This window comes from Croceibacterium ferulae (genome assembly GCF_003660445.1).
Lineage (GTDB): Bacteria > Pseudomonadota > Alphaproteobacteria > Sphingomonadales > Sphingomonadaceae > Croceibacterium > Croceibacterium ferulae.
The window spans coordinates 114,728-172,398 of sequence record NZ_QZVQ01000009.1; the positions used below are offsets into that span (position 1 = coordinate 114,728).

Here is a 57,671-nt window from a genome sequence, read left to right on the forward strand (position 1 = left end):
GAACAGATAGACGAGGTCGAGGTCGCTGGCATGGGTCAGCGCCCCGCCGCCCAGCCGACCCAGGCCCAGCACCAGCAGGCGCCCGCCGGGCACGCGGCCATGCGCCACCTCGAACTCGGCAGTGGCGGCCTCTGCCGCGCAGCCCAATGCCGCCTCCGCTACCCGGCCCAGGCCATCGGCCACATCCAGCGCATCGTGCCGCGCCATCACCAGCTGCGTACCCAGCGCGAAGCGTTCCTCCCCCACCACCTGTCGAATCCGGTCGAGCCGCGCCTCCAGGTCGCCGGCCTGGCGGTCAACCGGCTGCATGGCCTGCTGCAACGCCGGCACGGATGGCGGCAGGTCCAGCGCGGACCGGTCGATCAGCCGGTCCAGCAGCGCCGGACGATGCGCCAGCGCGTCTCCGAGCGGGCGCGACAGGGTCAGCAGGCGCAGCACCTCTTCCAGCAGACCGGGGCGCTGTTCGAACAGGCGGAACAGGTTCACGGCGGAGGGCAGGCGTGCCAGCAGCCGTTCCCACCGGGCCATCGCCTGCGGAGGATCGGGCGCCTTGTCGAATGCGTCCAGCAGCCAGGGCAGCACCGCATCGAAGGCCACCCGCGCCTCCGGCCCGCGCAGGGCGCGCAAGGTCGCGCGCCAGCCGGCCACCCGCTCTGCATGATGGTGCGCCAGGGCGGGCATCTGGGGCGTGGAGCGGTCTTCCCCCAGCAAGGTGTCGTAATGCCCGGCGACGGTCCGGGTCAGCGCGTCGAGTTCCGATACCAGCGCCGCGCCATCCGGCAGGCCGTCCAGCCGGGCGACATTGTCCAGGGCGGCGGCGCTGTCCGGCAGGCTGTGCGTCTGCCGGTCATCCACCATCTGCAGCCGGTGCTCGATCGTGCGCAGCCGGTCGTAGGCGGTGCCCAGCGCCAGCGCGGTCTCCCCGGCGATCAGCCCTTCGGCCGCCAGCGCGTCCAGCGCGGCGCGGGTGCCGCGCAGGCGCAAGGCGGGCCGCCGGCCGCCATGGACCAGCTGGTGCGTCTGGGCGAAGAACTCGATTTCCCGGATCCCGCCGCGCCCGCGCTTCAGGTCGTATCCGGGGCCGGGCGCCTGCGGTCCGTCATACGCCTCCCGGATGCGGCGGGTCAGCCGGCGGATATCCTCGATCGCGGTAAAATCCAGGCTACGGCGCCACACGAAGGGGGTGATCGCCTGCAGGAACCGTTCGCCTGCCGCGATGTCGCCGCCGGCGGCGCGGGCGCGGATGAAGGCGGCGCGTTCCCATGCCACCGCGCTGCTCTCGTAATGACTCAGCGCCGCGTCGAAGGAGATGGCTGGCGGGCTGACCTCGCTGGCGGGCCGCAGCCGCAGGTCGACGCGGAAGACGTAGCCTTCCGCCGTCTGCCGGCTGAGCAGTTCGGTGATTGCGCGGGCATAACGCTGCGCGGTTTCCGCCGGTTCGTCGCGCGGGCGACGGGGCAGAGTGACGGGGTCGTAGAGCAGGATGGGGTCGATGTCGGAGGAATAGTTCAGCTCGCCGGCACCCTGCTTGCCCAGGGCCAGCGCGACGAAGCCCGCCGGCGCGGCATCGGGCACGCGGGCGGTGATGGCGTGCGTGATGGCCCGGTCCAGCGCATGATCGGCAAAGGCGCTGAGTTCCGCCATGACCCGCGCCGGCGGGAAGGCCTCCGCCAGATCGCCCACCGCCAGCACGGCGGCCAGAGCGAGCCGCTGCTGCCGCAGTTCGGAGGCCGTGTCGGCGGCGGTGATGGCGCGGGCGCGCTGCAGCGCCTCCTCCGCCCGCCCGTCCGCCAGCAGGGCGACGAGCTCCGGCTGCCGGTCCAGTGCGCGCGCCAGAAATGGGGAATGGCGCCGGGCGCGGTCGATCGCATCGGTCATGGCTTCGATCGGGGCATGGTCCATCGCCCTTGCGTATGGACGGCTTTGCCCCCGGTTCAAAGCCTTGCCCTGTCGTGGCCGGGGTGCCAGTTGTGGCGACAGATACGGGTCAGGAGGTTTCTTGCATGCTGCGAATGGGTCTGGTCGCCGCGACGGCGATGCTGCTGGCCGGCTGCGCGACGGCGAATGGCGGCTGTGCGGCACGCACCGACGCGGCCGCACCCGCGATCAGCGCCACCACCCTGCAGGAGGTGGTCCGCACGCTGGCGTCCGACGAGTTCGAGGGCCGCGAACCCGGTACGCCGGGCGAGGAAAAGAGCGTCCGCTACATCGCCCAGCGCTTCGAGGCCGCCGGCCTGCAGCCGGGCAACAATGGCAGCTGGTACCAGGAGGTGCCGCTGGCGGAGATAACCGCCGGCAATCACGCACCGCTCGCGATCGGGGACATGCTCTTCACCCATGCGACCGACTGGGTGGGCGTCACCTATCGCGAGCAGGAGCGGGTGGACCTGACCGACAGCGAGCTGGTCTTCGTCGGCTACGGCATCAACGCGCCGGAGCGGAACTGGAACGATTATGCCGGGATCGACATGCGCGGCAAGACCGCGGTGATCCTGGTCAACGACCCCGATTACCAGAATGACGGGCTGGACGGGCCGTTCGGCGGGCGGGCCATGACTTTTTACGGCCGCTGGACCTACAAGTTCGAGGAAGCCGCCCGGCAGGGCGCGGCGGGCGCGCTGATCGTGCACGACGCCTTCCCTGCGGCCTATGGCTGGAACGTGGTGGAAAGCAGCTGGACCGGCCCGCAGGCGCATGCCGCCCGGGCCGATCGCGGCGCCAGCCAGACGCTGATGAATGGCTGGGTGCAGAAGAACGTGGCGGAACGGATCATCGCGGCCGCCGGCCGCGACCTCGCCACGCTGACCGCCGCGGCGCAGCGCCCCGGTTTCAAGCCGGTGCCGCTGGGCCTGACGGTGAGCACGGGATTCGACAACACCATCCGCCGCTTCGCATCGAAGAACGTCGTCGGCCTGCTGCCGGGGGCGGAGCGGCCGGAGGAATATGTGCTGTATTCCGGGCACTGGGACCATCTGGGCCGCTGCACGCCGGCACCGGACGGCGACGACATCTGCAACGGCGCAATCGACAACGCCACCGGCATTGCCGCGCTGGTCGCGCTGGCGGAGGCGAACCGGGCGGCCGGGCCGGCGGCGCGCAGCCAGGTGTTCCTGGCGGTGACGGCGGAGGAATCGGGTCTGCTGGGCTCCGAATATTACGGTGCCAATCCGGTGTTCCCGCTGGCGCAGACGGTCGGCGGCGTGAACATGGATGCGATCGCGATGGCCGGTCCGGCGCGCGACGTGACGGTGATCGGCGGCGGCAAGAGCGAGCTGGACGCGGTGCTGGAACAGGCGCTGGCCGCCAGCGGGCGCACCATCACCCCCGATCCGTCGCCCCAGGCGGGCTATTACTACCGGTCGGATCATTTCAGCCTGGCGAAGCGCGGCGTGCCGATGTTCTACATTGATAGCGGGCAGGACCTGGTCGAAGGGGGCACCGCGGCCGGTGCTGCCTATGACGCGGCCTATCGCGACAATGCCTATCACGGGCCGAAGGACGAGTACGATCCGGACTGGAACTGGGACGGCATCGTCAGTGATGTTGGCCTGTTCTATCGTCTGGGCCGGATGCTGGCGGATGGAGACAGCTGGCCCAACTGGTACCCGGATGACGAATTCCGCCGCATCCGCGATGAAAGCTGCGCCGCCAGCGCGAAGGGATGTTGATCGTATCATGAGTGAATGGCGCATGCCGCCCGAATGGGCGCCGCAGGATTGGCTGTGGATTGGCTTCCCGCATGATCCGGCCGAATGGCCCGACCTTGCCGCCGCGCAGGTGCAGATCGCCGCTTTCGCCAGCGCAGTGGCGGAAAGCGGGCAGGAGGTGCGCCTGCTGGTGCGCGACGCCGCCAACGAGATGCGCGCCCGGGCGCTGACCCATGGCGCAGTGCAGCTGGAGCGGCGCGGATTCGGCGATGTCTGGTTGCGCGACACCGGCCCGCTGGTGCTGACCGATGGTGCGGGCAACCGGCTGGGGCAGCGGTTCGGCTTCAATGGCTGGGGCGGCAAGTTCCTGATGGAAGGTGACCAGACGATCGGTGCCGAGCTGGCGAAGGATGCTGGGCTGACCGTGCGGACGGGCGACTGGGTGCTGGAAGGCGGCGCGATCGATGGCGACGGCACCGGCCTGGTCGTCACCACCGAGCAATGCCTACTGAACCCCAACCGTAACCCGCACCTGTCGCGGGATCAGATCGAGGCGCAGCTGAAGGCCGATCTGGGCTTCGCGCGCGTGCTGTGGCTGGGCGAGGGTCTGCTGGGCGACCACACCGATGGCCATGTCGACAATCTGGCCCGCTTCGTGGGGCCGGGGCGGATCGCCATCCCGCAGGCCAGCGCAGCCGATGATCCCAATCGCGCGATCTTCACGGATGCGAAAAGCCGGGCGGAGGCGGCGGGGCTGGAGGTGCTGGCAGTGCCGTCCCCCGGCTGGATGGGCGAAGGCGACCAGGCGGAGCCCGCCAGCTACATGAACTTCGCCATCTGCAACACGGTGGTGGTGGTGCCGGTCTATGGCTCCCCGCTGGATGCGGAAGCGGTGGCCACGATCGGCGCGATGTTCCCGGATCGGGCCGCCGTGGGCGTGCCGGCCGATGCGGTGCTGGGCGGCGGCGGCAGTTTCCATTGCGCCAGCCAGCAGATGCCTGCCGCGGGCTGGGCGGCGGCCCGCCGCACCTGATGCACGATTTGTGCGGTGCAGCAAAGATTTGATACCTTCGGCTGCGGAAACTGTAAGCCGTCAGGCGCATATGGTGGTCTGGGTCGCACTCAAATCGAAGGACTTCCATTGTGGCAAGACACAGCGCCGATCGTGCGCAACGGCGCGAGGCATGGCTCGGCAGCCTGCTGCTGTTCGGATTCGGCTGCAGCGTGCTGGGGTTCATGGCGGCAAAAGACCGGCTTCCCTGGCTGACGGCCGATAATGCCCGCGTCACGCTGACCAAGGCTGCCGCCAAGTTGAACCCCGAACTGGGCGAGACGGTCGGGAATGCAGTTACCCGGTGATTGTCACCTCATCCCCACGGCTCGGCCACATCATCGCCAGCGTCTGGAAGCCACTGGCGCTGCTGTTCATCTGGGACGTGATCGTCACGATCACCTATTACCTGCTGCCCTTCACCGCACCGGGCCTGCCGGTGACGCTGTTCGGCACCGCCCTGGCGCTGTTCCTGGGGTTCCGCAGCAACTCCGCCTATGCCCGCTGGTGGGAAGGGCGGCAGCTGTGGGGGCTGATGATCAATGCCAGCCGCAACATCGCCCGCGCGGCGGTCAACTTCCTGCCCGACCCGCAGGCGGCCGGGCTGAAGCAGCGGCTGGTGCGCCGGCAGATCGCCTATGTGAACGCGCTGCGCTGCCAGCTGAGGCGGCAGCCCCCGGCGGGAGTGGTGCACCACTATCTGCGGCAGGGCGAAGCTGACGAGGCGCTGCGCCGGGTGAACATCGCCAACGGCATCCTGGACGGCAATGGCCGGCTGATTGCCGAGGCACGCGACAAGGGTTGGCTCGACACGATCCAGCAGGCGCAGATGGAGGCGGTGCTGGTCGACATCGCCAATGCGCAGGGCGGGATGGAGCGGCTGAAGAACACGCCGCTGCCGCATCAATATCGCTGGCTGCCGGTCGTGTTCACGCATCTGTTCTGCGTGCTGCTGCCGATCGGTCTGGTGGAGACCCTGGGCTATGCGACGCCGCTGGGCTCCACCATCGCCGGCCTCATGTTCCTGGCGGTGCTCACCATCGGTGACGAACTGGTCGACCCCTTTGCGGACAGGATCCACGACCTGCCGCTGACACAGATGTGCCGCACGATCGAGATCGATCTGCTGCAAGCCATCGGCGAGGACGCGCCGCCACCCATGCAGGCGGATGCGAGCGGGGTGTTGTGGTGACGGGAACCCCGGCCTGAACGCGCCATTCCCGTGAGAAGGGAGAGGCGCAATGCAGCGAGGGACAAGGTCCGCACTGATTCTCGGCTTTGCGCTGGGCGGCTTCTTTGACGGCATCCTGCTGCACCAGATCTTGCAATGGCATCACCTGCTCAGCTTGGTCCCCGGCGTGGACACCCTGCGCGCGCAGGTGCTGTGGGACGGGTACTTCCATGGGTTGATGTATGTGATCGCTGCCATCGGCCTGTGGGGTTTGTGGCGCGCGCGCAACCATGGCCGGATGGTGTCGGGGCGGGTGATATTGGGTGCCCTGCTGGCGGGTTTCGGCCTGTGGCACTCGGTGGATGCGGTGCTGTCGCACTGGGTTTTGGGCATTCACCGGATCAGGATCGACAGTCCCGATCCGCTGCTGTGGGACCTGCTCTGGCTGTTCGGCTTCGGTCTGGTGCCGCTGGCATTCGGCTGGTTGCTGCTGCGGGGCGGGGGCACGAGGGGCGGTCGCCGGGGCGCCACCATTGCTGTCGCGGTGGCAAGCCTGGTGACGGCGGGGCTGGCCGCATGGTCGCTGCGGCCGCCGATCGACCAGCGGTTCACCACGGTGGTGTTCGCGCCGGGCGTCGACGCGGGGCTGGCGATGGCGGCGGTCCGGTCGGCCGATGCGCGGATCGTCTGGTCCGATCCGCGCATGGCCGTGCTGGTGCTGGACGTCCGGCCGGCGGAGCGGCTGGGCTTCTACCGCAACGGCGCCCTGCTGGTCAGCGGATCAGGCGTGCCGAGCGGCTGCTTCGGCTGGAGCAAGGGTGTGGCCTGAGGCCGTTTCCGCCCGTCAGTGATGGCCCGCATGGGCGGCCGGCACCGCTGTCGCAGCCGGCCGCGCCGCGAGCCACGCCTCCATCTGCGCGATTTCCGCCTGCTGCGCGGCGATGACTGATTCGGCCAGAGCGCGCGCCTCCGGGTCCTTGCCGTGCTCCAGCTCTATCTCGGCCATCTCCACCGCGCCGCGATGATGGGCCAGCATGCCGCGCATGAAGGCCTCGTCCGGATCGGCCGGGATGGACGCCATGCCTTCATGCATGCGGGCATTGGCGTCCGTGTAGGCCTGTTGCGCGGCATTCAGCGGCGCTGCGGCCTCGGTAGCAGGTGCGGCGGGTGCCTCGGCCTCCTGGCACGCGGCCAGCAGGGCGAGCGGGGTAAGCATGGCAAGGCGCATCAGTTCTGCTCCTGCAGGTCGGGTGCCAGCGCGGCCTTGCGCAGCATGGCGATGGCATCGTCCAGCGGCATGAACTGCTGCTGCTGCTCGCCCAGCGTGCGGATGGCGACGGTCCGCTCCTCCGCCTCGCGCTTGCCGACCACCAGCATGTGCGGGACCTTCTTTACGGAGTGTTCGCGCACCTTGTAGTTGATCTTCTCGTTGCGCAGGTCGCTTTCCACCCGGATCCCGGCCGCGCGCAGGGCTGCCGTCACCTCGGCGGCATAGCCGTCCGCGTCCGACACGATGGTCGCCACCACCGCCTGCACCGGCGCCAGCCACAGCGGCAGGCGACCGGCGTAATGCTCGATCAGGATGCCGATGAACCGCTCATAGGATCCGAAGATCGCCCGGTGCAGCATCACCGGCCGATGCCGTTCGCCATCCTCGCCGATATAGCTGGCGTCCAGCCGTTCGGGCAGCACGCGGTCGGACTGGATCGTGCCGACCTGCCAGGTACGGCCGATCGCATCGGTCAGGTGCCATTCCAGCTTGGGGGCATAGAATGCGCCTTCGCCGGGCAGTTCTTCCCAGCCCTTGGCAGGATCGGCCAGGCCGGCCTCGACCACCGCCTGGCGCAGCTCGTCCTCCGCCTTGTCCCAGTCGGCTTCGGACCCGAAGCGCTGGTCGGGCCGCAGGGCCAGCTTGATGGCGTAGGAGAAGCCGAAGTCGCGATAGATCGAATCGGCCAGTTCGCAGAAGGCCCGTACCTCATCCACGATCTGCGGTTCGGTGCAGAAGATATGCGCATCGTCCTGCGTGAACTGGCGCACGCGCATCAGGCCGTGCAGCGCGCCATGCGGTTCGTTGCGGTGGCAGCAGCCATTCTCGTACAGGCGGATCGGCAGCTCGCGATAGCTGGTAATGCCCTGCTTGAAGACCAGCACATGCGCCGGGCAGTTCATCGGCTTCAGCGCCATCCACTGCGCATCGCCGCTGACCACCGGGCCTTCATCGGCGATGTTCGGCACTTCGTCGGGCACGACGAACATGTTCTCGCGATATTTGCCCCAATGGCCGGACTTCTCCCATTGCCGGGCGTCCATCACCTGCGGGGTCTTGATCTCCTGGTATCCGGACGCGTCGATCTTGCGGCGCATATAGGCTTCCAGCGCGCGCCAGATGACGAAACCGTGCGGGTGCCAGAAGACGGAGCCGTGCGCTTCCTCCTGCAGGTGGAACAGGTCCATCTCGCGCCCCAGCTTGCGGTGGTCGCGCTTGGCGGCCTCCTCCAGCCGGGTCAGGTGTTCGGCCAGCTGCTTCTTGTTCAGCCAGCCGGTGCCGTAGATGCGGCTGAGCATCGCGTTGTTCTGGTCGCCGCGCCAATAGGCGCCGGACACGCGCGTCAGCTTGAAGGCGGCCGGGTCGAGTCGCCCGGTGGAGGGCAGATGCGGGCCACGGCACAGGTCCAGCCAGCCATCCGGCGCATCCACCGGCCCGCTGCGATAGATGGTCAGCGCCTCGCCGTCGGGCAATTCGGCGGCCCATTCGGCCTTGAAGGTCTCGCCATGCTCCCGGAACCAGGCGACCAGCGCCCCGCGCTCCCACTCCTCGCGGATCAGCGGTTTGTCCGCCCGAATGATCTCGCGCATCTTCTCCTCGATCACAGGCAGATCGTCATCGGTGAACGGGCCGCGCGCGCCGGGGGCGAAGTCGTAATAGAAGCCGTCATCCGTCGCCGGGCCGAAGGTGATCTGCGTATCGGGCCACAAGGCCTGTACCGCTTCCGCCAGCACATGGGCGTAATCATGGCGCGTCACCTCCAGCGCGGCCGATTCGTCGCGTGCGGTGATCAGGGCGAGGTGCGAATCACCTTCTATCGGCCGGGACAGGTCGCGCAGCTCGCCATCGACGCTGGCCAGCATGGCGGCCTTGGCCAGGCCCGGCCCGATCGCCGCGGCAACCTCCAGGGCGGTGGTGCCACGCGGCATCTCGCGAATCGAACCGTCGGGAAGGCTGATCTTGACCATTTCGCTCATCGCGGGTGCTTTTCTTCGCTGAAACAATGGGACTTTGCAGATGCCGGGGCGCCATGGCACAGGGCCGCCGCAGGGGAAACCCCGCGGCAGACACCTTCCACTTCATACCATGTTTGGTAAAGGAGCCGGGAACGGTGCCGTATTGCGACAGTATTGTCGTGTATCGCACCGGCAATGCTGCATTGCGAGATGTGACTTGCCTTAACCGATCGTTAGCTTTAGATGTTTGGTAATCGGCGGGTCAGGAATGGCCCTTAGATGGAGAATGGACATGAAGACATTGAAGACTATCGTGGCCTCGCTGTCGCTGGCCACCCTCCTCGTGGGCCACACCGCAGTCGCCGCAACGCGTTCTGTTTCTTCGCTGCCTTCCAGCGGCGTGTCGGCTCCGGCCTCGGTTGACCGCGTTGGTGGTTCGCTGGGCGAGGCTGAAGGCCTGGGTGAGACTGCTGGCGGCGCTGGCCTGATCATCGCGATCTTCGGTTCGATCGCTGCTTTCCTGGTGTTCCTGGAAGCAGTTGGCGCAATCGACATCATCGGCGGTGACGACGATGATGACAGCCCGGGCTGAACCTGAACAAGGTTTGATCCGAGAGATTTGAGAAGGCCCGCAGCCATCTGCGGGCCTTTTCTTTTGTCCGCAGGATACGTGGGCAGCAGCTTTGTTGCCCCGGCACGGCGATGTGCTATCCGGTTGGGGCAAGGCTCGGGCCAGGCACAAGGGGGGCGAATGCGACTGGACGGAATTCCGCGCCATGATTGGCTGGCCATGGTGTTCGTGGCCGCGGCCTTGCTCCTGGGCGGGGGTGGTTCGCCCGCGCCACACACCGAATTGCTCCTGCAGGTGCTGACCTGCTTCGTCCTGCTGTTGTGGTTGTGGCTGCCAGCCGCCGGGGGGCGGGTGCCGGTGCCGCGCGATCGCCTGGTGTGGGCGATCGGCATTCTTGCGCTGGCTTTGCCTGCCCTGCAATTGCTGCCCCTGCCACCTGCCTGGTGGCAGGCCCTGCCGGGGCAGGAGGGCAGAGCTGCCGCGCTGGCGCTGGTCGGCGCGGCGGATGAGTGGCAGCCGCTCAGCCAGTCGCCCGCGCGCACGCTGGCGGCCTTGCTTTCGCTGGTGCCGCCGCTCTTTGCCGGCTTCGCGGTCGCGGCGCTCCCGGTGACGGGGCGGCGGCGCGTGTTGGCGGCAGTGGCGGCGACCATCCTGTGCTCGGCCGTGCTCGGCGCGGCGCAGGTCAGCCTGGGAGGCGATTCGCTGCGGTTCTATGCCGAGAGCCACAGCCGATACCTGGTCGGGTTTCAGGCCAACCGGAATGCCCAGGCCGACATCCTGCTGATCGGGGCGCTGGCCGCAGCCGCGCTGTTCGTGTCGGTGATCGCCGCGGGCGGTTTGCGGCGCCGGCGCGAACGCACGGCGGGGCGAGTTGGCACGCAGGCCTGGTGGCTGGTGCTGGGCGGGGTGCTGGCGCTGCTGCTGCTGGCAGTGGTGCTGACCGGATCGCGCATGGGTATCGGACTGATCGCGGTCACCCTGCCCGCATTGTGGCTGATCCTGCGCCCGGTCTCAGGACGGCTGAACCGCCGAATGGCGGCCGTGCTGGCCGGCGGTGCGGCATTGCTGCTGATTGTCGGGTATGTGTTGTTGCAGGGCAACACGATGGTGCAGCGCAGCGCGGAACGCTTCGACGCGCGCAGTGATCCGCGTGGCGAATTGTGGGAGGATACGCTGTTCGCGATCGACGCCGCGTGGCCTGCAGGCGTGGGGCTTGGCGGGTTCCAGCCGGCGATGCTGGCCGCGGAAAGGCTGGAGGTTCTGGACGGCACGCGGCCTAACCGCGCGCACAATGATTACCTAGAACTGGCGCTGGAGGGTGGCCTTCCGGCAGTGGTAATCGGGGTCGCCGCAATCGCATTGCTGATGGCACTGGCGATCCGCGCGTGGCGCCGCCGGCCGGAGGACCGGGCGCAGATCCTGTGCGGTTGCGGCGTGCTGCTGGTCATCGCCCTGCATTCGTTCGTTGATTATCCGCTACGATCCATGGCATTGGCATGCATGTTCGGGGTGGGAACGGGATTGCTGGCGGCTCCGCCGCGATCCGGTGCTGCTCCCCTTCCGGGCAGGACCGTCATGTCCAACGCGGGGGTTGAACTTGCTGCATAAGGTTTCGAGTGTCCTGACCGGGGTGGGCTGCGTTGCGGCACTGTCAGCATGTCAGCCCCAGCTCAAGAGTGATCTGCCCCTGGGCGCGCCGGCCTACGCAACGCTGGGCGGGGCAGTGCTGCCCCCCACGACCGCGTATCAGATCCGCCCGGGTGACCGGATCTCCGTCTCCCTCTTCCAGGAGCCGGATCTGTCGCAGCCGGATCTGATCGTGGACGAGGCCGGCACCGTGAATCTGCCGCTGATCGGTGCGGTGCAGGTGGGCGGCCGTTCGGCCGACGACGTCTCGCGCGAGATCGAGCGGGCCTATGGCGCACGGTACCTGCGCAATCCGCAGGCCACCGTCACCCTGCGGGAAGCGCGGCCGTATACCGTCACCGTGGACGGCGAGGTCGATCAGCCCGGCGTGTTCGAGATCCGTCCCGGCTACACCTTGGTGAGCGCCGTCGCGCTGGCGCGGGGTACCACGCCGACTGCGAAGACCGATGAAGTGCTCGTGATCCGCGCGATCGACGGCCAGCGGGCCGTCGCGCGCTTCGACATCAACGCCATCCGGGCCGGACGCATGCCTGACCCGCAATTGGTGCCCGGTGACCAGGTGATCGTCGGCTTCAGCCGGGCACGTGGCCTTTATAACGATATCCTGCAAGCAGTGCCGGCCGTCGGCGTGTTTGCGCGATTCTGACGTGAGAGAAGCCTTGGACGCGACCTATCCCACGCAGACCCCTGCCACACCGGTTTACCGCACCAATGCGGAACATGAACGGCTGACCGAACGGGAGAGCGGCGTCAGCCAGCTGATCCGCTATGTCGTCGGTCTGGTCCGCCGGAACATCTGGCTGATCGCGATCATCGTGGCGGTCGCGATCATCGCCGCCGTGGTGCTGACCATGCTGCAGACGCCGCGCTACACCGCGATGTCCACGCTGGAGATCGCCGAGGACACGCAGCAGGTGCTGGGCGAGGATCTGGGGGCGGAAACCACTTCCTACGCCAACTGGGACATTGAGATGAACCTCAATACCCAGCTGGAAATCCTCCGCAGCCGCGCGCTGGCGGAACGGGTGGCGGAGAGGCTGGACCTCGCTTCCAACGAACGGTTCTTCAATGCGATGGAAGCGGCCGCCCTGGTGGAGCTGAGCGAGCAGCAGCGCGCCGATCGCACGGCCGACATGCTGCGTGCCAATTTCAGCGTCGACCTGCCGACCGGCACGCGCATTGCCGAGCTGCGTTACACCAGCACCGATCCGGGCGTTTCGGCGATGGTGGTGGACGCCTTCGCCAGCGAATTCATCCAGGCGAACCTGCAGCGCAAGTTCGACTCTTCCGCCTATGCCCGCAGTTTCGTCGCCGAGCAGCTGGAAGAAGCGCGCGTCCGGCTGGAGAACTCGGAGCGTGAGCTGAACGCCTATGCCCGCGAGGCTGGCCTGATCCGCACCCGGGACGCTTCGGCGGAGGGCGGCAATGCGGCCGGCAGCATGACCGCCAGCAGCCTGCTGCAGCTCAACACCGCGGCCAACGAGGCGCAGGCCGCGCGGATCGCCGCCGAGGCGCGATGGAATGCGGAGCGGGCACAGCCGCTCTTCTCCTCTCAGGCCGTGCTGGCGAGCCCGACCGTGCAGTCGCTAATGCAGCGGCGCGCGACCTTGCAGGCCGAACTGGATTCCGCCCGCGACCGCTACCTGCCCGATCACCCGGCGGTGACCCGGCTGCGTACCGAGCTGCAGGCGACCGAGACCAGCCTGAACCGGGCCGCGAACGAGGTGCGCAACTCGATCCGCGCCAATTACCAGGCGTCAGCTGCGGCCGAAGGCGACCTGCGGCAGCAGGTGAACACGCTGGAGGGCGCCACCCTCGCCGAACAGGACCTGTCCGTGCGCTACAACACGCTGGCGCGCGAAGCCGACACCAACCGGCAGATCTATGACGGCCTGCTGCAGCGCTATCGCGCGCTGAACGCGGCGGCCGGCATCACCGCCAGCAACATCGCAGTGGTCGATCGCGCCGAAGTGCCAAGTTCGCCTTCTTCGCCCAACCTGCCGCGCAACGTGCTGCTGGCCATGGTGCTGGGTCTGGCCCTGGCGGGTGCGGTGGTGTTCCTGCGCGACCAGATGGACGATCGCCTGCGCATCCCCGAGGACGTGGAGAGCAAGATCGGCCTGCCGCTGCTGGGGGTCGTACCCACGGCGGAGGATGGCAACCCGGTCGGCGCGCTGGACGATCCCAAGTCGCCCATCGCGGAAAGCTACAATGCGCTGCGCACCACGCTGATGCATTCCACCCGCGAGGGGCTGCCCCGCCTGCTGCTGGTCACCAGCGCCCAGGCGTCCGAAGGCAAGACCACGACCAGCTACGCCATCGCCCGCAGCTTTGCCCGGGTGGGCAAGAACGTGCTGCTGATCGATGCCGATCTGCGGCGGCCCAACGTGCACAAGACGGCGGACGTGCCGAACAAGACCGGCATGTCCACGCTGCTGGTGGGCGAGGCGAGCCTGGCGGATGTCGCGGTGCGTTCGAGCTACCCGGGGCTCACCATCGTGCCGGCCGGACCGATCCCGCCTTCTCCGGCAGAGCTGCTCTCCTCCCCCCGCATGGCCGCGCTGCTGGAGCAGGTGGAGGCGGAGTACGACTTCGTGGTCATCGACAGTGCGCCGATCCTCGGCCTGGCCGACTCGACGGAACTGGCCGCTCTGGTCGATGGCGTGGCCCTGGTGGTGGAAGCCAACCGTGGCCGCGGCGGGCAGCTGAAGGGTGCGCTGCGGCGACTTCGCGCGCTCAACCCGGTGCTGGTCGGGGCCATCCTGACCAAGTATGACGCCTCCAAGGGCGGCAGCTACTCCTATTACGGGTACAATTACTACCGCTACGAAAGCGACGAGAACGCCCCCGCGTGACCCGGACCGGTCGCCCGCTGCTTGGCCGCCTCGTGGCGACGGTGGCCGTCCTGGGGCTCGGCTTTGCCTGCCTCGGCAGCGGGATGGACCGGATCGCGGTGCAGTCCTTCGGCATGGCGGCGGTCGTACCCGCTCCGCTGCGTGCGCAAAGCCTGCGTCCGCTGGCGCAGCTGGCGATGATTGCCGGCCAACCGGCGGCCACCCTGCGGCTGGCGGAGTCCGCCGTTGCAGCCGATCCGGTCGATCCCGCCAGCAGCGCGCTGCTGGGCGGGGCGCGGATGCTGGCGAATGATTACCCCGGCGCGGAGCAAGCCTTCCGGGTCGCGGCCGGCTTCGGCTGGCGCGAGCCGCTGACGCAGCGTTACTGGTACGCGGCGGCGCTGCAATCCAACGATTACCGACGCGCGGCTGAGCGGCTGGACGCGCTGCTGCGGGTCAACCGGAACCTGCCCGATGCACAGGTGCTGCTCGCCCCGCTGGAAGGTGATCCGGCAGGCCGGGCGGCGCTGCTCGAGCGGCTGCGCGAGCGGCCGTTGTGGCTGCCCAGCTACCTGACGCCGGGTACCAGGCTCGACCGCGCGGCGCTGGAGCGGCGCAGCCAGGTGCTGGTGGAGCTGGCGGCCGCCGGCACCCGGCTGGGCTGTTGGGGCGTGGCCGGCTGGGCCAAGGGTGCGCTCGCCGGCGGTGACCGCGCCAGTGCGGAGCGTGTCTGGCAGGCGCATTGCCCCGGGGCCGAAAGTGACGGGCTGTTGGCGGATGGCGAGTTCGACCGGTTGGGCAGCGACGCCGCCGCGCCGTTTGGCTGGCAGGTGGAGCGGTCGGGCGACGTGTCCGTCCGCCCGGAGGCCCATGACGGTGGGTACCGTCTGGCCTTGCGCAACCGCGCCTCGTTCAGCCGGCGGGTGCTGGTGCAGCCGGTGGCGCTGGCACCCGGGCGCTATCGCCTGCGGGGGACCGGTCCCACGAGCGTGTTCGCAGCCTCCCTAGGGTGCGGCAGCAGGCCGGCCATGCCGCGACTGGTGGAAGGTGATCTGGCCGGGCAGGGCCAGATCCTGACCGTCACGGAGGCATGCGACACGCTACAGCTGGGCATCTGGCTGCGCCCGACCGATGAGGCCGTGACGCTGGACCGGGTGACGCTGCAGCCGCTCTGAGTGATTGCCGCCGCCGATCAACTTTGAGTGAAGCGACGCTCCTTCAGCAGCACCGCCGGATTGCCGCGATAGATCCCCATCGGCACGGCATTGTCGAACAAGGCGGCCCGGGCACCCAGCACCGCCCCATCGCCCAGCTGTATGCCCGGCCCGACAAAGGCCTCGGCGGCGATCCAGCAGCCGGCGCCAAGAACAATGGGCCGCAGGACCAGCTCGAAGTCGGGGTCGGAAACACGGTGCGTGCTGGCGCATAGCACCGCGCGCTGGCTGATCACGCAGCGCGGCCCCACGGTGATCCGGCCCTGGTTGTAAAGCTCGGCTCCCGGACCGACCAGCGTATCTGCGCCGATGGTCAGATTGCGCGGCAGCCAGATGCGAACGCTGGAATAGATGCGCGCACCGGGGCCGATCTCCGCGCCGAACAGCTGCAGCAGCCAGCGTCGCCAGCGATGCGCCTGCGGCGGCGTCCAGCGGGCGAGCAGGCGCTACGCCATGGCGAAGGCGACACGCTCCAGCTTGTTGGCCAGGGTGAAGGACGGGCCACCACCCAATGGGCGGAACCGGTCGGCCGGGCTGTCGCTCACTCCGTCACCTGTCCGTGCGGGCGCGCCAGGCCGCGATAGGCCGCCACCCAAGCCCGCGTCACTTCAGCCGGAGCGAAGCGCCCGCGCGCCAGAGCCAGAGCGGCCTGAGCCATGCGCTCCCACTCGGCAGGGTCGAGCTGCAGCGCCTGTTCCAGCGCGCGCACAACCGAGGGCACGTCGGTGCCGCAGGGCAAGGCAGCGCCGGTCTCCACCCCTTCCGGCAAGTGGCATGCCGCCGTCATGATGGTGGGAGTGCCCGCTGCCCAGGACTCCAGGATTGCCATGGGCAGGCCTTCGCTGTGGGACGGCAGGATCATCCAGCGCGCTGCGGCCAGCAGGCGTGCTTTGTCCGCGCCATGCACCGCACCATGGAATTGGACGCCGTCCGGCGCGGTGCCCAGCTTCTGCTGGAAGGCCGCCATGTCCGCGCCATCGCCCCACCCGGCAATGTGCAGCTCCGCCCCGACGGGCAACTGCGCTACCGCCCAGGCGTCCAGCAGCGCATCCAGGTTCTTCTTCGGGTGGATGCGGCCGAGATACAGGACATGCGGGGCCCGCGCCTGCAGCGGCGCGGTGCTGGCCACTGGTCCGGCATTGGGGATCACCAGCACCGGCCGGCTGGCCCCGGCCTCGCGCGCGATATCGTTCGCCTCGTCGCGTGTCAGCGCATGCAGTGCGGCAGCCCGGGCCCAGCTGTCCTGTTCGTAGGCAAGGCGGGCCACCGCCTTCTTCACCCGGCCGCGGGCCGTTATCCACGGGTCCAGCATGCCGTGCGGCGAGATCAGGTAAGGCCGCCCGGTGCGCCGCGCCCAGCGGGCACCCGCGTGGGAGGGATACATCCAGATGCCGTGAAGGTGCAGGATATCGGGGTCGGCCTGATCCAGGCAGCCGGCGAGCGCGGGCGCGTAGCCGATCTGCCGCGGACCCTGCACCGGGGCGGTCAGCACGGCAATGCCCGGCTCCGTCAGATCGCCTTCGCTGCTGCCCTCGTCTGCCAGGGCCACGATCGTGACCCGGCCGCCAGCAGCGCGGATCATGCGCGCCTGCTGCCACACGGCGGTCGCCACACCCCCACCCAGATGGGAAGCCCAGGAGGTGAGCAGGGCAACATGCAGCCCGCCCAGATCATCCATCGGCTGTGCTGCTTCGATCATCGCCGTCCCTGAACTCGCCATTGCTGCACTTGCGAAGGGAGCTTAGCCGCCTGCAGCGGCGGCGCAACCGCGATCGGACAGCCCCGGTCAGTCGGGAACGGAGAAGGTGCCGCTGACCCGCCCGCTGGACGCGCTGCTGCCGGCCGCGCCCGGGGCGCTGCCGCGGCCATCCACGCTGGAGATGCCGCTGTTCAGGTCGATCGTCAGGCGCCCGCCATTCAGCGTATCGCCGCCGCGGCGCAGCGCGACGCCGCCGGACAGGATGATCATCCGCCGGTTGAAATCATACACACCCGCCGCGCCCTGCGCCCGCTCGTTGCCGCGGATGACGGTGACGCCGCCGGTGGCATCGATGCGCTGGATCTCCAGCGTCCCATTATCGGTGAAAGCCACCGTGGTGCGACCGGCGGTCAGCCGCAGGTCACCCTGGTCGATCACCACATTACCGCTCAGCACCACGCGGTTCTGCCGGTCCTGCAGCTCTATCCGGTCGGCGGCATAATTGACCGGCTGGTTGGCGTTGAACCCGCTGATCGCCTGCGCGCCGGCCATCGTGCCGAAGCCGAGCGCGACCAGCGCGGATGCGCCAAAGGCGACGGCGAAGGATCGCACGGCCAGCCGGGGCAGCGACAGGCGGGCGGGGGACGGGCGCAAGGAGTCGGTCATCTGGGCCCTCTGTTATGCCGCCGCCGCCGTCATGGCAATTGCAGCTGGCCGGGGACCATGGTCATGCGGGCATTGCCGTCCAGCGTGACGATGCGGGTATCCAGATCGGCCAGCACCCGGTCCGCGCTGAAGGAGCCGGCGGGAACCGTGCCGGACACGCGACCTTCGCCGATCAGGGATCGGCCGGGCAGGTCTATCGCCACGCCGCGTGCTACCATGCTGTAGCCATCGGCCGCCAGGAAACGGACGGCGCCGTCGATACCCACCTGTTGTCGTTCGATCTGGTATGATCCGCCCGGCGCGGTCAGCTGTGCCGGCCCATCGCGCAGCAGCAGTCGCGCGGTCAGGTCCTGCAACTGCACCACCGGCACGCTGGCGCTGCGCTGCACCGCATTGCCGGCGGACACGGAGAAGGGGCGCCCGGTCGTGTCCTGCCCGCGATAGCGCGCATCATCCAGCCGCAGCCGGTCGTTGGCGGTCGCGACCTTGTTTCGGTCCAGCAGGAAGCTGACTTCGCCCGTCGGCTTCAGCGGTGCGATCAGCATCGCGGCGGCCAGGGCGCCGACCAGTGCGGGCAGCACGATGCCGAGCAGCCGGATGGTCCGGTCGAACGAGCCGCCCGGCGCGGCAAACGCCTGGCGCCGGTCGCGCATCCTGTCTGCCTGATCGGTCATCGCCCGTCAGATAGGCGTGATCTGTCCCGTGGGAAAGGTCAGCCTTCGTGAGAAAAGATGTCCTTGTCCGCCCAGCCGGCGATATCCAGCCGTGCGCGGGTGGGCAGGAAGTCGAAACAGGCCTGCGCCATGGCCGTGCGGCCCTCCCGCTCCAGCCGTTCCTGCAGGATTGCCATCAGGCGGTGAAGGAAGCGCACATCGGATGCAGCGTAATCGCGCTGCGCCTCGCTGAGCACCGGACCGCCCCAATCGCTGGACTGCTGCTGCTTGGAGATGTCCTGCGCCAGCAATTCCTGGATCAGGTTCTTCAGCCCGTGCCGGTCGGTGTAGGTGCGGGTCATCTTGCTGGCGATCTTGGTGCAGAACACCGGCGCGGCGGTGACGCCCAGATAATGTTCGATCGCGGCCAGGTCGAAGCGGGCGAAGTGGTATATCTTGATACGCGCCGGATCGGCCAACACCGCGCAAAGGTTTGGCGCGTGGTAGGCGCTGTCCGGAGCGAAGCGCACCAGATGCTCATCGCCATTGCCGTCGCTGATCTGGACCACGCACAGCCGGTCGCGGTGCGTGACAAGGCCCATGGTTTCGGTGTCGACCGCTACGGGGCCGGATGCGAGCACGCCCGCGGGCAGGTCTTCTTCGTGAAAATGTACAGCCATCGCCGCTGGCCTTAGGCGCAAAGCGGCAGATCGGCTAGGGGCAGGCGCATGGACGAATTCATTCCTGACGACTGGCGCGCGGCGCTGGCGCCCGCCCTGGCCGATCCGCGCCTGCACGATCTCGACCTATGGCTGCAGGCGGAAGAGGCGGCGGGCAAGGCGATCTACCCGCCGCGGGGCAGCCGGCTGCGCGCGCTGGCGCTGACGCCGCTGGCCGATGTGCGGGTCGTGATCCTGGGGCAGGATCCCTATCACGGGCCCGGGCAGGCGCATGGGCTTGCCTTCTCCGTGCCTGAGGGCGTGAAGCTGCCGCCATCGCTGCGCAATATCTGTCGTGAGCTGGCGGAGGATTGCGGCACCGCCCCTGCCGTGTCGGGCGATCTGGAGCGTTGGGCGCGGCAGGGCGTGCTGCTGCTCAACACCACGTTGACGGTGGAGGCGGCGCAGGCCGGCAGCCATGCGGGCCGCGGGTGGGAGCTGCTGACGGATGCGATCGTGCAGGCGGTGGCGCAGGCGGCGGCGCCGTCGGTCTTCATCCTGTGGGGCAATCATGCGCAGGGCAAGGTCGCGCGGATCGCGGAGCTTGGCCCCGGCACGCGCCACCGGTTGATCGCGTCGGCGCATCCCAGCCCGCTATCCGCCCGCCGGGGGTTCTTCGGCTCGCGGCCATTCAGCCAGGCAAATGCCTTCCTGCTGGAGCATGGACGCGGCACCATCGATTGGTGATAGCCGTTCGCAAGAAGTCTGTTGCAAGCGCTTCGCAACAATGGCAGACTGCGCGGCATGGATCAGATGATTGCCCTTCGCCGCGGCGAGATGAGCTGGGGCCTGTTGGCCCGATCGATCGGCCCGCGCGTGCGCCTGCTGCGCAATGTGCTGGCATCCCGAACGGAGGGGGGTGGCGGGCCCGACGACCTGCCCACCGGCACGCTGACCGTGCTGGCGCTGGTGTCCGCCAATCCGGGCACCTCGCAGACGCTGCTGGCACGCCGCGCCGGGATCAACAAATCGGCGCTGGTCGGCATCGTGGACCAGCTGGAGCGGCGCGGACTGGTGGCGCGGGACCGGTCGGCGGTGGATCGGCGGCGCAACAGCCTGTCCATCACCCCGGCCGGAGAAAGCGCACTGAAGCAGCTGCACGCCGCCGCCTGGCCGGCCGAGGCGCCGATCCGCGAGGCGCTGAACCCCGGCGAACAGGCGCTGCTGGTCAGCCTGCTGGACCGGGCGCTTGCCTCGATGGAAGGCAGCCCAGCACGGCAGCAGCAGATGGGCCGGGCTGCCTGAAGGCGCCCGGCGGCTTCCCGGTCACCGCGGCAGGCTGCTGACGCCCATCAGCGCCTCGTCCACCGCGCGGGCGGTCTGTCGCCCTTCGCGGATGGCCCAGACCACCAGCGACTGCCCCCGGCGCATGTCGCCACAGGCATAGATCATGTCCTCGCTGGTGCGATAGCTCACCGTGTCGGCGGCGATATTACCGCGATCGGTCAGCGCCACGCCCGACTGGTCGATCATGCCGGCGCGCTTGGGGCCGACGAAGCCCATTGCCAGCAGGATCAGATCGGCCCGCAGCACGAACTCGCTGCCGGGCACTTCGCGCATCTGGCCGCCTTCCCACTCGAGACGGGCACATCTCAGGCCGGTGACCTGGCCGTTCTCGCCGACCACTTCCTTGGTCAGCACGGCCCAGTCACGCTCGACGCCTTCTTCGTGGCTGCTGGAGGTGCGCAGCTTCATTGGCCAGTGCGGCCAGGTCAGCGACTTGTCCTCCTTCTCTGGAGGGCGGGGCATGATCTCGATCTGGGTGACGCTGGCGGCGCCCTGCCGGTTGGAGGTGCCGACGCAGTCCGACCCGGTGTCGCCGCCGCCGATCACGATCACATGCTTGCCCGTGGCGGTCAGCGTGCCGCGCGGCGCGGCGCGTTCCTCGTGGTCGCCGGCGACGCGCTTGTTCTGCTGCGTCAGGAACTCCATCGCCAGCCGGACGCCCGGCAGCTCCGCGCCCGGGATCTGCAGCGCGCGCGGGTTTTCCGCGCCGCCGGCCAGCACGATTGCATCGAAATTCTCGCGCAGCGACTTGATGGACACGTCCACGCCCACTTCGGTGCTGGTGCGGAAGGTGACGCCTTCGGCCTCCATCTGCACGGCGCGGCGGTTGATGAGGTGCTTCTCCATCTTGAAGTCGGGGATGCCGTAGCGCATCAGCCCGCCCAGCCGGTCCGACTTCTCGAACACGGTGACCGAATGGCCCACCCGCGCCAGCTGCTGCGCACAGGCCAGGCCGGCCGGGCCGGAGCCGACCACCGCCACCCGCTTGCCGGTGGGCGGCGCGGGTTCGGCGGGGCTGATCCAGCCTTCCTGCCAGCCGCGATCCACGATGGCACATTCGATGCTCTTGATGGTGACCGGCTGGTCCACGATGTTCAGCGTGCAGCTCGCCTCGCACGGGGCGGGGCAGACGCGGCCGGTGAATTCCGGGAAGTTGTTGGTCGAATGCAGTGCTTCCAGCGCATTCTGCCAGTCGCTTTCATAGACCAGGTGGTTCCAGTCCGGGATCAAATTGTTCACCGGACAGCCATTGTGACAATAGGGGATGCCGCAATTCATGCAGCGGCTGGCCTGCTTCTTCAGGCCGTCCTCGCTATGCGGAACCACGAATTCGCGATAATGCCCCAGGCGCTCGGCCGGATCGGCGTAAGTGCGATCCTGCCGGTCAAGCTCCAGGAAGCCGGTTTCCTTGCCCATCTTATCTGATCCCTGATCTTATTCTGCGGCGACGCTGGCGGCTTCTGCGCGCTCTGCTTCCAGCAGGCGCAGCGCCTGGCTGTAGTCGCGCGGCATGACCTTCACGAAGCGGGGCAGCGCCGCATCCCAATTGTCGAGCAGCTCGCCTGCTCGCCGCGAGCCGGTGTGCAGCTTGTGCCGCTCCACCAGGATGCGGAGCCGTTCGGCATCGTGGCGCAGCATGTCGCCCATCCCCGCATCGGCGACATGGCGCCCGCGCTGCTGCGGACGGTTATCATGATCGCCATCGATGCCTGGGGACACCGCTTCCACCTCGACCTGCGCCATATTGCACCGGTCGCGGAAGCTGCCGTCCACATCATAGACATAGGCGACGCCGCCCGACATGCCGGCCGCGAAATTGCGCCCGGTGCGGCCCAGCACGCAGATCACGCCGCCGGTCATGTATTCGCAGCCATGATCGCCGGTGCCCTCGACCACGGCGACCGCGCCCGAATTGCGGACGGCGAAGCGCTCGCCGGCAACGCCGTTGAAATAGGCCTCGCCCGCGATGGCGCCATACAGCACCGTGTTGCCGACGATGATGTTCTGCGTGGGATCGCGATCCACCCCCGCCGGCTGGCGCACGATGATCCGGCCACCGGACAGGCCCTTGCCGACATAGTCGTTGGCATCGCCCACCAGGTCCAGCGTCACGCCATGCACGGCCCAGGCGCCGAAGCTCTGCCCGGCGACGCCGGTGAAGTTCACGCGCAGCTGTTCGGGCTGCAGGCCGGCATGGCCGTGGCGCCTCGCGATCTCGCCCGAAAGCATCGCGCCCACGGTGCGGTGGATGTTCTTGACCGTGCGGTCCAGCACCACCGTCTGCCCGCCCTCGATCGCCGGCATGGCCGCCTGGATCAGCTCGACGTCCAGCGCCTCGCCCAGATTGTGGTCCTGCGTCTGGCTGTTGAACAGGGTGGCGACCGTCACCTCAGGCTGGTGCAGCAGGCGCGATAGATCCACGCCATCGGCCTTCCAGTGGTCCAGCGCCTTGCCCGGCTCGATCCGGTCCACCCGGCCGACCATCTCCTGCACCGTGCGGAAGCCCATCTCCGCCATGATCTGGCGCAATTCCTCCGCCACGAAGAAGAAGTAGTTGATGACGTGTTCGGGCGTGCCGGTGAACCGCTTGCGCAGTTCCGGGTTCTGCGTCGCCACGCCCACCGGGCAGGTGTTCAGATGGCACTTGCGCATCATGATGCAGCCGGCCGCGATCAGCGGCGCGGTGGCGAAGCCGAACTCGTCCGCGCCCAGCAGCGCGCCGATGGCGACGTCGCGCCCGGTGCGCAGGCCGCCATCGACCTGCACCACGATGCGGCTGCGCAGGTCGTTCAGCAGCAGCGTCTGCTGCGTTTCGGCCAGGCCGATCTCCCATGGGCTGCCCGCATGGGTCAGGCTGGTGAGCGGGCTGGCGCCCGTGCCGCCTTCATAGCCGGAGATGGTGACATGGTCGGCCCGCGCCTTGGACACGCCGGCCGCCACGGTGCCGACGCCCACTTCGGACACCAGCTTGACGGAGATGCGCGCCTGCCGGTTCACGTTCTTCAGGTCGTGGATCAGCTGCGCCAGATCCTCGATCGAATAGATGTCGTGATGCGGCGGCGGGCTGATCAGGCCGACGCCGGGCGTGGAATGGCGGGTGGCGCCGATGGTCTTGTCGACCTTGTGGCCGGGCAGCTGCCCGCCTTCGCCGGGCTTCGCGCCCTGCGCCATCTTGATCTGGATATCGTCGGCATTGACCAGATACTCGGTCGTCACGCCGAAGCGGCCGGACGCGACCTGCTTGATGGCAGAGCGCATCGTGTCGCCGTTCTCCAGCGGCTGGAAGCGCCGCGGATCCTCGCCACCTTCGCCGGTGTTCGACTTGCCGCCGATGCGGTTCATCGCCACCGCCAGCGTGGTGTGCGCTTCCCAGCTGATCGAACCGTAGCTCATCGCGCCGGTCACGAACCGCTTCACGATCTCCGCCGCGGGCTCCACCTCGTCCAGCGGGACAGGGGTGTCGGCCGGCTTCAGCTGCATCAGCCCGCGAATGGTCAGCAACCGCTCGCTCTGCTCGTTGATGGAGCGGGCGAACTCGGCATAGTTGTCCCAATTGTTGCCGCGCACCGCATGCTGCAGGTTGGCGACATTGGCCGGGGTCCAGGCGTGCTCCTCGCCACGCAGGCGGTATTGATAGATGCCACCCACATCCAGCATCCGGCGATAGATCGGATTGTCGCCGTAGGCGCTGGCGTGCCGGCGCACGGATTCTTCTGCCACCTGCTTGAGGCCGATGCCTTCGATGGTGGTCGCGGTGCCGCTGAAATAGCGGTTCACGAACTCGCTCGACAGGCCGATCGCGTCGAAGATCTGCGCCCCGCAATAGGACTGGTAGGTCGAGATGCCCATCTTGGACATGACCTTCAGGATGCCCTTGCCGATCGCCTTGATGTAGTTCTGCCGGACCTTGGCGGCCTCGATCTCGGGCACCTTGTCGGTGCGGATCTGCTCCAGCGTCTCGAAGGCGAGGTAGGGGTTGATCGCTTCCGCGCCATAGCCGGCCAGCACGCAAAAATGGTGCACCTCGCGCGCTTCGCCCGTTTCCACCACCAGGCCGGTCTGCATGCGCAGGCCCTGCCGCACCAGATGATGATGCACCGCGGCCGTCGCCAGCACCGCCGGCATGGCGATCCGGTCGCGGCTCTGCGCGCGATCGGACAGGATCAGGATGTTGCGATCCTGCAGCACCGCTTCCGTCGCGGCCCAGCACATTTCCTTCAGGGCCATTTCCAGCCCGTCGGCACCCGACGCGGCATCCCAGGTGATGTCGATCGTGGCGGTCCGGAACGCACCATCCAGCGATGCCTCGACCGACCGGATCTTCTCCATGTCGTGATTGGTCAGGATCGGCTGTTCGACCTCAAGCCGGCGATGCGTGCCGGCGTCGTGGCCCAGCAGGTTGGGGCGCGGGCCGATCATGGTCATCAGGCTCATCACCAGCTCTTCCCGGATCGGGTCGATCGGCGGGTTGGTGACCTGCGCGAAGTTCTGCTTGAAATAATCGTACAGCAGCCGGCTGCGGCGGCTGAGCACCGCGATCGGCGTGTCGGTGCCCATCGACCCGATCGGATCATCGGCCGAAACCGCCATCGGCTCCAGGAACTTGGACACGTCCTCCTGCGTGTAGCCGAACGCCTGCTGACGCTGCAGCAGGCTGGAATCGTCCGTCTGCACCGCCTCGTGGTCGATCTCGATCGCCTGCAGGTCGTCCAGCTTGTACTGCGTCTGGCGCAGCCACTCCTCATACGGTTCCGCGCCGGACAGCTGGGCCTTCAGCTCCTCGTCCTCGACGATGCGGCCCTGCTCCATGTCGATCAGCAGCATGCGGCCGGGCTGCAGCCGCCACTTGCGCACGATGTCCTCTTCCGCAAACGGCAGCACGCCGCTTTCGGATGCCAGGCAGACGATATCGTCCTTCGTCACCACGAAGCGCGCCGGGCGCAGTCCGTTGCGGTCCAGCGTGGCGCCGATCTGCCGGCCATCGGTGAAGCACACGGCGGCGGGGCCGTCCCACGGCTCCATCAAGGCGGCGTGATATTCGTAGAAAGCGCGCCGCTGCGGCTCCATCTGCGGGTTCTTGCCCCATGCCTCCGGCATCAGGATCATCATCGCGTGGACCAGCGAATATCCGCCCAGCAGCAGCAGTTCCAGCGCGTTGTCGAGGCAGGCGGTGTCCGACTGGCCATGCGGGATGATCGGCCACAGCTTGTCCAGATCCGCGCCCAGCAGCGGCGATTCCATGGTGCGCCGGCGCGCATTCATCCAGTTCACATTGCCGCGAACCGTGTTGATCTCTCCGTTGTGGGCGATCAGCCGGAACGGGTGCGCCAGCTTCCAGCTGGGGAAGGTGTTGGTGGAGAAGCGCTGGTGCACCAGGGCCAGCGCGCTGGTGCAGTCCGGGTCGCGCAGATCGTCGTAGAAGCTGCCCACCTGAGTTGCCAGCAGCAGCCCCTTGTACACCATCGTGCGGCTGGAGAAGCTGGGCATGTAGAGCTGCGTCAGCGCCGGCATGTCGTGCTTTTCCGCCAGCGCGGCCAGCGGGTTCTGCGTTTGCTTGCGGATCACGATCAGCTTGCGTTCGAACGCATCCTGATCGGCGCAATTGGCGCCCCGGCCGATGAAGCACTGCCGGATCACCGGCATGCTCTCGCGCACGGTCTTGCCCAGGCCTTCGGTCGTCACCGGCACGTCGCGCCAGCCGATCAGCTGCTGGCCTTCCTTGGCGATGAACTTTTCGAACTGCTGCGTGATGAACTCGCGCGCGGCATCGTCCTGCGGCATGAAGCACATGGCCACCGCGTAATCGCCCGGCTGCGGCAGGGTGAGGCCGTTCTCCGCGGCCCAGCGGCGATAGAGCGGGTCGGGCAGCTGCATCAGCAGGCCCGCGCCATCGCCCAGCAGCGGATCGGCGCCCACGGCGCCACGATGGTCCAGATTGGCCAGCACCTCCAGCGCCTGGGTCACGATCGCGTGCGACTTGATGCCTTTAATATGGGCTACGAAGCCCACACCACATGCATCATGCTCGTTACGCGGGTCGTAGAGGCCCTGGGCAGAAGGATACTCGGTCAACGCACTTGCTTCCTGTTCTGGCCCGGCGGCAGACCCGCTCCGCTCCGCTGTGGGAAACGAAACGCGACTCACCCCGGGTGGAGCGGCTAGAATATTCCGCGAGCCGCCCCCATGGCCATCCGAACATGTTTTGGCAAGTTTTTCGGGCGTCGGGAGACGTTTTCGTTCGCCGAACGCCGTTTTGCGTTGCTCCTGCGATTGTTATCCGGCGTCACCGCGCTTGCGACGGAACCGACGCGGCTTTGTCACAGGGGCCGGCTGCGTCACTTCGGGCGTTGTCGCCTGAGCTTCAGCCGCGTCGGGTCCGGCTGCCTGCGTTTCGGTCACCAGGGGTTCGGTTGCCTGTGGTTCAGGCGCTGCGGTCGCGGCCGTCTGCACGGTTGCGTTGGCGCGGATCCATTCTTCGACCACCGGGGCGATCCGCTTGCGCCACTTGCTGCCGTTGAAGATGCCGTAATGCCCCACATCCTCGGCCAGCAGGTACTTCTTCCGCGCTTCCGGCAGATAGGGTGCCAGGTCCAGCGCGGCGCGGGTCTGGCCGATGCCGGAAATGTCGTCCCGCTCCCCCTCGATCGCCAGCAGCGCGGTGTCGCGGATGGCGTTGGGGTCGATCGGCTTGCCACGATGGACGAACTCGCCCTTGGGCAGGGAGTGCTTCTGGAACACATGCTCGATGGTCTGGAGGTAGAACTCCGCCGTCATGTCGCAGACGCTGAGATATTCGTCGTAGAAGCTCTTGGTGCCCGCCGCGCTGTCGGTGTCGCCGACGGTCAGGTGCTTGAACATCTCGTAATGGCTGTTGATGTGGGATTGCAGGTTCATCGAGATGAAGCCCGCGAGCTGCAGGAAGCCGGGATAGACCTCCCGCCCGGCGCCCGGATAATTGCCGGGCACGGTGGCGATCACATTGTCCTCGAACCAGCTGAGCGGATGGGTCACGGCCACGTCGTTCACGCTGGTCGGGCTGGCGCGCGTGTCGACCGGGCCGCCCATCATCGTCAGGCTGGCCGGGCGACACGGATCATTGTCCGCCCCCATAACCGCCACGGCGGCAAAGGCCGGCACTGATGGCTGGCATACCGCCAGCATATGCGTGTCGGGCCCGATGAAGCGCACGAAGTCGATCAGGTAGTCGATGTAATCGTCCAGATCGAAGGGGCCGGCGTCCAGCGGCACCATCTTGGCATCGGCCCAGTCGGTGATCCACACCTCCTGGTTCTCGATCAGCCGGGCCACCGTACCGCGCAGCAGCGTGGCGTAGTGGCCGCTCATCGGCGCCACCACCAGCATGCGCGGCGCATCTTCCGGCAGGCCTTCGCGGCGGAAGTGCCGCAACCCGCCATAGGGCTTTTCCAGCACCACCGTCTCGGTCACGGCGAATTCCTCCTCGCCGATCACCACCGCCTCGATCCCGAATTCGGGCTTGCCTTTGTGCTCGTAGAAGCCGGCAAACACCTGCAACGCGCTGGCGACCGCCGGCCCCATGCCGAAATAGCCCATCGGCAGGGAGGGGTTGTTCAGCAGGTTGGCGCCGATCGCGGCCCAGCTGCTGGCCGCTGCCATCATGGAGCGCTGCATTTCATAAGCCTGGTAGATCACGGGCTTGATCCTTCAATCTCGATTCCGGCGGCTGCGACCACATGCGCCGGTTATAATTGTTACCTCCTATAAGCTGTCTGCGGCATTGCAGCAAACCGACACTCAGGAGTTCTGCCCCTTCAATCGTTCGGCGCGATAGGCTAGTTCCCGCGACCATGGCCAGATCGCCGACCAAAACCGAGGTGGCGCCTGCCGCCAACATCGCACCGCTGCGCCTGATCGCGCGTACGGCTTCCGCCTATCCGGGCCATATGGCGCTGGCGGGGCTGGCCCTGCTGACGACCGCCGCGGCCACGCTGGCGATCCCCGCCGGCTTCCGCCTGATCATCGATCGCGGCTTTTCCGCCGGCACCAATCCGGACGAGATCGGCCGCTGGTTCCGGTACCTTCTGCTGATCGTCGGAGTGCTGGCGATCGGCACCGCCTGCCGATACTACTTCGTGTCGGTGCTGGGCGAGCGGGTGGTGGCCGATATCCGCCGCGCGGTGCAGGGCAACCTGCTGCGCCTGTCGCCCGGTTTCTTCGAGGAGAACAGCCCGCAGGAAATCGCCAGCCGGATGACCGCCGACACCGCGCAGATCGAGCTGGTGGTGGGGGCGACCATCTCCATCGCGCTGCGCAACCTGATCATGGTGATCGGCGGTACCGGCTACCTGCTATGGCTGGCGCCCGAACTCACCGCCATCCTGGTGGTGGCGGTACCGCTGGTGATGCTGCCGCTCGGCTGGTTTGGCCGGCGGGTTCGGGCCGTCTCCCGCGAGAGCCAGGACCGGGTGGCCGATATCGGCGCTCAGGTGGCGGAAGTGCTGGGTGCGATGAAGATCGTGCAGGGGTTCAACCAGGAAGAGCGCGAGGCCATCCGCTTTGGCGAAGCGGTGGAGCGATCGTTCGACAGCGCTCGCCGCCGCATCCTGCTGCGTGCGGTGATGACCGGCTGTGCCATTTCCGTGATCTTCGGTTCGATCACCGCGCTGATGTGGCGTGGTGCGCTGCAGGTGGCGGAAGGCATTCTGTCGGGCGGCACCATCGCCGCGTTCGTGCTGACCGGCGTGCTGGTGGCGGGCGCCTTTGGTGCGCTGACGGAGGTCTATGGCGACCTGCTGCGCGGCGCGGGCGCCGCCGAACGGTTGAACGAGCTGCTGCAGGAGGTGCCCGCCGTCGCCGCCCCCGCGCGCCCGCAGGCGCTGCCGGCGGCCTCGCGCGGCAGCATCGCGTTCCAGAACGTCACCTTCCGCTATCCCACCCGGCCCGAGCAGGCCGCGGTGCACGGCTTCGACCTGGTGGTGGAACCAGGGGAGACGGTGGCGCTGGTCGGCCCCTCGGGCGCGGGCAAATCCACGGTCTTCCAGCTGGCCGAACGCTTCTACGATCCGCAGGCCGGCACCGTCAGGATCGACGGCGTGCCGCTGGTGCAGGCCGATCCAGGCGAGGTGCGCCGGCGCATCGCGCTGGTCCCGCAGGAAGGCGTGCTGTTCGCCGCCAGCGCGCGCGACAATCTGCGCTATGGCCGGTGGGATGCCAGCGAGGACGCCATCTGGCAGGCGGCGGAGGCGGCCAATGCGGCCGGCTTCCTGCGCGACCTGCCGCAGGGCCTCGACACCTATCTTGGCGAAGGCGGGGCGCGCCTGTCCGGCGGGCAGCGGCAACGGCTGGCGATCGCCCGCGCGCTGCTGCGCGATGCGCCGATCCTGCTGCTGGACGAGGCGACCAGCGCGCTGGATGCCGAAAGCGAGCGGCTGGTGCAGGATGCGCTGGAGCACCTGATGCAGGGGCGCACAACGCTGGTGATCGCGCACCGCCTCGCCACCGTGCGCGCGGCCGACCGGATCGTGGTGATGAATGGCGGCCGCATCGTGGAGCAGGGCACGCATGCGCAGCTGGCGGCGGCCGGCGGCCTGTATGCAAGGCTGGCCGCGCTGCAGTTCGACGATCGCGCCCTTGCCTGAAATCGGGCCGTAAGCGTCACTATGTCCGGGCATGAACAGGGGCTTGCCTCAGCGCCGGTTCATGCGAGAAGTATCAGTTGCAAACTGTTGCCGGTTTCCGCGTGGCTGACCGCCGCGCACTGTCCGACCCTGCCAGAAAGGCCACCATGCTCCGTCGCTTCCTGACCCTCACTGTTTCCGCCGCCGCCCTGACGCTGGCCGTTCCCGCCCTCTCGCAGGAAGCGCCGGCCGCCGAACGCGCGCCTGTCCCCACCATGAGCTTCGGCACCTGGGGCGTGGACCCCGTCCTGCTGGACCAGTCGGTCGATCCGGGCGACGACTTCAACGCCTATGTCAACGGCAAGTGGCTGCGCGACAATCCGATCCCGCCGGAATATACCCGCTTCGGCGCGTTCAACATCCTGGCGGAGAAATCGACCGCCGATGTGGAAAAGCTGGTCAGCGATCTCGCCGCCACCAATCCCGCCGCCGGCACGCCCGAGCGGCGCATCGTGGATGCCTATGGTGCGTTCATGGATGTGGACGGGATCGAGGCCGCCGGTCTCGCCCCTGCGCAGCCCATGCTGCAGCAGATCTATGGCGCCAATAATCTGGAGGCGCTGGCCCGGCTGTTCCCGGTCGCCGGCCTGCCCAGCCTGATCGGTGCGGGCGTGAGCGTGGATCCCAAGGATCCCAACAGCTACATCGTCAATGTCGGCTTCGACGCCCTGGGCCTGCCCAGCCGCGACTATTACCTCGACACCAATCCCCGCAATACCGAGATCCAGACAGCCTATCGCGATTACCTGGCCTTCGTCTTTGGCGAGCTGGGCTATGCCGATCCGCGCGCCGCGGCGCAGACGGTCTATGATTTCGAACATCAGGTCGCGCTGATAGAGTGGGACCGCGCGATGATGCGCAACCGCGATCTCACCTACAACAAGCTGTCCCGGGCGGAGCTGGTGGCGCTGGCGCCGCAATTCCCGGTGAACAGCCTGCTGCAGGCCGCCGGCTTCAGCGACGTGACCAGCTTCCTTGCCCCGCAGCTGCCGCCCACGGCCGAGGAAACGGGCAAGGCCGAGCTGACGGCCGACCAGCTGAACTCCATCGGCGGCGGTCTGCCGGCCATGATGCAGCTGCTGGCGCGCACCGACCTCGCCACGCTGAAGGCGTTCATGGCGGCACAGTTCATCACCGGCCATTCCTCCGTCCTGCCCAGGCGCTTCGACGATGCGGCCTTTGCCATGTTCGGCAAGACGCTGAGCGGTCAGGAAGAGCAGCGCCCCCGCTGGAAGCGGGCGATCGGCGCGACCGAGAACCAGTTGGGCGAGCAGCTGGGCGCGCTGTATGTGGAGCGGTACTTCCCGCCCGAGAGCAAGGTGGCGATGGACGACCTGGTCGCCAATCTGCGCCGGGCGCTCGCCGCCAGCCTGGCGGAGAATGACTGGATGACGGAAGCGACCAAGCGCGAGGCCGTGGCCAAGCTGGACGCCTTTACCCCCAAGATCGGTTATCCCGACGAGTTCGAAGCCTATCCGGGCCTGGAGATTGCCGGTGACGACGCGCTGGGCAACCGCCTGCGCGCCATGGCCTGGCACCAGGAGGACGATCGCGCCAAGCTGGGCCAGCCGGTCGATCGTACCGAATGGGGCATGCTGCCGCAGACGGTGAACGCGTATTACAATTCGGTCTTCAACGAGATCGTGTTCCCGGCCGCGATCCTGCAGCCGCCCTTCTTCAACGCCTCGGCCGACCCGGCGGTGAATTATGGCGGCATCGGTGCGGTCATCGGTCACGAGATGGGCCACGGCTTCGACGATCAGGGCGCCAAGAGCGACGGCAAGGGCGTGCTGCGCGACTGGTGGGCCGATACGGACCTCGCCCGCTTTACCGAACTGGGCGACAAGCTGGTGGCGCAGTACAATCAGTACTGCCCGCTGGGCGAAGGCGAGCCCTGCGTGAACGGCCGGCTGACGCTGGGCGAGAATATCGGCGATGTCGGCGGCCTCAGCCTCGCCTATCGCGCCTACCGCATGTCGCTGGACGGCAAGGAGGCGCCGGTGATCGACGGCCTGACCGGTGACCAGCGCTTCTTCCTGTCCTGGGCGCAGGTGTGGCGCTCCACCAGCCGGGATGCGGCGTTGCGCCAGCAGATGCTGACCGATCCGCACAGCCCCGAACAGTTCCGGGTGAACGGCGTCGTCCGCAACAATGATGACTGGTACAAGGCGTTCAATGTGCAGCCGGGCGACGAGCTGTATCTGGCGCCGGCGGACCGGGTCCACATCTGGTAGGAACGGTTGATGCTGCGGTGCAGCACGGCGCGCTTGACTTCGCCGTGCTGCCCGCTGACAGCCTGCCGCCATGGACAACACGCTGACCGCAATCCTGCTCGGTATCCTGGAGGGCATGGCAGAGTTCCTGCCGATCTCCTCCACCGGGCACCTGATCCTGGCGCAAAGCTTCTTCGGCTACGATCCCGGCCAGTGGAAGCAGTTCAATGTCGTGATCCAGCTGGGCGCGATCCTGGCGGTGATGCTGAATTACTGGCGGCTGTTCTGGGACATGGGCACAGGGCTGCTGCGCCGTGACCCGACGTCGTGGCGTTTTGCGCGCAACATCGTGCTGGGCTTCCTGCCGGCGGCTGTGATCGGGCTGATGGCCAAGGACGTGATCAACGAGATGCTGGAAAGCCCGCTGGTGGTCGCCTGGGCCCTGCTGCTCGGCGGCATTGCCATCCTGGTGCTGGAACGTGTCGTGAAGCCAGGGCCTGACAATGGCGTCGCGGCCCTGCCGATGCGCACCGCTGTGGCGATCGGCTTTGCGCAATGCCTGGCCATGATCCCGGGCACCAGCCGTTCGGCGTCTTCCATCCTGGGCGCGCTGGCGATGGGAACGGGCCGCAAGACGGCGGCGGAGTTCTCCTTCTTCCTGGCGGTTCCCACCATGCTGGGCGCCTCTGTCGTGAAGATCGCCGATGATCCGGCGCTGCTGTCCGGCGGCACCACCATCGGCTGGTGGGAGATCGGGCTGGGCTTCACCGCCGCTTTCGTGACCGCGCTGCTCGTGATCCGCGCCTTTGTCGCCTATGTCAGCAAGCACGGATTTGCCCCGTTCGCCTGGTACCGGATCGTGATCGGCGGCGGCACGCTGTTGTGGCTGACGCTCGGCTGAGCGCTACCAGACGGAACAAATCACGCGCCGCGCCTGTTTGTTGCCTGAATTGTGGCAGAAACAAGGGGACTACCATGAAGAAGATCATCGCATTCGCATCGGCCGCCGCTCTGGGCCTGGGCCTTGCCGCCTGCGACAGCCCGCAGGAAGAAGCGGCCGAGGAAACGGCGGAGGTCATGGAAGACCGCGCTGACAACCTGGAAGATTCCGGCGTGATCAATGACGAGCAGGCCGACGCGATGGAAGCGCGCGCCGACAATGTCGAGGACGCGGCCGAAGGCGATAATGACGCCCTGACCGGCGGCGCGGAAGAAGCCGTGAACTGATCGCAGCCTGCAACGGCTGACTGGCAGGGGCCGGTCCCGGACACGTTCCGGGGTCGGCCCTTCTGCTATGAGGCGGCGCTGTTGACCGGTGCCGCCGGGCTTGCCGCCGGCTCCGGTGCGCGGTCCTGCAACATGGCCTCGGCCCGCTCCAGCGCCTGCTCCTCACCCAGGGGGCGGGCAGGTGCGTCCTCGGCGGGACCGCAGGCGGACAGCGTCGCCGCCAGCACCACTACGAGCATTGGGGCCGGCAGCAACGCTGCATGCAGCTTCATTTACATGCTGCTTTCGGCGGCACGGGTCGCCGCTTCGGCCGCGGCCGCTTCGGATTCGATGTCGGCCACCGCCGCTGCCGCCGCATCGGCCGCTTCGGTCGTGGTGTCGACGGAGCTTGCCGCCGGCTCGTTCGCATCGGCCACCGGGTCGGTGGTCATGCCGGCATCACCTGGGGCGGCGGGCGCGGGCATCGGTGCCTCGGCCATGGCTTCGTCCGCGGGCATTTCCACGGTGTCGGCCATGGCATCCTCGCTCGCATCGTCGGAACTGCCGCAGGCGGCCAGTGCGAACAGCAGCGGGGCGGCGGCGGTAAGGGCGAGTGTCTTCATGGGTGTTGTTCCTCTTCAAGCGCCTGCATCAGGCTTGGCACCGGCCTTAGCCCACCAGTCGCCTCAAGAAAACTCGTCTCATGCGCGCGCTTGCCGCTTGCCGCCAGGCAGGGCGGCGTGGCACGGACCACCGCGCGATGGATGATGCAGGCACACTGGACCGGGCCGAACAGGCGCTGCGCACGACCTTCGGCTTCCCCCGGTTTCGCGGGGTGCAGGGGCAGGTCGTGGAACGGGTGCTGGCCGGCCGCTCCACACTGGCGGTCATGCCCACCGGTGCGGGCAAGTCGCTGACCTACCAGCTGCCGGCCACGCTGCTGCCTGGCACCTGCATCGTCATCTCTCCCCTGATCGCGCTGATGCACGATCAGCTGCGCAGCGCGCGCATGAACGGCATCCGCGCTGCCGCGCTGACCAGCGCCGATGCCGATCGCGCCGCCACGGTGGCGGCGTTCCGGTCGGGCGAGCTGGACCTGCTCTATGTCGCGCCCGAACGCGCCAGCCAACCGCATTTTCGTGACCTGCTGAACAGCGCGCCCGTCGCCCTGTTCGCGGTGGACGAGGCGCATTGCGTTTCCGAATGGGGGCACGATTTCCGTCCGGACTACCGCCAGATGCGCCCGCTGATGGACGGCTTCCCCGATGTGCCGCGCCTGGCGCTGACGGCGACGGCGGACGGCCACACCCGCGCCGACATCCTGCAGCAGCTCGGCATCCCTGACGATGGCCTGATCGTCGCCGGGTTCGACCGGCCCAACATCCGCTACCTGATCCGCCCGCGCCAGAATGGCGGCAGTCAGTTAAAGCAGCTGCTGGCCGAGCAGGAAGGCGCCGGCATCATCTACGCGCCGAGCCGCCGGAAGGTGGACGATCTGGCCGCCTCGCTCGACCGCGCAGGCGCGCGGCGCGTGCTGCCCTATCACGCCGGCCTCTCGCCGGAACAGCGGGCGGAGCATCAGGCGGCGTTCGTCGCATCCGAGGACATGGTGATGGTCGCCACCGTCGCTTTCGGCATGGGCATCGACAAGCCGGACGTGCGCTTCGTCGCCCATGCCGGCATCCCCAAATCGATCGAGGCCTATTACCAGGAAACCGGCCGCGCCGGGCGCGATGGCGATCCGGCGCAGGCGATCATGTTGTGGGCGGCGGGCGACTTCGTGCAGGCACGCCAGCGATTGAGCGAGGTGGAGCCCGAGCGGCTGGCGGGGGAGCGCACCCGGCTGGACGCACTGGCCGCGCTGGTGGAGGCGCCCGGCTGCCGCCGCGCGCTGCTGCTGCGCCATTTCGGCGAAGATCCTCCGGAATCCTGCGGCAATTGCGACAATTGCCTGTCGCCACCCGGCGTGGTCGATGCGACAGACCTGGCGCGCAAGTTGCTGTCGGCCGTCTACCGCACCGGGCAGAGCTATGGCCTGGGCCATGTCGGCAAGGTGCTGACCGGCGCGGAGGACGAGCGGGTGCGCCAGCGCGGGCATGACCAGCTGAGCGTGTTCGGCATCGTCGATGCGGAGGAAGCGCGGCTGCTGCAGCCGGTCGCGCGCGCGCTGCAGGCGCGCGGCAGCCTGGTGGCGAACGAGCATGGAGGCCTGCTGCTGGCCGGTGATGCCCGCGCCATCCTGAAGGGGGAGGCGACGCTCGCCATCGTCCGCCCCGCCGCCGGATCGGAGCGCAAGCGTACCCGCCGGGGGCAGGACGCCGCCGCCGACTATCCGCACGATCCGCTGTTCGATGCCCTGCGGGAAAAGCGCCGCGAGCTGGCCAAGGCGGCGCAGGTGCCACCCTATGTGATCTTCCACGATTCCGTCCTGCGCGAGATGGCCGCCGCCCGGCCCGCCAGTCGCGCGGAGATGGGCGCGATTGCCGGGGTGGGGGAACGCAAGCTGGACCTGTATGCCGATGCCTTTCTGGATGTCATCGCCGGCGCTTGACTCCGGGTCGTCAGCCTTCGGCGATGGCTGTTGGCAGCGTCAGCATGCAACCGCCAGTTCCAATGGCGGCGCCAGTTCGATCCTGTCACGCCCACGAGCCTTCGCGGTGTACAGCGCGCGATCCGCCGCCGACAGCAATCTGCCCAGATCGGCGCCGTCGAACGGATGTTCGGACACGCCGATGCTGACGGTGGCGTTCAGCCTGCCATACCTGCCATCGCCCGCGACGGCGGCTTTGAACGCTCTGGCGATGGCCTGCCCGGCGACCATGGCATGCTGCCCGCCACATCCAGGCAGGAGCGCGGCAAATTCCTCGCCGCCGATGCGGGCCAGCAAGGTATCGGCGCCTGCCCGGGCCTGCACGGCTTGCGCGAACAGCCTGAGCACCTCGTCACCCGCAGCATGCCCGAACGTGTCGTTGATCGATTTGAAATGATCGAGATCGAAGGCCAGCAACGATATTGGCTGGCCAGCCGGCGCGTCGCGGATGATGCGCCCGCCCTGTTCGAAGAACCAGCGGCGGTTGGCCAGGCCCGTCAGATAGTCGGTGCGCGACGCGCCCAGCACACGTTCATGCGCTTCTTCCCGCACGAGCCCCAGCAGCGCCATCGGCAGGCCGACGGAATACAGCACGCCTTCATACATCGTCGCCTTGGCCGCGATCGCCAGGGCTTCGGGTCCGAACTGCGCCACGCACAGCGGCAGGATACAGGCGCGCGCGGCGTAGAACAGTGCGTGGCCGGCACTCACCGCGACGAAGATGTGCCGGGATCGCAATGTCTGGAGAGGGCGGCTGTTGCGGACCTCCAGGGCAGTCATCGCGCTGACCAGGGCGATGGGAACCGCGCTGACGTGGTTCCACATATGGTCTTTCCATCCGGCACCGGCGACAGCCCAGGTGGCAGCCAGACCAAGGATCAGCGCAAGGGACGCAATCCGGTGGCTGCGGCCGTTCATTTGCGCAACGGCATGCAGCACGACCAGATAGCCGGAGGTCAGGACGACATTGCTGAGGAGAGCACCCGATACATAGGGCAGATCGTTCCGCGATGTCGCCAGCACGCACCCGGCGGCCAGGACCACATAGCCGATAGCGGCGATCCGCAGTTCACGGCCACGCTGCGGGTGCGCCTGCCGGTCCCACAGCGTCAGCGCAGCACTGAGCAGGAGCGTCCCGATCGCGAGATAGTAAAGCGTAAGAAGATCGAAATGCATTGCCCACCCCTGAGCCCGATCTCCGACGTAAGCGGAATTCCCAAATTTCTGCTTAACGAACCCGGCCCGGCCGGCAGGACAGGCACCTAGACCAGCAGGTGCCCCGCCGCGTCGCGCTTCGTGTCCAGATATCGCTGGTTATGCGGATTGGCCGGCAACTGGTGCGGCACCCGTTCAGCCACGGTCACGCCCGCCGCCTGCAGCGCGGCGACCTTGGCCGGGTTGTTGGTCAGCAGCCGGATGGTCGGCGCGCCCAGCAGGTCCAGCATACGCGCCGCCACCGGGAAGTCGCGCGCCTCCGCCGGGAAGCCCAGACGATTGTTCGCCTCCAGCGTGTCGAAGCCCTGATCCTGCAGGCGGTAGGCGCGCATCTTGTTGACCAGGCCGATTCCGCGCCCTTCCTGCCGCAGATACAGCAGCACGCCCCAGCCGCCATTCGCCGCCTCCGCCGCCATGGCCGCCAACGCGGCATCCAGCTGCGGGCCGCAATCGCAGCGCAAGCTGCCCAGGATATCGCCCGTCAGGCATTCGGAATGCAGCCGCACCAGCGGCACCCGTTCGCTGCTCTGCTGGCCGATGATCAGCGCGACATGCTCGCGCAGATCGTCGGGCGCACGGAACACCGCGATCTGCGCATCCTCCGCCCGCGCCACCGGCAGGCTGGTGCGGGTGGCGATGAACAGGCGCGCGGGATCGGCCAGCGCAGTGACGTCGGCCGGCGTGACCTCGACCGCCTCGCCCGCGGGCAGGGGATCGACCAGGAAGGCGGGCAAAATGCCGGCGATCCGCGCCAGCTCCAGCGCCGCCGCCGCCGCGTCCTGCCAAGGCAGCGGCTCGCTGGCGAACGGCCCCTTCAGCGGCGTCGCCAGGTCCAGCACCGGGTCCGCGATGGCGCGCGCGGTGACGAGATCGACCGGCGCGACATCGCGGATCAGCACGGGCGCATGCGGGTCGGCCGCATCGCGCTGGTTCGCCAGCTTCAGCGTGGCCGCCCGCGCGGCGCTGATCAGCAGGCGCGGCGCGGCGGCGGCACCGTCGGGCGCGGTTTCCACCGGCAGCAGCGGCGGCGCGCCGGGCAGCAGCAGCGGCCAGCCATGGCGCAGCGCGTCCACCGCCTGCGCCGCCCGCCTGCTGGAGCCTCCGGTCAGAGCGCGAACTCCGTCACCAGCGGCACATGGTCGCTCGGCCGGTCCCAGGCGCGCGCCGGTTCCAGCACGCGGTGCGCCGTTGCCGTGGCGGCAAGATCGGGGCTGGCCCACATGTGGTCCAGCCGCCGGCCGCGATCATTGGTCTGCCAGTTGGCCGAGCGATAGGACCACCAGCTGAAATAGCGTGCCGGTGCCGCGATGTGCTGCCGGCCCAGATCCACCCAGCCATGCGCATCGCCGAAGCGGGCGAGCGCCTCGACCTCGATCGGTGTATGGCTGACGACCTTCAGCAACTGCTTGTGACTCCACACATCACATTCCAGCGGTGCGATGTTGAAATCGCCGACGATCAGCGTCGGCCGATCAACCGTGTCGGCCCAGCGGGTCATGCGTTCCAGGAAATCCAGCTTCTGGCCGAACTTCACGTTCTGCTCCCGGTCAGGAATGTCGCCGCCTGCCGGCACATAGACATTCTCGACCACCATCCCCTGGCCCTGCGGCCCGGTCAGTTCCACGCCCACATGGCGCGCCTCGCCATTGTCCTGCCAGTCATGCCGCGACACTTCGCGCAAGGGGATCCGGCTGATCGTGGCGACGCCGTGATAGCCCTTCTGCCCGTGGATCACCTGATGCTCGTAGCCCAGCGCGGCCAGCTCGGCGGCAGGGAAGTGCTCGGCCACCGTCTTGATCTCCTGCAGGCACAGGACGTCCGGCGCTTCCTCGCGCAGCAGCCGCTCGACCAGCGGCATGCGCAGGCGGACGGAGTTGATGTTCCAGCTCGCGATCTTGACCATGACGTGCCCGATAGGGGCAGCTGGCAGACGCAGCAAGAGCGCCGCTTGCACCCGGCAAAGGGTTGCGCCAATGACGGTTGCATTCGCAACATGTTTGCCCGGAGAGTCCCGTTGAAGCGCATTTTCGCCGCTGCCCTGTGCTCCATTGCCCCCGCCGCACTGCTGGCTGGCTGCGCCACCACCGCGACCTCGACCGGCGGGGGTGCGGACAGCGCCATGGCGGCCGGCCTGACCACGCAGCCGCTGCCCGCATCCGTCAACACGGATCTGCCGCGCACCGCGCGCCCGCTGCATTACACGATCGACGTCATCCCTGACGCTGCCAATCTCAGCTTCGTGGGTACCACCACCATCGACATGGAGGTGTTCGAACGCACCGACACGCTGGTGCTGCACGCGCTAGACCTGACCTTCTCGGCCGCGCGCCTGCTGCCGGTCGACGGCAGCGGCACGATCGTGCCGCTGCGCACGCGCGTCGACGCGGATGCGCAGACCGTGACCCTGACCGCGCCGCGCGCCATCGATCCGGGCCGCTACCGCGTCGACCTGAGCTATGCCGGCATCATCAACACGCAGGCGAACGGCCTGTTCGCGCTCGATTACCCGGACAAGCGCACGGGGCAGCAGGTGCGCGGGCTGTTCACCCAGTTCGAAGCGCCCGACGCCCGCCGCTTCGCGCCGATGTTCGACGAGCCGAGCTACAAGGCGACGTTCGACCTGTCCGCCACCGTGCCCACCGGCCAGATGGCGCTGAGCAACATGCCGGTCGCGGCCGAGCAGGACCTGGGCAACGGCACCAAGCGGGTGACCTTCCGCACCAGCCCCAAGATGAGCAGCTACCTGCTGTTCTTCGGCCTGGGCGATTTCGAGCGGGTGACCAAGCAGGCCGCCGGCGGCACGGAGGTCGGCATCGTCGCCCCCACCGGCAGCGGCAGCCAGTCGCAATATGCGCTGGACACGCTGGCGCCCATGGTCGGCTACTACAACGACTATTTCGGCGTGAATTATCCGCTGCCCAAGCTGGACAATATCGCCGGCCCCGGCGAATCGCAGTTCTTCGGCGCGATGGAAAACTGGGGTGCGGTGTTCACCTTCGAACGCATCCTGCTGGAAGACCCCGCCATCGCCAGTGCCGCCAGCCGGCAGCAGCTGTACACCACGCAGGCACACGAGGTTGCGCACCAGTGGTTCGGCGACATCGTCACCATGGCATGGTGGGACGATCTGTGGCTGAACGAAGGCTTCGCCAGCTGGATGGAAACCAAGGCGACCGACCACTTCAACCCGCAATGGCACGCGCTGCTCAGCCGTGTCGGCGGGCGCGAGGCGGCCATGGGGCTGGACAGCCTGGTCAGCACGCATCCGGTGGTGCAGCCGATCCGCACAGTCAGCGAGACCAACCAGGCGTTCGACGCCATCGCCTATCAGAAGGGCGAGGCAGTGATCGCCATGCTGGAAGCCTTCGCGGGCGAGGATGTGTGGCGCCAGGGTATCCGCGGCTACATGGCCGAACATCAGTACGGCAACACGGTCAGCGACGATCTGTGGTCCGCGGTGGAAGGTGCCGGCGCGACCGGGCTGACCGACATCGCGCATGACTTCACCCGCCAGCCCGGCGTGCCGCTGGTGATGGCGGAAGCGACCTGCACCGATGGCCGCACCCGCCTGTCGCTGAGCCAGAGCGAGTTCAGCCGCGACCGGCGCGAGGCGGTGGCCGCCAATCCCACGCGCTGGCGCGTGCCGCTGAACGTGCAGGTCGGCACCGCTGCCCCTGTGCGCGAAGTGCTGCAGGGCCAGACCACGATGGTACTGCCCGGTTGCGGCCCGGTGATCGTGAATGGCGGGCAGCTGGGCTACTTCCGCACCCTGTATTCCGCCCCGATGGTGGCCGAGCTGGCGCGCGGCATGGCGCGGCTGCAGCCGATCGACCAGCTCGGCCTGATGCGCGACAACTGGTCGCTGGCGCAGGCCGGCTACCAGCCAGTCGGCCCGGCGCTGGACCTGCTGGCTGCGATCCCGGCCGACGCCAATCCGGTGGTGACCGAAAGCGCGGTGTCCCGCTGGGGCGCGGCCTACGACCTGCTGGAAACGGAGGCGGACAAGACCCGCCTGCGCAATCTGGCGGTGGCCAAGTACCTGCCCGTGCTGCGCCGGATGGGCTGGGAACAGCGCGCGGCGGACACGGTGGCGGAGGCCAATCTGCGGTCCGAGCTGATCTCCGTGCTGGGCAATATGGGCGAGCCCACCGTGCTGGCCGAAGGCAACCGCCTGTTCGCCGCGCTGGCGACCAATCCGAAGGCGCTGGACGGCCCGCTGAAGGCCACCTGGCTGGCGCTGACCGCGCGCAATGCCACGCCGGAACAGTGGGAGCTGCTGGCGCGGCTGGCCTCCACCTCCGGCAGCACCGTCGAACGGCAGACCTATTACCAGCGGCTGGGCGCGGTGGCGGACGAGGCGCTGGCGCGACGGGCGCTGGCCCTGTCGCTGTCGGGCGAGGCGGGCACCTCCAGCGCGCGGATCATCAGCGCGGTGGCGAGCGAGCATCCCGAACTGGCCTACGACTTCGCGATCGAGAATCGTGCGGCGGTGGAGAAGCTGGTCGATAATTCGGCCCGCGCGCGTTACTTCGCCGGGCTGGCCTCCGCTTCGCAGGATCCCGCGATCATCGGCAAGCTGCGCACCCTGCGCGCCGCCACCCCGGCGGACGAGCAGGTGCCGATCGATCGGGTGATCGGCGGTATCGAGCAGCAGCTGGAAGCGAACCCGCGCATGCGCGAGCAGATCTCCGGCTGGCTGCGGCTGGAGGCGCGGTGATCGCGGTTCGCAGGCGATAGACAACGGGGCGGTCTGGACTCTAGGAGCCGCACATGGCCGCCCCCCAACCCTTTGTTCTGCTCGACGATGCCAGTGCCGGCGGCGCGGGCGCTCTGCTGCTGCAGGCGCCCGTGCAAGTGTTCGTCGCGCGTCAGCCGCACGAGGTGCTGCCGGTGCTGGCAGCGGCAGATGCCGCGCGGCGGACCAGCGGCGGCACGCTGGCCGGCTACCTCGCTTACGAGGCGGGCCTCGCGCTGGAGCCGCGCCTGGCCGATCGCGCGGCGCCGCGCAGCGGTGCGGCCGGGCCGCTGGTGTGGTTCGGCCTGTTCGCGCATGCCGAGCCGATCGCCGACCTGCCGGCCTGGCTGGCGGCGCAGGATAGCGGCGCCGGCGGAGACATCGCCGCCAGCATCGGCCCGCTCGCTCCGGCGCGCACGATTGGCGACTATCTGGGCGCGTTCGACCAGTTGCAGGACGCCATTGCCGCGGGCGACATCTACCAGGCGAACCTGACCCTGCCGCTGGTTGGCGGTGCCACCGGCGATCCCTTCGCGCTCTATGCCGCCATACGTGGCGATGCGCGGGGCGGGCATGGCGCGCTGGTGTTCGACGGGTCGCACTGGCTGCTAAGCTTCAGCCCCGAACTGTTCTTCGCGCTGGATGGCGGCACCATCACGACCCGCCCGATGAAGGGCACTCGCCCGCGCGGGGCCGACGCGGCGCAGGATGCGGCGCTCGCCGCCGAACTCGCTGCCTCGGCCAAGGAACGGGCGGAGAACCTGATGATCACGGACCTGCTGCGCAACGATCTGGCGCGGGTCGCCAGGGCCGGCAGCGTGCGGGTGAGCGATGCCTTTGCGGTGGAAACCTATCCCACCATCCATGCCATGACCTCCACCGTCAGCGCCGATCTGGCGCCGGGCCGGGGCGCGATGGACGTGCTGCGCGCGCTGTTCCCCTGCGGCTCGATCACCGGCGCCCCCAAGATCCGTGCCATGGAACTGATCGACGCGGTCGAACCCGATGCGCGCGGTCCCTATTGCGGGGCGATCGGCCGGATCGGCACGGATGCCGGCGGGGCCGAGCGGGCGAGCTTCTCCGTCGCCATCCGCACCGTTCGCCTGACCCCGGGCGAGAATGGCCGACACGGGGCGGTCATGGGCGTGGGCGGCGCCATCGTGGCCGACAGTGATGGCATGGCCGAGTGGCGGGAAACGCAGGTCAAGGGCGGCTTCCTGCGCGGGCGCGCCGGTGGGCACGACCTGATCGAGACGATGCGCGCCACGCCTGATGCCGGGGTCGCGCTGCTGGGCCTGCATCTCGACCGGCTGGAGCGGAGCGCCGCGGAACTGGGCCTTGCCTGCGACCGTGCCGCCATCGCCGCCGCGATCGAGCAGGCGATCGGCCACCTCGCCGCGCCTGCCCGGCTGCGGGTGGTGCTGGCGCGATCGGGCGCGCTGGCGCTGGAAAGCGGGCCCTTGCCGGCGGTCTTGGGCGAGCCGGTGCCGGTGGTGCCGGTGCCCTTGCCGGTCAGCCCCGGCGACTGGCGGCTGCGGCACAAGACCACTGACCGGGCCTTCTATGCGGAGGCGCTGACTGCCGCCCAGGAAGCCGGGGCGCAGGAGGCCGTGCTGGTGCGGCCTGACGGCTTCGTCACCGAGGGCAGCTTCACCTCTATCTTCGTCGAACGCGCCGGCCGCCTGGTAACTCCGCCGCTGGCGCATGGCCTGTTACCGGGCGTCGCCCGGCGCGCGCTGCTGGAGGAAGGCCGCGCCACCGAAGGCGCGCTGACGCTGGACGATCTCGCCGGCGGCTTCCTGCTCGGTAATGCCCTGCGTGGCCTGATGCCCGCGAAACTGATGGAACCATGACAACCCATCTCAGCCCCGCGCTGCAGCGCATCGCCGCCTCACCGACCACCGCCATGACCGACCGGGCCAGCGCGCTGCGGGCGGAAGGGCGCGACATTATCTCGCTGTCGGTGGGGGAACCGGATTTCGCCACTCCGCCGCATGTGCTGGCCGCCGCCCATGCCGCGCTGGATGCGGGCGACACGCGCTACACCCCCGTCACCGGCACCGCGGCGCTGAAGCAGGCTGTCGCTCTGCATTTCGCGCGCGACCTGGGGCTGCCAACCGATCCCGCACAGGTGATCGTCACCGCCGGCGGCAAGCAGGCGATCTTCGAGGCGCTGGCCGCCACGGTGAGCGAGGGCGATGAGGTCATCATCCCCGCGCCCTGGTGGGTATCCTACCCGCAGATGGTCCGCTTCGCCGGCGGCACGGTGGTGCCCCTGCAGACCAGCGCGGCCGATGGCTTCCGCTTCGAGGCCGCCGCGTTGGAGGTGCTGATCACACCGCGCACACGCTGGTTGCTGCTGAACAGCCCCGGCAACCCGACCGGCGCGGTGTTTCCGCCGGCGATGCTGGACGATGTGGCGGAGGTGCTGCGCCGGCATCCCCATGTGCTGGTGATGTCGGACGATATCTACGCGCCGCTGATCTATACCGGGCAGGCCCACGTCACCCTGGCCGCCCGCCACCCGGATCTGGCGGAGCGCGTGCTGACCGTCTCGGGTGTGTCGAAGAGCCATGCAATGACCGGTTTCCGCATCGGCGTCGCCACTGGCCCTGCCTGGCTGATCGAGGCGATGGGCCGGCTGCAATCCAACGCCTGCGGCAACCCCGCCTCCATCAGCCAGGCGGCTGCCGTGGCGGCGTTCAATGGCCCGCAGGATTTCCTGTCCGGATGGCGGGAGACGTTCCGCAGCCGTCGGGACATGGTCGTGGCCGCTGTGAATGCGGAACCGGGGCTGTCCACCCCTGTGCCCGATGGCGCCTTCTACTGCCTGGTCGATGCCGCGCCGCTGCACGACCGTTTCGGCGGTGACGACACCAAGCTGGCGCTGCACCTGCTGGAACATGGCGTGGCGGTGGTCGCCGCCAGTGCCTTCGGCGGCAGCTTCGGCTTCCGCATCAGCTTTGCTGCGGACGAGGCGCTGCTGGCGGATGCCATGCGCCGGATCGCGGCGGCGGTGCAGTAAGGCCGGGGGGCCGGATCCGGACGAAGTCGAGGATCTGACCGGCAACCCAGGAAGGCTCCTCCAGGTGCAGCCAGTGGGTTGCGCCGTCATGGATGATCAGCTCCGCGTCGCGGCATTGCGCGGCGCTTGCCTCCGCCAGTTCCGGCAGCAACGCCTGGTCCTGCCGCCCCCACAGGATCCGCACCGGAACCTCGATGGTCCCAAGTGGCCGGCGCGACCGGCGCATCAGGGCCCGGTAATAGTCGAGCATGGCCGTGAGCCGCCCCGGCTGCGCCCATTGCTCCTTGTACCGGGCGAGATCATCAGCACTGAAGGTGCCGGGCCGCGCCGTCCTGGCGAGCATGAGTTCCAGCGCGCGGAAGTTGCGCGCGGAGAGCACCGCCTCCGGCAGGAAGGGAAGCTGGAAGAAGCCGATATAGGCGCTGCGCAGCGCTTGCTGCGGCCTGTGGCGGATGACGGCGCGCATCACGTCCAGATGCGGCGCGTCGAGGATGACGAGCCTGCTCACCCGCTCCGGGTGGAAGGCCGCCACTGCCCAGGCCACGATCCCGCCCCAGTCATGGCCGACGAGATCGAACTGCCGGATGTCCAGCGCATCGGCGAGCGCGACAATGTCGCCCGTCAGGTGATCCAGATGATAGGAGGACACGCCTTTAGGACAGTCGCTGCGGCCATAGCCCCGCATGTCCGGGACGATCACCCTCAGGCCGGCGGTCGCCAATGCGGGGATCTGCTTGCGCCAGCTCCACCAGAACTCAGGGAAGCCATGCAGCAGGATGATCGGCGGGCCGTCTTCCGGCCCGGCCTGCACGTAATGGAGGCGCGTACCGGCGGCGTCCACGAAGCTGTGGCGGAAGCCGTCCGGCATCGCGCTACTCCGCCGCTTCGCTGTAGCCTTCGTCCACGTCCGGCTCCTCCTCCGCATCGGCATTGGCCAGCACCAGCGCCTCGTCGGCCAGCGCGGCGTCGGTGACGCCGAAGCGGGCGGCGACATCGGGGGCGTAGCGGACCAGGTCGCCGCGCAGGCGTAGCAGCGACAGGTCCTTGCTCTTGCCTTCCAGCATCACGTCGAACACCAGCCCTTCGGCCATGCGCATGAAGGTGGCGAATTCGAACGGGTTGGTGAAATCGCTGTGCCCGGTCCATACCGGCGGGCGCAGCACCGTCTTTATGCGAGCGCCGGCCTTGGGCTTGGTCAGCAGCAGCTCGCCCTTCTTCGGCTTCTTGCCAGGCACGATCTTCTGCTTGATCTCACGCAGTTCCGTGCGAGGGCTGGAGAAGTGCATCTTGGGTCGGCAGCCTTCGGGCCAGGTGTTGATGAACTTCTCGAACGTGTCGCGGATCTCCAGCCGCTCGGGATTGAGGCACCAGAAGTGCTGGTAATCGAATACCAGCCGCACGCCGGTCCGCTCGTGAATCCATAGCGCGTCGGCGGCGCTGAAGCGGATGTCGTCATTTTCCAGCACCAGCCGGCGCTGCACATGTTCGGGGCACTTGTTCCACCCTTCGATCCAGCGCGCGCGCGACGCCTCGGGATCGCCATAGACGCCGCCGACATGGGTGATCATCACCGCCTCGTCATCCAGCTCCATGCGGTCCAGCATTTCGGCCTGGGACGACAGGTCCCAGATGCTCTTGGCGGTCAGTTCCGGGTCGGGCGAGTTCAGCAGCACATACTGGCTGGGGTGGAAGGACAGGCGGATGCCCAGATCCTTCGCCTTCTTGCCGAACGCGCGCAGTTCCGCATTGGAATCCGCCACCATGGAATGGAATTGCGGCATGTCGGGATGGGTGGCGTAAGGCGCGATGTCGGATGACAGGCGGTACATGTCGATCCGCACCTTGGCGAGGTAGTCGAGCACGCCGTCCAGCAGCTCCAGCGAGCATTTGAGGTGCGGGTCCTTCTGCCAGCGGCGGGTGTCCTGCGTCTTCACGCCGGGGCGGCCCATGACCTTCACGGGGAAGCCCAGGCGCAGGGGGTAGGATGGATCGGTCATGCCCCAGCAACGCGGCTGCCTGCCATATCGGTCCTGCGAAAAGCCTGTTAAGGGCGCGGCCATGACCCTGCCGATCCTGTACGAAGATGCCGAAGCGCTGATCATCAACAAGCCTGCGGGGCTGTCGATCGACCGGCCCCGCGCCGGCGGCCCGGCGTTGAGCGACCACCTGCCCGGCCTGCGGCTGGGCTTCCAGCGGGAGCCCGCAGCGGTGCACCGGCTGGATACCGACACGTCCGGCTGCCTGCTGCTGGCGCGCAACCCCAAGGCGCTGAAGCGCTTTTCCGCCGCGTTCGAGGCGCGCCTGCCGGTGAAGCGCTATCTGGGCATCCTGGCCGGCGTACCGGCGGAAACCGAGGGCACGATCGAGCTGAACCTGTCCAAGATCAGCAGCGCGGACGATGGCTGGCGGATGATCCCGGCGAAGAAGGGCAAGCCGGCGCTGACCCGCTGGCGCGTGCTGGACGTGCAGGGCGGGCGTGCGCTGGTGGAGTTCCTGCCGGAAACCGGGCGTACGCACCAGATCCGCGTCCATGCCGCCAGCGGCATCGGCATCCCGCTGCTGGGTGATCCGGTCTATGGCCAGAAGGCCGGCATCCGGCGCACGATGCTGCATGCCGCCGCGCTGACCATGCCGCGTGAAGGCAAGGACCCGGCCGCCGCGGTCGCGCCGATGCCGGCCGATTTCGCCGCGCATGGCTTCACGGACCCGGCCTCCGCCGATGGATGACGTTGTCGCCCGTGCACTGGCCTTGGCGAGCGAAAGCTTCGTCACCGCCAGCGGCCCGGGCGGGCAGAACGTCAACAAGGTGGCGAGTGCGGTGCAGTTGCGGGTGAACATCTACCAGCTGCGCCTGGCGCCGGAGGTGTTTCACCGGCTGAAAGGCCTGGCGGGCAGCCGGCTGAACGGTCGCGGGGAGATCATGATCGATGCACGCCGCCACCGGACGCAGGAGGCCAACCGCGCCGATGCCCGCGAACGGATGGCGGAACTGATCACGGAAGCGCTGGTGGTGCCCAAGACCCGCGCCAAGAGCCGCGTGAACCGCGTGGGCAAGATGCAGCGGCTGGCCGGCAAGAAGGTCCGCAGCACCGTGAAGGCCAATCGTGGCAAGGTCGACTGGTAGGGTTCGATCTTGACTCTCGTGCAGCGCTGACGCACAGGCGCACCCGATGGGCGGCGCCTCTGTGCGTCGCCCCTGTTGTTTCGGGCGTGTCTCGCCCCCAGACTGATAGTGGAATTGGACCCATGGCGAAGCCCGCAACCATCAAGATCCGGCTGAACTCCACGGCCGATACCGGTTTCTTCTATGTCACCAAGAAGAACCCGCGCAACACGACGGAGAAGATGACGTTCCGCAAGTACGATCCCGTCGTGCGCAAGCATGTCGAGTTCAAGGAAGGCAAGATCAAGTAAGCTGCCGGTCCTGCCGATTCGCGTGGCCCGGATCATCCCGCTGGGGAACACCGGGCGCGCGGCAGGATTAAGCTGCGGTTCAATGCCACTGGCACAGGGCCGCATCATGATCACTCGCACTCTTCTGCTTTCCGCCGCCGCCTTCACGCTGGCGGCCCCGCTGGCGATCCTTGCTCCGGCCAGTCCGGCTCAGGCACAGGCCCGTGCGCAGTCCCGCGGCGACCAGCTCGATCAGGTGGTGAGCGCATTGCGCGCCATCAACACGATGCAGGCGGACTTCACCCAGACCGATCGCAGCGGCCAGACGGTTGGCGGCACGCTGACCCTGAAACGGCCCGGCCGCATCCGATTCCAGTACAGCCGCGACGTGAACATGCTGGTCGTGTCGGACGGGCGCGCGCTGACGCTGATCGACTACGATGTGCGGCAGGTGCAGCGTTATCCGATCAGCAATTCGCCCCTCGGTGCGCTGCTCGATCCGAATCGCGACGTGCGCCGGTTCGGCCAGCTTGTGTCCACCGGCAATCCCAACGTCATCAGCGTGGCGGTCAAGGATCCGGGGAAGCCGGAATATGGCACGATCACGCTGGTCTTCACCCGTGATGCCGGTGCGCCGGGCGGGCTGGAGCTGACCAGCTGGGTGGCGCTGGACGCGCAGAACACGCGTACCACCGTGCGGCTGTCCAACCAGCGGTACGGAATGGCCGTGCCCGACCGGACCTTCACCTACAACGACCCGCGGCGCACCACCAACCGGCGCTGAGACACACGGTTACAAGAATGGGCTGTGCTATTCATTCTGCAGCAAGCCCGCCAGCCATATATCGATTGCACAAGGTGCGGCGCGGCAGGTTTTCCCCCCTGTTGCCCTGCCGCCTGCCACAGCGCCTTGTGAAGCGTGACGAACGCTCAAGAGGAACCCCCGTCCCACAGCCCCGGGACGGGGGTTTTTTGTGCCTGGCGTCTATCCCGCATCGTCATTGCGAGCGTAGCGAAGCGATCCGGGCCACCGACTCTTACGCCTGCGGCTCCTCGCAATGACGAAATTGTTGGTAGCGTCAGCGAATCGGCAGGTGCAGTTCGGCGGTCAGGCCCCGGACCGTGCCATCGGCTACGTGGCGGTTGACCAGATGCAGCGATCCGCCATCCTGTTCGGCAATCGCCCGCGCCAGCGTCAGGCCCAAGCCTGCTCCGCCCGTAGCGCGATTGCGTGATGTCTCGCCCCGCGCGAAGGGCAGCAGCATGGCCGCCTGCGCATCCTCCGCAATGCCCGGCCCGTCATCTTCCACCCGCACGATCGCGACACCGGCGGTCCGCTCCAGCGATACGCGCGCCCCGCCGCCATAGCGGACGGCATTGTCGACCAGGTTGCGCAGTGCCCGGCGCAACCAGGATCCGCGCAGCATCATCGGCAGGCGGTCGCTCGGCTGCATTTCCACGGGCTGGCCCATATCCTCATATTCCTCGACCATCGCATCCAGCAGGGCGGCGAGGTCCGTGCGTTCGGGCTCCTCCCCCGGCCGGCCCACGCGGGCGAGCGAGAGGATGTCGTCCAGCGAGCGCACGATGTCCTCGATCGTGGCAGCCATGCGCGCGCGCTCGGCCGTGTCGGGTACCGACTCGATCCGCACGCGCAGCGCGGTCAACGGCGTCTTGAGATCATGGCCGATGGCGCCCAGCATCACGTCCTTCTCGTCCAGCAGGGCAACGATGCGCGCCTCCATGGCGTTGTGCGCCACGATCAGGCGGCGCATGTCCTGCGGCCCGGTGGGCTCCAGCTGTCCGGCAGGATCGCGGGATCGGGCAAAGCTTTCGACCCGCGCGGTCAGGGCCGCCAGCGGCCGGGTGATGCGGCGCAGTAGCAGCGCCAGCCCGCCCACCAGCACGACGTAGAGCAGCAGCGTCTGCCAGGCGAGGCGCCAGATCTGGCGGCTGCCGTCCTGCGGCACGGGTTCGCGCGCCACCGTCCAGTGATTGTCGCCGGGGCGGCGCATGGCCGCCAGCACGAAGGGATAGTCCAGCCAGTCCTGCCGCTGCAGTTCGCCATCATCGGCCAGCTGGCGCATCACCCAGCGATCGTCCCGCCAGATGCGGGTGGTCACCAGCAATTGCGCCGGCGTGATGCCCTGTTCGGCCATGATCGCCCGCAGCGCTGCCTCTCGCCGGGGATCGCGCTGCTCGCCTCGCCGAAGCGGGAAGTCGGCGGTGCGCTGGATGCGCAGGCGGCGCCAGCGTGACGAGTCGCGATGGCGCGGCGGCTGGCCGAATTCCATGCGGGGTTCGGACACCAGCTGAAAGGCCAGCGTGCTGATCGCCCGCGCCTCCTGCCGCTGACGTGCTGCCTGCAGCTGCAGCGCGGCGGAGATGCCCTGCGCCACCAGCAGCGCGGCGCCGACCGCCAGCAGCATCTGGCCCAGCAGGCTCCGGGGTAGCCAGTGCCGGGGATGCAGGCGGCCCATCTGATCAGCCACCCGGCCGGTCTGCGGCTTGCACCACCCGGCGCACATCTGCGGCGAAGCGGTAGCCACCGCCCCACACGGTCTGGATCAGGCGCGGATCGCGGCTGTCCGTCTCCACCTTGCGGCGCAGGCGGCTGACCTGGTTGTCGACCGCGCGATCGAACAGATGCGCCTCGCGCCCCTGCACCATGTCGAGCAGCCGGTCGCGGTCGAGCACCTGGCGCGGATGGGACAGGAAGGCGACCAGCAAGCGGAACTCCGCGGAGGAGATCGGCACCACCGTGCCCTCGGGATCGGTCAGGCGGCGCTTCAGCGGATCGAGCCGCCAGCCGTCGAATTCGTACAGCGCATCCTCCTCCGTCATCACGGGCGCGCGGGTCGCGCGGCGCAGGACGGAGCGGATACGGGCGACCAGCTCGCGCGGCTCGAACGGCTTCACGACGTAATCGTCGGCGCCGATTTCCAGCCCGATGATCCGGTCGGTCGCCTCCCCCCGCGCGGTCAGCAGGATGACCGGCAGCTCGCGCGTTTCCACCAGGTGGCGGCACAGCGACAGGCCGTCCTCGCCCGGCATCATGATGTCGAGAAGGACCAGATCGGGCCGCTCCTCCACCAGCAGGCTGCGCGCGCGGGCTGCATCGGGTGCCGCGCGCACGGCAAAGCCCTGGCGGACCAGATAGTCCGCCAGGGGCTCGCGCAGGGATGGCTCGTCATCGACCAGCAGCAGCCGGATGGGTGCCGGATCGGCCGGAGCACTTGCCATGTTACTGCATGGTCGCGGGTGGCTGGCCACCCGCCCGTCCGGAACGCTGCGGCCGCGCCGCCCGGCGCTCCTCGCGCGTGACCGTGCCGTCCTTGTTCGCATCCGCCTGGTCGAACCTGGCGAGCGCGCGGGCGGTGAAATCGGCCTGTGTGATAACTTCATTGCCATTCACGCCGCTCATGCGCATGCCGCGGCCGCCACGGTGACCGCGCCGTTCCGCGCGTTCAGGGCGGGCGGTGAACTCTGCCGGGCTCAGCTGGCCATTTCCGTCGGTATCGAGGCGCTGGAACCGCGCCTGCTGCTTCGCGGCGCGATCGGCCGCATCCAGCTTGCCGTCGCCGTTCGCATCCATTCGGGCGAAGGCGGTCGCCGCCATCTGCTCGGCCTGGGCGCGGGTCATTTCCGCGGCCATCCGCGCGGAACGGGCGGGGGAGCCGGGCGCGGCGTCCTGGGCGATGGCGGGGATCGCCAGCAGCGCGGCAGCGGCCGAGCCGAGGGCCAGTATCGAAGGTATCTTCACGTCAGGTCTCCCGTGAATGGGGAAAAAGGCGAACAGCGATGCATCGGGCGGGTCGGGGAAAGGGGAAGCCCGATGCCCCGCTGTCCATGAATGCCGTTCTAGGACCTGCTGGTAACACGCCTATGCCCGATACCGGCGAAAGTGTCGCAGTTTGTCGTTTGCGCACGGGCGTGTTCATGAGGCTGCAAGGCTGTCACAGCGGCGCGCAGGCCTCCTCCAGCCAGGCCAGCGCCTCACCATCCAGCTGCGGGGCAAGCAGCGCGCGGGTGCGGGCGTGATAGCTGTTCCACCAGGCGATCTCCTCCGCGGTCAGCAACGTGCGCTCAACCAGCGTCCGGTCGATCGGGGCGAAGGTCAGGGTTTCGAAGCCGAGCCATTCACCGCCGCCGGGGAACTCGCGCCGTTCCACCAGCACCAGGTTCTCCGTGCGGATGCCATAGGCGCCCGCCTCGTAATAGCCGGGCTCGTTGGACAGGATCATGCCTGCGACCAGCGGCTCACCGGTGCCGGCTTGCCCGGCATTCAGCTTGCCGATACGCTGCGGCCCTTCATGCACGCCCAGGAAGGCGCCGACGCCATGGCCGGTGCCATGGGCGTAATCGGCCCCGTCCAGCCACAGGAACTGGCGCGCCAGCACGTCCAGCTCGCCGCCGGTGGTGCCCGCCGGGAAGACCTGCCGGTCCAGCGCGATGTGGCCCTTCAGCACGCGGGTGAAGCGGTCCCGCTGCGCCGCGCTGGGCTGCGTGCCGGCGGGGTCGGGAATCCACACGGTGCGGGTGATGTCTGTCGTGCCGTCGAGATACTGTCCGCCCGAATCGATCAGGAACACGCTGCCCGGCCGGATGGGCAGGTTGCTGTCCGCGTCGACGCGATAATGCGGCAGCGCGGCGTGCTGCCCGGCGGCGGAGATCGTGTCGAAGGATGTGTCCTTCAGCAGCCCGGTCGCATCGCGGAAGGCGAGCAGGCGGGCGGCTGCGGACAGTTCCGTCTCGCCGCCCTTGGGCACCTCCGTCGCCAGCCAGTGCAGGAAGCGGGCGATCGCCGCCCCGTCCCGCGCCTGCGCCGCGCGCTGGCCGGCCTGCTCGGCGGGATGCTTGATCGCCTTGGTGATGATCGTGGGATCGCGTTCGGCCACCGGCGTGGCGCCGGCGTCTTCCAGCGCCTGCGTGATCGCGGCGACGCCATAGGCCGGATCGACCAGCACGCGCCGTCCGGCAAGGTCCGCCAGCGCCCCCTCGAACGCAGTGCGGTCGCGTACGGTCACGGCATTGCCCAGATGGCGCAGCAGTTCGGGGCTGGTCTTCTCGGGCGCGATGAACAGCTCCGCCGTGCCGTCGGCCTGAGCGATGAGGTAGGAGAGCGCGACCGGCGTGTGATCCACATCGACACCCCGGATGTTGAGCAGCCAGGCGACCGAGTCCAGCGCGCTGATGATCGCCGCGTCCAGCTTGCGCGCCTTCAGCGCCTCCGCCAGTTCGGCGCGCTTCTCCGCGCTGCTGCGACCGGCCAGAGCCTCGTCATAGGGCACGGCCGGCGCGGGGGAGGGCGCGGGCCGGTCCTGCCACACGGCATCCAGCGGATTGTCGCGGCTGGCGACCAGCTCCATCCCTGCCTCCGCCAGCACGCGGGCGGCGTTCTGCGCCCAGCTGTTGGTGTGCAGCCACGGATCGTAACCGATGCGCGCGCTGGCGGGGGCCGTCGCGGCGATCCAGCGCAGCGGATCATCCTTGGGCACGCCCATGTGGCGGAACAGGCTGCCATCCACCTGCTCGCGCACCTGGATGGTGTAGCGGCCGTCGACGAACACCGCCGCATCCTCCGCCAGCACCACGGCGCTGCCCGCGCTGCCGGCGAAGCCGGTCAGCCAATGCAGCCGCTGGGCATAACCGCCCACATATTCGCTCATGTGCTCGTCGGCGATCGGCACGATCCAGCCGGCGAGCTGCTGCCGCTCCATCTGGGCGCGCAGGGCCTTCAGCCGGTTTGCGTGTGTCTGCATCAGCATCGAAAATCTGTCCTCGCTTGCGGTCGGTATGGGGCGGTCATAGATGCCCGCCATGGATGATGCCAACACCAGCGACGCAAGCGTCGCCGCCCCCACCACTCCGCCCGTCGCCGCCAAGCGCCCCAGCAGCGTCACCCATCACGGGATCACCGTGGCGGACGACTATGCCTGGCTGCGCGATCCCAACTATCCCGAAGTGACCGATCCGGAGGTGCTGGCGCATCTGGCAGCGGAGAATGCCTGGTTCGAGGCGCGGATGCAGCCGCACCGGGCTGCGGTGGAGACGCTGTTCACCGAGATGCGCGCGCGGATCAAGGAAGCCGACCGCTCCGTGCCGCAGAAGGATGGCGATTGGCTATACTGGATTGAGTACGAGGAAGGCGCCGAATACAAGAAGTGGTGGCGCAAGCCTGTTGCCGGCGGCGCGGACGAGCTGCTGCTGGACGAGGTCGCGCTGGCGGAAGGCACCGAGTATTTCCGCCTGGGCGCGATCAGCGTCAGCCATGATGGCAGCATGCTGGCCTATTCGGTCGACGATGACGGCTCCGAACGGTTCGACGTGCGGATCAAGGTACTGGCCACGGGCGAGCATCTGCCCGACACGATCGAGGGCACGCTGTCCTCGCTGATCTGGGTCGCGGGCGATCGCGGGCTGGTCTATTCGCTGGCGAACGAGCAGTGGCGCACGGACAATGCCCGGCTGCACTGGCTGGGGCAGCCGAACGACAGCGATGTCGAGCTGTATCACGAGGATGACGAGGGCTTCCGCGTCAGCGCCGGCCTATCCGCCAACGAGAAGTGGCTGATCATCGGCACGGGCGATCACGAGACCAGCGAGGTCCGCCTGATCCCCGCCGACGATCCGCTGGCTGCGCCTGTGCTGGTGCGCGAGCGGCAGGTGGGCGTGGAATATGACGTCGACGAGCGCGAGGGCGTGCTGTTCATCCACGCCAACGACCACCACGAGAACTTCCGCCTCGCGACCGCGCCGATCGACAATCCGGGCGAGTGGACCAGCCTGATCGAAGGGACGGACGCGTTCTATCTGACCGGCTTCGACCTGTTCCGCGACTTCTACGTGATCGAAGGCCGGCTGGGCGGGTTGGACCGGCTGGAGGTGCGCTATTACGACGACCCCGCGCGGATCGAGGCAATCGACTTCCCGGAGGACACCTACACCGCCGGGTTCGGCAACAATCCCGAATGGGCGATGAAGACGCTGCGGGTCGGCTATGAAAGCATGGTCAGCCCGGCCAGCACCTTCGACTATCACGTGGTGGATCGGCGGCTGGAGCTGCTGAAGGTGCAGGAGATCCCCAGCGGCTATAACCGCGACCTGTATGCGACAGAGCGGCTGGAGATCACCGCGCGCGACGGCACGGCAATTCCGGTCAGCATGGTCTACCGCCGCGACCGCACCGGCGCCGGCCCGCTGCACCTGTATGGCTATGGCGCATACGGCATGGCGATCGAGCCGGGCTTCTCCACCACGCGGCTCAGCCTGGTGGATCGCGGCTTCGCCTATGCCATCGCGCATATCCGTGGTGGCGACGATCTGGGCCGCGCCTGGTACAAGGCGGGCAAGCTGGAGCGGCGGACCAACACGTTCAACGATTTCGTCGATGTGGCGAAGGGCCTGGTGGAGCGCGGCTTCACCGTGCCGGGCCGCATCAGCATCTCCGGCGGCAGCGCCGGGGGCGAGCTGATGGGCGCGGTGATCAATTCCGACCCCGATCTGTGGGGCGCGGTGGTGGCGCATGTGCCTTTCGTGGACGTGCTGGCCACCATGCTGGATCCGGACCTGCCGCTGACGCCGGGCGAATGGCCCGAATGGGGCAACCCGATCGAGGACCCCGCCGCGTTCGAGCTGATCCGCAGCTACAGCCCCTATGACCAGCTGCGCGCGCAGGCCTATCCGCCGCTGCTGGTGACCGCCGGGCTGAACGATCCGCGCGTCACCTATTGGGAGCCGGCCAAATGGGTCGCGAAGCTGCGCGAGCTGAAGACCGACGATAACGAGCTGTTGCTCAAGACCAATATGGGCGCCGGGCATGGCGGCAAGTCCGGTCGCTTCCAGAGCCTGGAGGAGACCGCGGAGGAGTTCGCCTTCATCCTGTGGCAGCTGGGCGTCGCCGTGTGAGCAATCGCTTCACCCTGCGCTTCACGGCTGGCCCCGAGCATATCGACGAGCTGGGCCATGTGAACAACGCCGTCTGGGTGCGCTGGATGGAGGAGGTCGCCACCGCGCACTGGATGGCCGACGGTCGGCCTGCAGATGTGGAGCGCTATGCCTGGGTCGTGACCCGGCACGAGATCGACTATCGCGGCAATGTCGGCGCGGGCGAGGACGTCACGGCCCTGACCGAGATCCGCGATGCGCCGACCGGTGCGCGGTTCGAACGGTTCGTGACCTTCAGCAATGCAGCGGGCAAGGAACTGGTCCGTGCCCGCACCACCTGGGCGATGATCGACCGCGCGAGCGGGCGGCTGATGCGGGTGCCGGCGGAGGTGGCGAAGCCGTTCCTGCCGCCGGCCTGAGTCCTCAACCCAGCGCTTCGGCCAGCGACAGTTCCTCGTACCCCAGCTCGTTCGCCACGGCGGGGTAGGTCACCCGACCGGCATGGACGTTCAGCCCGTTGGCCAGGTGCGGGTCGCTGCGCAGCGCTTCACGCCAGCCCAGGTCGGCCATGCGCAGGGCATGGGGCAGGGTGACATTGTTCAGCGCATAGGTGCTGGTGCGCGCCACGGCCCCGGGCATGTTGGCGACGCAATAATGCACGATGCCGTCGACGATGTAGGTGGGATCGTCGTGCGTCGTTGCATGGCTGGTCTCGAAGCAACCGCCCTGGTCGATGGCGACGTCCACCAGCACGGCGCCGGTCTTCATGCGCGGCAACATCTCGCGGGTGACCAGCTTGGGCGCGGCGGCTCCAGGGATCAGCACCGCGCCGATCACCAGGTCCGCCTCCATCACCGCGTCTTCGACATTGGCGGTGTTGGCGAAGCGGGTCTTGGCGCGCGCCTCGAAATAGGTGCCGACACGTTCCAGCACTTCGGGGCTGCGGTCCAGGATGGTGACGTCGGCACCCAGGCCGGCGGCCATCTGCGCGGCGTTGAAGCCCACCACGCCACCGCCGATCACCGCCACCTTGCCCGGCAGCACGCCCGGCACGCCACCCAGCAGCACGCCGCGACCGCCATGCGCCTTCTCCAGCGCGGTGGCACCGGCCTGGATGCTCATGCGCCCGGCCACCTGGCTCATGGGCTTGAGCAGCGGCAGCGTGTTGCCGGCGCCGGTCACAGTCTCGTAGGCGATGCAGGTCGCGCCCGACTTCACCAGGTCGGCGGTCTGTTCCGGGTCAGGGGCGAGGTGGAGATAGGTGTAGAGCAGCTGGCCTTCGCGCAGCATGGAGCGTTCTTCGGCCTGCGGCTCCTTGACCTTCACGATCATCTCGCATTCGGCGAAGATCGGCTGTGGCCCTTCCA

49 protein-coding genes (2 of these 49 running past the window's edge) are annotated in these 57,671 nt (G+C 68.3%); 26 read left to right on the plus strand and 23 right to left on the minus strand.

From position 1 onward, the window contains the following. Positions 1 to 1,902: the 5' portion of a [protein-PII] uridylyltransferase family protein gene (locus tag D5S08_RS11940; protein WP_121118822.1), read on the minus strand. Its footprint begins 753 nt before the window's first position; only the first 1,902 of its 2,655 coding nucleotides appear in the window; the start codon lies at positions 1,900 to 1,902; its stop codon lies off the left edge, out of view. Between the two features lie 101 nt (positions 1,903 to 2,003). Between D5S08_RS11940 and D5S08_RS11945 the strand changes: the two genes are divergently transcribed. The 5 genes from D5S08_RS11945 to D5S08_RS11965 all read left to right on the plus strand — a co-directional run bounded on the left by D5S08_RS11945 (position 2,004) and on the right by D5S08_RS11965 (position 6,698). Further along, positions 2,004 to 3,668, plus strand: coding sequence for a M28 family metallopeptidase (locus D5S08_RS11945; RefSeq protein ID WP_121118824.1), 1,665 nt, complete (start codon positions 2,004 to 2,006; stop codon positions 3,666 to 3,668). A 7-nt stretch (positions 3,669 to 3,675) separates the two neighbouring features. After that, positions 3,676 to 4,680: an agmatine deiminase family protein gene (locus D5S08_RS11950; RefSeq protein ID WP_121118826.1), complete on the plus strand. Its 1,005-nt coding sequence runs from the start codon at positions 3,676 to 3,678 to the stop codon at positions 4,678 to 4,680. A 110-nt stretch (positions 4,681 to 4,790) separates the two neighbouring features. Beyond that, a complete protein-coding gene (locus D5S08_RS11955; protein WP_121118829.1) occupies positions 4,791 to 5,006 on the plus strand; it encodes a hypothetical protein in 216 nt (71 codons plus the stop codon). Then, positions 5,003 to 5,890: a bestrophin family protein gene (locus tag D5S08_RS11960; protein WP_121118830.1), complete on the plus strand. Its 888-nt coding sequence runs from the start codon at positions 5,003 to 5,005 to the stop codon at positions 5,888 to 5,890. Before D5S08_RS11955 ends, D5S08_RS11960 begins: the two co-directional genes overlap by 4 nt. A gap of 49 nt (positions 5,891 to 5,939) precedes the next feature. Further along, complete coding sequence (locus D5S08_RS11965; RefSeq protein ID WP_121118832.1) at positions 5,940 to 6,698, plus strand: DUF2243 domain-containing protein; 759 nt, start codon at positions 5,940 to 5,942, stop codon at positions 6,696 to 6,698. Between the two features lie 15 nt (positions 6,699 to 6,713). Here D5S08_RS11965 and copM read toward each other — a convergent pair whose 3' ends face one another. Both copM and thrS read right to left on the minus strand, forming a co-directional pair. Continuing rightward, entirely contained in the window at positions 6,714 to 7,097 is a 384-nt protein-coding gene (gene copM / locus D5S08_RS11970) for a CopM family metallochaperone (protein ID WP_121118834.1), read from the minus strand. Next, the gene (thrS, locus tag D5S08_RS11975; protein ID WP_121118836.1) at positions 7,097 to 9,115 is read right to left on the minus strand and encodes a threonine--tRNA ligase; all 2,019 of its coding nucleotides are present in this window, start codon (positions 9,113 to 9,115) and stop codon (positions 7,097 to 7,099) included. Before thrS ends, copM begins: the two co-directional genes overlap by 1 nt. Before the next feature lie 271 nt (positions 9,116 to 9,386). Here thrS and D5S08_RS11980 point away from each other — a divergent pair, with 271 nt between their 5' ends. The 5 genes from D5S08_RS11980 to D5S08_RS12000 all read left to right on the plus strand — a co-directional run bounded on the left by D5S08_RS11980 (position 9,387) and on the right by D5S08_RS12000 (position 15,321). Beyond that, positions 9,387 to 9,686, plus strand: a complete 300-nt coding sequence (locus D5S08_RS11980) for a hypothetical protein (RefSeq protein WP_126665549.1) — start codon at positions 9,387 to 9,389, stop codon at positions 9,684 to 9,686. 159 nt (positions 9,687 to 9,845) lie between these two features. Then, entirely contained in the window at positions 9,846 to 11,273 is a 1,428-nt protein-coding gene (locus D5S08_RS11985) for an O-antigen ligase family protein (protein ID WP_121118840.1), read from the plus strand. Then, a complete protein-coding gene (locus tag D5S08_RS11990) occupies positions 11,263 to 11,958 on the plus strand; it encodes a polysaccharide biosynthesis/export family protein (protein WP_126665550.1) in 696 nt (231 codons plus the stop codon). The genes D5S08_RS11985 and D5S08_RS11990 overlap by 11 nt, the downstream gene beginning before the upstream one ends. 1 nt (position 11,959) lies before the next feature. Beyond that, a complete protein-coding gene (locus D5S08_RS11995; RefSeq protein ID WP_162301971.1) occupies positions 11,960 to 14,167 on the plus strand; it encodes a GumC family protein in 2,208 nt (735 codons plus the stop codon). After that, the gene (locus D5S08_RS12000) at positions 14,164 to 15,321 is read left to right on the plus strand and encodes a tetratricopeptide repeat protein (protein ID WP_121118845.1); all 1,158 of its coding nucleotides are present in this window, start codon (positions 14,164 to 14,166) and stop codon (positions 15,319 to 15,321) included. The genes D5S08_RS11995 and D5S08_RS12000 overlap by 4 nt, the downstream gene beginning before the upstream one ends. Before the next feature lie 17 nt (positions 15,322 to 15,338). On the opposite strand, the gene D5S08_RS16995 is transcribed toward D5S08_RS12000, so the two are convergent. From D5S08_RS16995 to D5S08_RS12025, 5 genes are all read right to left on the minus strand, one after another. Continuing rightward, positions 15,339 to 15,596: an LbetaH domain-containing protein gene (locus D5S08_RS16995; RefSeq protein WP_206610332.1), complete on the minus strand. Its 258-nt coding sequence runs from the start codon at positions 15,594 to 15,596 to the stop codon at positions 15,339 to 15,341. 305 nt (positions 15,597 to 15,901) lie between these two features. Next, positions 15,902 to 17,059, minus strand: coding sequence for a glycosyltransferase (locus D5S08_RS12010; protein ID WP_162301972.1), 1,158 nt, complete (start codon positions 17,057 to 17,059; stop codon positions 15,902 to 15,904). 87 nt (positions 17,060 to 17,146) lie between these two features. After that, on the minus strand, positions 17,147 to 17,725 hold the full coding sequence (locus D5S08_RS12015) for an LptA/OstA family protein (RefSeq protein WP_121118849.1): 579 nt from the start codon (positions 17,723 to 17,725) through the stop codon (positions 17,147 to 17,149). A gap of 29 nt (positions 17,726 to 17,754) precedes the next feature. After that, the gene (locus tag D5S08_RS12020; RefSeq protein ID WP_121118851.1) at positions 17,755 to 18,399 is read right to left on the minus strand and encodes an LPS export ABC transporter periplasmic protein LptC; all 645 of its coding nucleotides are present in this window, start codon (positions 18,397 to 18,399) and stop codon (positions 17,755 to 17,757) included. A gap of 38 nt (positions 18,400 to 18,437) precedes the next feature. Then, a complete protein-coding gene (locus D5S08_RS12025; protein ID WP_121118853.1) occupies positions 18,438 to 19,058 on the minus strand; it encodes a ribonuclease D in 621 nt (206 codons plus the stop codon). Positions 19,059 to 19,106: 48 nt separating this feature from the next. On the opposite strand from D5S08_RS12025, the gene D5S08_RS12030 reads away from it, so the two are divergent. Then, positions 19,107 to 19,784: a uracil-DNA glycosylase gene (locus D5S08_RS12030; protein ID WP_121118855.1), complete on the plus strand. Its 678-nt coding sequence runs from the start codon at positions 19,107 to 19,109 to the stop codon at positions 19,782 to 19,784. Between the two features lie 57 nt (positions 19,785 to 19,841). Beyond that, positions 19,842 to 20,342: a MarR family winged helix-turn-helix transcriptional regulator gene (locus D5S08_RS12035; RefSeq protein ID WP_121118857.1), complete on the plus strand. Its 501-nt coding sequence runs from the start codon at positions 19,842 to 19,844 to the stop codon at positions 20,340 to 20,342. A 21-nt stretch (positions 20,343 to 20,363) separates the two neighbouring features. On the opposite strand, the gene D5S08_RS12040 is transcribed toward D5S08_RS12035, so the two are convergent. From D5S08_RS12040 to D5S08_RS12050, 3 genes are all read right to left on the minus strand, one after another. Continuing rightward, complete coding sequence (locus D5S08_RS12040; RefSeq protein WP_121118859.1) at positions 20,364 to 21,800, minus strand: glutamate synthase subunit beta; 1,437 nt, start codon at positions 21,798 to 21,800, stop codon at positions 20,364 to 20,366. Between the two features lie 18 nt (positions 21,801 to 21,818). Then, the gene (gene gltB / locus D5S08_RS12045) at positions 21,819 to 26,456 is read right to left on the minus strand and encodes a glutamate synthase large subunit (RefSeq protein WP_121118861.1); all 4,638 of its coding nucleotides are present in this window, start codon (positions 26,454 to 26,456) and stop codon (positions 21,819 to 21,821) included. Between the two features lie 201 nt (positions 26,457 to 26,657). Continuing rightward, positions 26,658 to 28,055 (minus strand): polyhydroxyalkanoate depolymerase, encoded by a 1,398-nt coding sequence (locus D5S08_RS12050; protein ID WP_121118864.1) that lies wholly within the window; start codon positions 28,053 to 28,055, stop codon positions 26,658 to 26,660. A gap of 155 nt (positions 28,056 to 28,210) precedes the next feature. Here D5S08_RS12050 and D5S08_RS12055 point away from each other — a divergent pair, with 155 nt between their 5' ends. The 4 genes from D5S08_RS12055 (at position 28,211) to D5S08_RS12070 (ending at position 33,480) form a co-directional block, all read left to right on the plus strand. Then, entirely contained in the window at positions 28,211 to 30,001 is a 1,791-nt protein-coding gene (locus D5S08_RS12055) for an ABC transporter transmembrane domain-containing protein (RefSeq protein ID WP_121118865.1), read from the plus strand. A gap of 101 nt (positions 30,002 to 30,102) precedes the next feature. Then, positions 30,103 to 32,274: a M13 family metallopeptidase gene (locus tag D5S08_RS12060; RefSeq protein ID WP_338322979.1), complete on the plus strand. Its 2,172-nt coding sequence runs from the start codon at positions 30,103 to 30,105 to the stop codon at positions 32,272 to 32,274. Between the two features lie 70 nt (positions 32,275 to 32,344). Further along, the gene (locus tag D5S08_RS12065; RefSeq protein WP_121118867.1) at positions 32,345 to 33,154 is read left to right on the plus strand and encodes an undecaprenyl-diphosphate phosphatase; all 810 of its coding nucleotides are present in this window, start codon (positions 32,345 to 32,347) and stop codon (positions 33,152 to 33,154) included. A 74-nt stretch (positions 33,155 to 33,228) separates the two neighbouring features. Next, positions 33,229 to 33,480: a hypothetical protein gene (locus D5S08_RS12070; RefSeq protein ID WP_121118869.1), complete on the plus strand. Its 252-nt coding sequence runs from the start codon at positions 33,229 to 33,231 to the stop codon at positions 33,478 to 33,480. Positions 33,481 to 33,545: 65 nt separating this feature from the next. Here the strand turns inward: D5S08_RS12070 and D5S08_RS12075 are convergent, their stop codons facing one another. Both D5S08_RS12075 and D5S08_RS12080 read right to left on the minus strand, forming a co-directional pair. Next, on the minus strand, positions 33,546 to 33,752 hold the full coding sequence (locus D5S08_RS12075) for a hypothetical protein (RefSeq protein WP_121118871.1): 207 nt from the start codon (positions 33,750 to 33,752) through the stop codon (positions 33,546 to 33,548). Beyond that, positions 33,753 to 34,082, minus strand: coding sequence for a hypothetical protein (locus D5S08_RS12080; RefSeq protein ID WP_121118873.1), 330 nt, complete (start codon positions 34,080 to 34,082; stop codon positions 33,753 to 33,755). Positions 34,083 to 34,219: 137 nt separating this feature from the next. Here D5S08_RS12080 and recQ point away from each other — a divergent pair, with 137 nt between their 5' ends. Next, positions 34,220 to 36,010, plus strand: a complete 1,791-nt coding sequence (recQ, locus tag D5S08_RS12085) for a DNA helicase RecQ (protein WP_121119037.1) — start codon at positions 34,220 to 34,222, stop codon at positions 36,008 to 36,010. A 39-nt stretch (positions 36,011 to 36,049) separates the two neighbouring features. Here the strand turns inward: recQ and D5S08_RS12090 are convergent, their stop codons facing one another. The 3 genes from D5S08_RS12090 to D5S08_RS12100 all read right to left on the minus strand — a co-directional run bounded on the left by D5S08_RS12090 (position 36,050) and on the right by D5S08_RS12100 (position 39,167). Next, complete coding sequence (locus D5S08_RS12090; protein WP_121118875.1) at positions 36,050 to 37,225, minus strand: GGDEF domain-containing protein; 1,176 nt, start codon at positions 37,223 to 37,225, stop codon at positions 36,050 to 36,052. An 86-nt stretch (positions 37,226 to 37,311) separates the two neighbouring features. Further along, on the minus strand, positions 37,312 to 38,337 hold the full coding sequence (ribA, locus tag D5S08_RS12095; RefSeq protein ID WP_241557375.1) for a GTP cyclohydrolase II: 1,026 nt from the start codon (positions 38,335 to 38,337) through the stop codon (positions 37,312 to 37,314). Positions 38,338 to 38,369: 32 nt separating this feature from the next. Then, positions 38,370 to 39,167, minus strand: coding sequence for an exodeoxyribonuclease III (locus D5S08_RS12100; RefSeq protein WP_121118877.1), 798 nt, complete (start codon positions 39,165 to 39,167; stop codon positions 38,370 to 38,372). Between the two features lie 111 nt (positions 39,168 to 39,278). On the opposite strand from D5S08_RS12100, the gene D5S08_RS12105 reads away from it, so the two are divergent. The 3 genes from D5S08_RS12105 to D5S08_RS12115 are packed head-to-tail and all read left to right on the plus strand — an operon-like array spanning position 39,279 to position 45,024. Next, on the plus strand, positions 39,279 to 41,981 hold the full coding sequence (locus tag D5S08_RS12105) for a M1 family metallopeptidase (RefSeq protein WP_162301974.1): 2,703 nt from the start codon (positions 39,279 to 39,281) through the stop codon (positions 41,979 to 41,981). Positions 41,982 to 42,034: 53 nt separating this feature from the next. Beyond that, positions 42,035 to 43,852, plus strand: a complete 1,818-nt coding sequence (gene pabB, locus D5S08_RS12110; protein ID WP_121118881.1) for an aminodeoxychorismate synthase component I — start codon at positions 42,035 to 42,037, stop codon at positions 43,850 to 43,852. After that, positions 43,849 to 45,024 carry a pyridoxal phosphate-dependent aminotransferase gene (locus tag D5S08_RS12115; protein ID WP_241557376.1) on the plus strand — a complete coding sequence of 392 codons (1,176 nt, stop codon included), beginning with the start codon at positions 43,849 to 43,851 and terminating at the stop codon, positions 45,022 to 45,024. Before pabB ends, D5S08_RS12115 begins: the two co-directional genes overlap by 4 nt. Here D5S08_RS12115 and D5S08_RS12120 read toward each other — a convergent pair. Beyond that, a complete protein-coding gene (locus D5S08_RS12120) occupies positions 44,957 to 45,892 on the minus strand; it encodes an alpha/beta fold hydrolase (protein ID WP_121118883.1) in 936 nt (311 codons plus the stop codon). The two genes, D5S08_RS12115 and D5S08_RS12120, sit on opposite strands and share 68 nt — an antisense overlap. Positions 45,893 to 45,896: 4 nt before the next feature. Beyond that, the gene (gene uvsE, locus D5S08_RS12125; protein ID WP_175578932.1) at positions 45,897 to 47,021 is read right to left on the minus strand and encodes a UV DNA damage repair endonuclease UvsE; all 1,125 of its coding nucleotides are present in this window, start codon (positions 47,019 to 47,021) and stop codon (positions 45,897 to 45,899) included. Positions 47,022 to 47,082: 61 nt separating this feature from the next. Here uvsE and D5S08_RS12130 point away from each other — a divergent pair, with 61 nt between their 5' ends. From D5S08_RS12130 to D5S08_RS12145, 4 genes are all read left to right on the plus strand, one after another. Continuing rightward, complete coding sequence (locus tag D5S08_RS12130) at positions 47,083 to 47,751, plus strand: RluA family pseudouridine synthase (RefSeq protein ID WP_121118885.1); 669 nt, start codon at positions 47,083 to 47,085, stop codon at positions 47,749 to 47,751. Beyond that, complete coding sequence (arfB, locus tag D5S08_RS12135) at positions 47,744 to 48,148, plus strand: alternative ribosome rescue aminoacyl-tRNA hydrolase ArfB (protein WP_121118887.1); 405 nt, start codon at positions 47,744 to 47,746, stop codon at positions 48,146 to 48,148. Before D5S08_RS12130 ends, arfB begins: the two co-directional genes overlap by 8 nt. Before the next feature lie 122 nt (positions 48,149 to 48,270). After that, a complete protein-coding gene (rpmG, locus tag D5S08_RS12140) occupies positions 48,271 to 48,438 on the plus strand; it encodes a 50S ribosomal protein L33 (RefSeq protein WP_039097412.1) in 168 nt (55 codons plus the stop codon). A 106-nt stretch (positions 48,439 to 48,544) separates the two neighbouring features. Continuing rightward, positions 48,545 to 49,201 carry a LolA family protein gene (locus D5S08_RS12145; RefSeq protein ID WP_121119046.1) on the plus strand — a complete coding sequence of 219 codons (657 nt, stop codon included), beginning with the start codon at positions 48,545 to 48,547 and terminating at the stop codon, positions 49,199 to 49,201. Between the two features lie 295 nt (positions 49,202 to 49,496). On the opposite strand, the gene D5S08_RS12150 is transcribed toward D5S08_RS12145, so the two are convergent. The 4 genes from D5S08_RS12150 to D5S08_RS12165 all read right to left on the minus strand — a co-directional run bounded on the left by D5S08_RS12150 (position 49,497) and on the right by D5S08_RS12165 (position 54,179). Then, positions 49,497 to 50,897, minus strand: a complete 1,401-nt coding sequence (locus D5S08_RS12150; protein ID WP_241557377.1) for a sensor histidine kinase — start codon at positions 50,895 to 50,897, stop codon at positions 49,497 to 49,499. 4 nt (positions 50,898 to 50,901) lie between these two features. Next, positions 50,902 to 51,660 carry a response regulator gene (locus tag D5S08_RS12155; RefSeq protein ID WP_121118889.1) on the minus strand — a complete coding sequence of 253 codons (759 nt, stop codon included), beginning with the start codon at positions 51,658 to 51,660 and terminating at the stop codon, positions 50,902 to 50,904. Between the two features lies 1 nt (position 51,661). Further along, positions 51,662 to 52,180: an EF-hand domain-containing protein gene (locus tag D5S08_RS12160; protein ID WP_338322980.1), complete on the minus strand. Its 519-nt coding sequence runs from the start codon at positions 52,178 to 52,180 to the stop codon at positions 51,662 to 51,664. Positions 52,181 to 52,373: 193 nt separating this feature from the next. After that, the gene (locus D5S08_RS12165; RefSeq protein WP_121119052.1) at positions 52,374 to 54,179 is read right to left on the minus strand and encodes an aminopeptidase P family protein; all 1,806 of its coding nucleotides are present in this window, start codon (positions 54,177 to 54,179) and stop codon (positions 52,374 to 52,376) included. Positions 54,180 to 54,237: 58 nt separating this feature from the next. On the opposite strand from D5S08_RS12165, the gene D5S08_RS12170 reads away from it, so the two are divergent. Further along, positions 54,238 to 56,325 carry a S9 family peptidase gene (locus tag D5S08_RS12170; RefSeq protein WP_121118891.1) on the plus strand — a complete coding sequence of 696 codons (2,088 nt, stop codon included), beginning with the start codon at positions 54,238 to 54,240 and terminating at the stop codon, positions 56,323 to 56,325. Further along, a complete protein-coding gene (locus D5S08_RS12175) occupies positions 56,322 to 56,723 on the plus strand; it encodes an acyl-CoA thioesterase (RefSeq protein WP_121118893.1) in 402 nt (133 codons plus the stop codon). Before D5S08_RS12170 ends, D5S08_RS12175 begins: the two co-directional genes overlap by 4 nt. Positions 56,724 to 56,727: 4 nt before the next feature. Here D5S08_RS12175 and ald read toward each other — a convergent pair whose 3' ends face one another. Next, positions 56,728 to 57,671, minus strand: the 3' portion of a protein-coding gene (gene ald, locus D5S08_RS12180; protein ID WP_121118895.1) for an alanine dehydrogenase. It continues 172 nt past the right edge of the window; only the last 944 of its 1,116 coding nucleotides appear in the window; its start codon lies beyond the right edge, outside the window; the stop codon is at positions 56,728 to 56,730.

Coding starts and splice junctions, on each gene's coding strand:
- D5S08_RS11945 (WP_121118824.1), top strand. CDS start 2,004: ATGCTGCGAATGGGTCTGGTCGCCGCGACGGCGATGCTGCTGGCCGGC.
- D5S08_RS11950 (WP_121118826.1), top strand. CDS start 3,676: ATGAGTGAATGGCGCATGCCGCCCGAATGGGCGCCGCAGGATTGGCTG.
- D5S08_RS11965 (WP_121118832.1), top strand. CDS start 5,940: ATGCAGCGAGGGACAAGGTCCGCACTGATTCTCGGCTTTGCGCTGGGC.
- copM (WP_121118834.1), bottom strand. CDS start 7,097: ATGCGCCTTGCCATGCTTACCCCGCTCGCCCTGCTGGCCGCGTGCCAG.
- thrS (WP_121118836.1), bottom strand. CDS start 9,115: ATGAGCGAAATGGTCAAGATCAGCCTTCCCGACGGTTCGATTCGCGAG.
- D5S08_RS11980 (WP_126665549.1), top strand. CDS start 9,387: ATGAAGACATTGAAGACTATCGTGGCCTCGCTGTCGCTGGCCACCCTC.
- D5S08_RS11985 (WP_121118840.1), top strand. CDS start 9,846: ATGCGACTGGACGGAATTCCGCGCCATGATTGGCTGGCCATGGTGTTC.
- D5S08_RS12010 (WP_162301972.1), bottom strand. CDS start 17,059: ATGATCGAAGCAGCACAGCCGATGGATGATCTGGGCGGGCTGCATGTT.
- D5S08_RS12015 (WP_121118849.1), bottom strand. CDS start 17,725: ATGACCGACTCCTTGCGCCCGTCCCCCGCCCGCCTGTCGCTGCCCCGG.
- D5S08_RS12020 (WP_121118851.1), bottom strand. CDS start 18,399: ATGACCGATCAGGCAGACAGGATGCGCGACCGGCGCCAGGCGTTTGCC.
- D5S08_RS12025 (WP_121118853.1), bottom strand. CDS start 19,058: ATGGCTGTACATTTTCACGAAGAAGACCTGCCCGCGGGCGTGCTCGCA.
- D5S08_RS12030 (WP_121118855.1), top strand. CDS start 19,107: ATGGACGAATTCATTCCTGACGACTGGCGCGCGGCGCTGGCGCCCGCC.
- D5S08_RS12035 (WP_121118857.1), top strand. CDS start 19,842: ATGGATCAGATGATTGCCCTTCGCCGCGGCGAGATGAGCTGGGGCCTG.
- D5S08_RS12040 (WP_121118859.1), bottom strand. CDS start 21,800: ATGGGCAAGGAAACCGGCTTCCTGGAGCTTGACCGGCAGGATCGCACT.
- D5S08_RS12055 (WP_121118865.1), top strand. CDS start 28,211: ATGGCCAGATCGCCGACCAAAACCGAGGTGGCGCCTGCCGCCAACATC.
- D5S08_RS12065 (WP_121118867.1), top strand. CDS start 32,345: ATGGACAACACGCTGACCGCAATCCTGCTCGGTATCCTGGAGGGCATG.
- D5S08_RS12070 (WP_121118869.1), top strand. CDS start 33,229: ATGAAGAAGATCATCGCATTCGCATCGGCCGCCGCTCTGGGCCTGGGC.
- D5S08_RS12075 (WP_121118871.1), bottom strand. CDS start 33,752: ATGAAGCTGCATGCAGCGTTGCTGCCGGCCCCAATGCTCGTAGTGGTG.
- D5S08_RS12080 (WP_121118873.1), bottom strand. CDS start 34,082: ATGAAGACACTCGCCCTTACCGCCGCCGCCCCGCTGCTGTTCGCACTG.
- recQ (WP_121119037.1), top strand. CDS start 34,220: ATGGATGATGCAGGCACACTGGACCGGGCCGAACAGGCGCTGCGCACG.
- D5S08_RS12090 (WP_121118875.1), bottom strand. CDS start 37,225: ATGCATTTCGATCTTCTTACGCTTTACTATCTCGCGATCGGGACGCTC.
- D5S08_RS12100 (WP_121118877.1), bottom strand. CDS start 39,167: ATGGTCAAGATCGCGAGCTGGAACATCAACTCCGTCCGCCTGCGCATG.
- pabB (WP_121118881.1), top strand. CDS start 42,035: ATGGCCGCCCCCCAACCCTTTGTTCTGCTCGACGATGCCAGTGCCGGC.
- D5S08_RS12115 (WP_241557376.1), top strand. CDS start 43,849: ATGACAACCCATCTCAGCCCCGCGCTGCAGCGCATCGCCGCCTCACCG.
- D5S08_RS12120 (WP_121118883.1), bottom strand. CDS start 45,892: ATGCCGGACGGCTTCCGCCACAGCTTCGTGGACGCCGCCGGTACGCGC.
- uvsE (WP_175578932.1), bottom strand. CDS start 47,021: ATGACCGATCCATCCTACCCCCTGCGCCTGGGCTTCCCCGTGAAGGTC.
- D5S08_RS12130 (WP_121118885.1), top strand. CDS start 47,083: ATGACCCTGCCGATCCTGTACGAAGATGCCGAAGCGCTGATCATCAAC.
- arfB (WP_121118887.1), top strand. CDS start 47,744: ATGGATGACGTTGTCGCCCGTGCACTGGCCTTGGCGAGCGAAAGCTTC.
- rpmG (WP_039097412.1), top strand. CDS start 48,271: ATGGCGAAGCCCGCAACCATCAAGATCCGGCTGAACTCCACGGCCGAT.
- D5S08_RS12145 (WP_121119046.1), top strand. CDS start 48,545: ATGATCACTCGCACTCTTCTGCTTTCCGCCGCCGCCTTCACGCTGGCG.
- D5S08_RS12150 (WP_241557377.1), bottom strand. CDS start 50,897: ATGGGCCGCCTGCATCCCCGGCACTGGCTACCCCGGAGCCTGCTGGGC.
- D5S08_RS12155 (WP_121118889.1), bottom strand. CDS start 51,660: ATGGCAAGTGCTCCGGCCGATCCGGCACCCATCCGGCTGCTGCTGGTC.
- D5S08_RS12165 (WP_121119052.1), bottom strand. CDS start 54,179: ATGCAGACACACGCAAACCGGCTGAAGGCCCTGCGCGCCCAGATGGAG.
- D5S08_RS12170 (WP_121118891.1), top strand. CDS start 54,238: ATGGATGATGCCAACACCAGCGACGCAAGCGTCGCCGCCCCCACCACT.